The 56,008-nt window shown below is 62.0% G+C and carries 52 protein-coding genes and 4 tRNA genes (2 of these 56 cut by a window edge); 29 read left to right on the forward strand and 27 right to left on the reverse strand.

Translation table 11 applies throughout. The features are described from left to right. Both CSQ93_RS14720 and CSQ93_RS14725 read right to left on the reverse strand, forming a co-directional pair. On the reverse strand, positions 1-16 hold the 5' end (the start) of the coding sequence (locus CSQ93_RS14720) for a DUF6265 family protein (RefSeq protein ID WP_099378682.1). 500 nt of this gene lie to the left of the window's left edge; the window shows 16 of its 516 coding nt (coding positions 1-16); the start codon lies at positions 14-16; the stop codon falls past the left edge of the window. A 77-nt stretch (positions 17-93) separates the two neighbouring features. Beyond that, complete coding sequence (locus CSQ93_RS14725) at positions 94-807, reverse strand: sensor histidine kinase (protein WP_099378683.1); 714 nt, start codon at positions 805-807, stop codon at positions 94-96. Between the two features lie 282 nt (positions 808-1,089). Between CSQ93_RS14725 and CSQ93_RS14730 the strand changes: the two genes are divergently transcribed. Next, positions 1,090-1,485, forward strand: coding sequence for a hypothetical protein (locus CSQ93_RS14730; protein ID WP_099378684.1), 396 nt, complete (start codon positions 1,090-1,092; stop codon positions 1,483-1,485). A 72-nt stretch (positions 1,486-1,557) separates the two neighbouring features. Here CSQ93_RS14730 and CSQ93_RS14735 read toward each other — a convergent pair whose 3' ends face one another. Next, complete coding sequence (locus tag CSQ93_RS14735; protein WP_099378685.1) at positions 1,558-2,541, reverse strand: GGDEF domain-containing response regulator; 984 nt, start codon at positions 2,539-2,541, stop codon at positions 1,558-1,560. Between the two features lie 316 nt (positions 2,542-2,857). Next, complete coding sequence (locus CSQ93_RS14740; protein ID WP_099378686.1) at positions 2,858-5,341, reverse strand: hybrid sensor histidine kinase/response regulator; 2,484 nt, start codon at positions 5,339-5,341, stop codon at positions 2,858-2,860. Between the two features lie 428 nt (positions 5,342-5,769). On the opposite strand from CSQ93_RS14740, the gene CSQ93_RS14745 reads away from it, so the two are divergent. The 4 genes from CSQ93_RS14745 (at position 5,770) to CSQ93_RS14760 (ending at position 6,397) form a co-directional block, all read left to right on the forward strand. Further along, positions 5,770-5,846, forward strand: a tRNA-Arg gene (locus CSQ93_RS14745). 82 nt (positions 5,847-5,928) lie between these two features. Beyond that, a tRNA-Arg gene (locus tag CSQ93_RS14750) sits at positions 5,929-6,005 on the forward strand. Positions 6,006-6,083: 78 nt separating this feature from the next. Further along, positions 6,084-6,160, forward strand: a tRNA-Arg gene (locus CSQ93_RS14755). 160 nt (positions 6,161-6,320) lie between these two features. After that, positions 6,321-6,397, forward strand: a tRNA-Arg gene (locus CSQ93_RS14760). A gap of 55 nt (positions 6,398-6,452) precedes the next feature. On the opposite strand, the gene CSQ93_RS14765 is transcribed toward CSQ93_RS14760, so the two are convergent. Beyond that, positions 6,453-7,328: a helix-turn-helix domain-containing protein gene (locus CSQ93_RS14765; protein WP_099378687.1), complete on the reverse strand. Its 876-nt coding sequence runs from the start codon at positions 7,326-7,328 to the stop codon at positions 6,453-6,455. 115 nt (positions 7,329-7,443) lie between these two features. On the opposite strand from CSQ93_RS14765, the gene CSQ93_RS14770 reads away from it, so the two are divergent. Beyond that, positions 7,444-8,403, forward strand: a complete 960-nt coding sequence (locus CSQ93_RS14770; protein ID WP_099378688.1) for a phytanoyl-CoA dioxygenase family protein — start codon at positions 7,444-7,446, stop codon at positions 8,401-8,403. 82 nt (positions 8,404-8,485) lie between these two features. Continuing rightward, positions 8,486-9,631: an alpha-hydroxy acid oxidase gene (locus tag CSQ93_RS14775; RefSeq protein ID WP_099378689.1), complete on the forward strand. Its 1,146-nt coding sequence runs from the start codon at positions 8,486-8,488 to the stop codon at positions 9,629-9,631. On the opposite strand, the gene CSQ93_RS14780 is transcribed toward CSQ93_RS14775, so the two are convergent. The 3 genes from CSQ93_RS14780 to CSQ93_RS14790 are packed head-to-tail and all read right to left on the reverse strand — an operon-like array spanning position 9,628 to position 12,650. Further along, the gene (locus CSQ93_RS14780; RefSeq protein WP_099378690.1) at positions 9,628-10,290 is read right to left on the reverse strand and encodes a hypothetical protein; all 663 of its coding nucleotides are present in this window, start codon (positions 10,288-10,290) and stop codon (positions 9,628-9,630) included. The genes CSQ93_RS14775 and CSQ93_RS14780 overlap by 4 nt on opposite strands. 9 nt (positions 10,291-10,299) lie before the next feature. Further along, the gene (locus CSQ93_RS14785) at positions 10,300-11,061 is read right to left on the reverse strand and encodes a CPBP family intramembrane glutamic endopeptidase (protein WP_158301233.1); all 762 of its coding nucleotides are present in this window, start codon (positions 11,059-11,061) and stop codon (positions 10,300-10,302) included. 8 nt (positions 11,062-11,069) lie between these two features. Continuing rightward, complete coding sequence (locus tag CSQ93_RS14790) at positions 11,070-12,650, reverse strand: GGDEF domain-containing protein (RefSeq protein ID WP_158301234.1); 1,581 nt, start codon at positions 12,648-12,650, stop codon at positions 11,070-11,072. Between the two features lie 138 nt (positions 12,651-12,788). Between CSQ93_RS14790 and CSQ93_RS14795 the strand changes: the two genes are divergently transcribed. From CSQ93_RS14795 to CSQ93_RS14830, 8 genes are all read left to right on the forward strand, one after another. Further along, complete coding sequence (locus CSQ93_RS14795) at positions 12,789-13,352, forward strand: GNAT family N-acetyltransferase (protein WP_099378693.1); 564 nt, start codon at positions 12,789-12,791, stop codon at positions 13,350-13,352. Further along, positions 13,349-13,696 (forward strand): SMI1/KNR4 family protein, encoded by a 348-nt coding sequence (locus CSQ93_RS14800; RefSeq protein ID WP_158301235.1) that lies wholly within the window; start codon positions 13,349-13,351, stop codon positions 13,694-13,696. The genes CSQ93_RS14795 and CSQ93_RS14800 overlap by 4 nt, the downstream gene beginning before the upstream one ends. Positions 13,697-13,711: 15 nt before the next feature. Then, entirely contained in the window at positions 13,712-14,251 is a 540-nt protein-coding gene (locus tag CSQ93_RS14805) for a GNAT family N-acetyltransferase (protein ID WP_099378695.1), read from the forward strand. Beyond that, positions 14,248-14,961: a response regulator transcription factor gene (locus CSQ93_RS14810; protein WP_099378696.1), complete on the forward strand. Its 714-nt coding sequence runs from the start codon at positions 14,248-14,250 to the stop codon at positions 14,959-14,961. Before CSQ93_RS14805 ends, CSQ93_RS14810 begins: the two co-directional genes overlap by 4 nt. Next, the gene (locus tag CSQ93_RS14815) at positions 14,954-16,177 is read left to right on the forward strand and encodes a sensor histidine kinase (protein ID WP_099378697.1); all 1,224 of its coding nucleotides are present in this window, start codon (positions 14,954-14,956) and stop codon (positions 16,175-16,177) included. Before CSQ93_RS14810 ends, CSQ93_RS14815 begins: the two co-directional genes overlap by 8 nt. Positions 16,178-16,249: 72 nt before the next feature. Beyond that, positions 16,250-17,131 carry an alpha/beta hydrolase family esterase gene (locus CSQ93_RS14820; RefSeq protein ID WP_099378698.1) on the forward strand — a complete coding sequence of 294 codons (882 nt, stop codon included), beginning with the start codon at positions 16,250-16,252 and terminating at the stop codon, positions 17,129-17,131. An 89-nt stretch (positions 17,132-17,220) separates the two neighbouring features. Next, entirely contained in the window at positions 17,221-17,685 is a 465-nt protein-coding gene (locus CSQ93_RS14825) for a hypothetical protein (protein WP_099378699.1), read from the forward strand. Next, complete coding sequence (locus CSQ93_RS14830) at positions 17,682-18,194, forward strand: DUF1993 family protein (protein WP_233516191.1); 513 nt, start codon at positions 17,682-17,684, stop codon at positions 18,192-18,194. The genes CSQ93_RS14825 and CSQ93_RS14830 overlap by 4 nt, the downstream gene beginning before the upstream one ends. 3 nt (positions 18,195-18,197) lie before the next feature. On the opposite strand, the gene CSQ93_RS14835 is transcribed toward CSQ93_RS14830, so the two are convergent. The 3 genes from CSQ93_RS14835 to CSQ93_RS14845 are packed head-to-tail and all read right to left on the reverse strand — an operon-like array spanning position 18,198 to position 20,586. Next, on the reverse strand, positions 18,198-18,653 hold the full coding sequence (locus tag CSQ93_RS14835; protein ID WP_099378700.1) for a hypothetical protein: 456 nt from the start codon (positions 18,651-18,653) through the stop codon (positions 18,198-18,200). Then, complete coding sequence (locus CSQ93_RS14840) at positions 18,650-19,627, reverse strand: D-2-hydroxyacid dehydrogenase (RefSeq protein ID WP_099378701.1); 978 nt, start codon at positions 19,625-19,627, stop codon at positions 18,650-18,652. Before CSQ93_RS14840 ends, CSQ93_RS14835 begins: the two co-directional genes overlap by 4 nt. Then, positions 19,624-20,586 carry a LysR family transcriptional regulator gene (locus CSQ93_RS14845; RefSeq protein ID WP_099378702.1) on the reverse strand — a complete coding sequence of 321 codons (963 nt, stop codon included), beginning with the start codon at positions 20,584-20,586 and terminating at the stop codon, positions 19,624-19,626. Before CSQ93_RS14845 ends, CSQ93_RS14840 begins: the two co-directional genes overlap by 4 nt. A gap of 146 nt (positions 20,587-20,732) precedes the next feature. Between CSQ93_RS14845 and CSQ93_RS28860 the strand changes: the two genes are divergently transcribed. From CSQ93_RS28860 to CSQ93_RS14870, 6 genes are all read left to right on the forward strand, one after another. Next, a complete protein-coding gene (locus CSQ93_RS28860; protein WP_158301236.1) occupies positions 20,733-20,945 on the forward strand; it encodes a hypothetical protein in 213 nt (70 codons plus the stop codon). After that, positions 20,942-21,802 (forward strand): alpha/beta hydrolase, encoded by an 861-nt coding sequence (locus CSQ93_RS14850; protein WP_099378703.1) that lies wholly within the window; start codon positions 20,942-20,944, stop codon positions 21,800-21,802. Before CSQ93_RS28860 ends, CSQ93_RS14850 begins: the two co-directional genes overlap by 4 nt. Positions 21,803-22,072: 270 nt before the next feature. After that, positions 22,073-23,317 (forward strand): efflux RND transporter periplasmic adaptor subunit, encoded by a 1,245-nt coding sequence (locus tag CSQ93_RS14855; protein WP_099378704.1) that lies wholly within the window; start codon positions 22,073-22,075, stop codon positions 23,315-23,317. Between the two features lie 2 nt (positions 23,318-23,319). Next, positions 23,320-26,520, forward strand: coding sequence for an efflux RND transporter permease subunit (locus tag CSQ93_RS14860; RefSeq protein ID WP_099378705.1), 3,201 nt, complete (start codon positions 23,320-23,322; stop codon positions 26,518-26,520). Between the two features lie 44 nt (positions 26,521-26,564). Then, positions 26,565-28,010, forward strand: coding sequence for an efflux transporter outer membrane subunit (locus tag CSQ93_RS14865; protein ID WP_099378827.1), 1,446 nt, complete (start codon positions 26,565-26,567; stop codon positions 28,008-28,010). 174 nt (positions 28,011-28,184) lie between these two features. Next, the gene (locus tag CSQ93_RS14870; RefSeq protein WP_099378706.1) at positions 28,185-28,742 is read left to right on the forward strand and encodes a fasciclin domain-containing protein; all 558 of its coding nucleotides are present in this window, start codon (positions 28,185-28,187) and stop codon (positions 28,740-28,742) included. 65 nt (positions 28,743-28,807) lie between these two features. Here the strand turns inward: CSQ93_RS14870 and CSQ93_RS14875 are convergent, their stop codons facing one another. From CSQ93_RS14875 to CSQ93_RS14900, 6 genes are all read right to left on the reverse strand, one after another. Then, entirely contained in the window at positions 28,808-29,071 is a 264-nt protein-coding gene (locus CSQ93_RS14875; RefSeq protein ID WP_099378707.1) for a hypothetical protein, read from the reverse strand. A 43-nt stretch (positions 29,072-29,114) separates the two neighbouring features. Continuing rightward, the gene (locus CSQ93_RS14880; RefSeq protein WP_099378708.1) at positions 29,115-29,459 is read right to left on the reverse strand and encodes a hypothetical protein; all 345 of its coding nucleotides are present in this window, start codon (positions 29,457-29,459) and stop codon (positions 29,115-29,117) included. Positions 29,460-29,574: 115 nt separating this feature from the next. Then, positions 29,575-30,594 (reverse strand): serine hydrolase domain-containing protein, encoded by a 1,020-nt coding sequence (locus CSQ93_RS14885; protein WP_158301237.1) that lies wholly within the window; start codon positions 30,592-30,594, stop codon positions 29,575-29,577. A gap of 207 nt (positions 30,595-30,801) precedes the next feature. Then, positions 30,802-31,128 (reverse strand): hypothetical protein, encoded by a 327-nt coding sequence (locus CSQ93_RS14890; protein WP_099378710.1) that lies wholly within the window; start codon positions 31,126-31,128, stop codon positions 30,802-30,804. Between the two features lie 41 nt (positions 31,129-31,169). After that, positions 31,170-31,535: a hypothetical protein gene (locus CSQ93_RS14895; RefSeq protein ID WP_099378711.1), complete on the reverse strand. Its 366-nt coding sequence runs from the start codon at positions 31,533-31,535 to the stop codon at positions 31,170-31,172. 222 nt (positions 31,536-31,757) lie between these two features. Further along, positions 31,758-32,069 carry a hypothetical protein gene (locus tag CSQ93_RS14900; RefSeq protein ID WP_099378712.1) on the reverse strand — a complete coding sequence of 104 codons (312 nt, stop codon included), beginning with the start codon at positions 32,067-32,069 and terminating at the stop codon, positions 31,758-31,760. Between the two features lie 213 nt (positions 32,070-32,282). On the opposite strand from CSQ93_RS14900, the gene ligD reads away from it, so the two are divergent. Then, positions 32,283-34,781, forward strand: a complete 2,499-nt coding sequence (ligD, locus tag CSQ93_RS14905) for a DNA ligase D (protein ID WP_099378713.1) — start codon at positions 32,283-32,285, stop codon at positions 34,779-34,781. On the opposite strand, the gene CSQ93_RS14910 is transcribed toward ligD, so the two are convergent. The 3 genes from CSQ93_RS14910 to CSQ93_RS14920 all read right to left on the reverse strand — a co-directional run bounded on the left by CSQ93_RS14910 (position 34,765) and on the right by CSQ93_RS14920 (position 39,051). Then, positions 34,765-37,089, reverse strand: coding sequence for a PAS domain S-box protein (locus CSQ93_RS14910; protein ID WP_099378714.1), 2,325 nt, complete (start codon positions 37,087-37,089; stop codon positions 34,765-34,767). The two genes, ligD and CSQ93_RS14910, sit on opposite strands and share 17 nt — an antisense overlap. A 105-nt stretch (positions 37,090-37,194) precedes the next feature. Then, the gene (ku, locus tag CSQ93_RS14915) at positions 37,195-38,070 is read right to left on the reverse strand and encodes a non-homologous end joining protein Ku (RefSeq protein ID WP_099378715.1); all 876 of its coding nucleotides are present in this window, start codon (positions 38,068-38,070) and stop codon (positions 37,195-37,197) included. A gap of 3 nt (positions 38,071-38,073) precedes the next feature. Then, positions 38,074-39,051 (reverse strand): SDR family oxidoreductase, encoded by a 978-nt coding sequence (locus CSQ93_RS14920; RefSeq protein WP_099378716.1) that lies wholly within the window; start codon positions 39,049-39,051, stop codon positions 38,074-38,076. Positions 39,052-39,177: 126 nt separating this feature from the next. Here CSQ93_RS14920 and CSQ93_RS14925 point away from each other — a divergent pair, with 126 nt between their 5' ends. The 5 genes from CSQ93_RS14925 (at position 39,178) to CSQ93_RS28865 (ending at position 42,470) form a co-directional block, all read left to right on the forward strand. Continuing rightward, complete coding sequence (locus CSQ93_RS14925) at positions 39,178-39,747, forward strand: TetR/AcrR family transcriptional regulator (RefSeq protein WP_099378717.1); 570 nt, start codon at positions 39,178-39,180, stop codon at positions 39,745-39,747. A 67-nt stretch (positions 39,748-39,814) separates the two neighbouring features. Further along, positions 39,815-41,455 carry a SulP family inorganic anion transporter gene (locus tag CSQ93_RS14930; RefSeq protein WP_099378718.1) on the forward strand — a complete coding sequence of 547 codons (1,641 nt, stop codon included), beginning with the start codon at positions 39,815-39,817 and terminating at the stop codon, positions 41,453-41,455. Between the two features lie 2 nt (positions 41,456-41,457). Further along, positions 41,458-41,841, forward strand: a complete 384-nt coding sequence (locus CSQ93_RS14935; protein ID WP_099378719.1) for an Imm1 family immunity protein — start codon at positions 41,458-41,460, stop codon at positions 41,839-41,841. Positions 41,842-41,926: 85 nt separating this feature from the next. Next, on the forward strand, positions 41,927-42,304 hold the full coding sequence (locus CSQ93_RS14940) for a DUF2750 domain-containing protein (RefSeq protein WP_099378720.1): 378 nt from the start codon (positions 41,927-41,929) through the stop codon (positions 42,302-42,304). Further along, positions 42,282-42,470 carry a hypothetical protein gene (locus CSQ93_RS28865; RefSeq protein WP_158301239.1) on the forward strand — a complete coding sequence of 63 codons (189 nt, stop codon included), beginning with the start codon at positions 42,282-42,284 and terminating at the stop codon, positions 42,468-42,470. Before CSQ93_RS14940 ends, CSQ93_RS28865 begins: the two co-directional genes overlap by 23 nt. Before the next feature lie 4 nt (positions 42,471-42,474). Here the strand turns inward: CSQ93_RS28865 and CSQ93_RS14945 are convergent, their stop codons facing one another. The 7 genes from CSQ93_RS14945 to tssF form a co-directional block, all read right to left on the reverse strand. Continuing rightward, positions 42,475-42,954 carry a GNAT family N-acetyltransferase gene (locus CSQ93_RS14945; RefSeq protein ID WP_099378721.1) on the reverse strand — a complete coding sequence of 160 codons (480 nt, stop codon included), beginning with the start codon at positions 42,952-42,954 and terminating at the stop codon, positions 42,475-42,477. Between the two features lie 71 nt (positions 42,955-43,025). Then, on the reverse strand, positions 43,026-44,153 hold the full coding sequence (locus CSQ93_RS28870; protein WP_233516192.1) for a T6SS immunity protein Tli4 family protein: 1,128 nt from the start codon (positions 44,151-44,153) through the stop codon (positions 43,026-43,028). A gap of 3 nt (positions 44,154-44,156) precedes the next feature. Further along, complete coding sequence (locus CSQ93_RS14955) at positions 44,157-46,010, reverse strand: esterase/lipase family protein (protein WP_099378722.1); 1,854 nt, start codon at positions 46,008-46,010, stop codon at positions 44,157-44,159. Then, complete coding sequence (locus CSQ93_RS14960; RefSeq protein WP_099378723.1) at positions 46,007-48,601, reverse strand: type VI secretion system Vgr family protein; 2,595 nt, start codon at positions 48,599-48,601, stop codon at positions 46,007-46,009. Before CSQ93_RS14960 ends, CSQ93_RS14955 begins: the two co-directional genes overlap by 4 nt. A gap of 12 nt (positions 48,602-48,613) precedes the next feature. Continuing rightward, positions 48,614-48,901 (reverse strand): PAAR domain-containing protein, encoded by a 288-nt coding sequence (locus CSQ93_RS14965; protein WP_416208751.1) that lies wholly within the window; start codon positions 48,899-48,901, stop codon positions 48,614-48,616. Continuing rightward, positions 48,898-49,878: a type VI secretion system baseplate subunit TssG gene (tssG, locus tag CSQ93_RS14970; RefSeq protein ID WP_233516193.1), complete on the reverse strand. Its 981-nt coding sequence runs from the start codon at positions 49,876-49,878 to the stop codon at positions 48,898-48,900. The genes CSQ93_RS14965 and tssG overlap by 4 nt, the downstream gene beginning before the upstream one ends. An 8-nt stretch (positions 49,879-49,886) precedes the next feature. After that, on the reverse strand, positions 49,887-51,692 hold the full coding sequence (gene tssF, locus CSQ93_RS14975) for a type VI secretion system baseplate subunit TssF (RefSeq protein ID WP_099378726.1): 1,806 nt from the start codon (positions 51,690-51,692) through the stop codon (positions 49,887-49,889). A 173-nt stretch (positions 51,693-51,865) separates the two neighbouring features. Here tssF and tssK point away from each other — a divergent pair, with 173 nt between their 5' ends. Next, complete coding sequence (tssK, locus tag CSQ93_RS14980; protein ID WP_099378829.1) at positions 51,866-53,212, forward strand: type VI secretion system baseplate subunit TssK; 1,347 nt, start codon at positions 51,866-51,868, stop codon at positions 53,210-53,212. Positions 53,213-53,374: 162 nt separating this feature from the next. Further along, positions 53,375-56,008: the 5' portion of a sensor histidine kinase gene (locus CSQ93_RS14985; RefSeq protein WP_099378727.1), read on the forward strand. The gene runs 465 nt beyond the window's last position; the window shows 2,634 of its 3,099 coding nt (coding positions 1-2,634); its start codon is at positions 53,375-53,377; its stop codon lies off the right edge, out of view.

The raw sequence follows: 56,008 nt of genomic DNA on the forward strand, positions 1-56,008 counted from the left end.
GGATCAGTCGTTGCATGCGGTCTCCTGTCGTCGAATCGTGCTGCGGTTCGGGGTGCCCCGGCAGTGTTCTGGCCCGATGCGGCCTGGCAAGGACTATTCTTTCGGGCTAATACGCGGCAAGACGACGGTCAGGGCCGTGCCGCCTTGCGGATTGGCCGTCAGGCTCAGGCTGCCGCCCAGGTAGTGCACGCGCTCGCGCACGGAGCGCAGGCCGTGCTTGCTCATCTCGACGGGCTCGTTGGCTGGCAAGCCGCTGCCGTTATCCTTGACCGTCATCATCAGCGCCTCTTCATTGTCGTCGATGATGATGTCCACCTCTGTGGCGTGGGCGTGCGCGGCGATGTTGCCGAGCGCTTCTTCCAGGGTGCGCAGCAGGGCCACGCCCACGTTGCGCGGGCAAATCAGTTCATCTTCGGGCAGGCTGCAGCGCACGGTGATCTTGTGCTGTTCGGCAAATTGCGCGGCCAACTCGCCCAGCGCCACATTCACGCCGAGAAACTCAAGCTTGTCGTTCCACAGCTTCATCTGCATCTGGCGGTTGGTTTCAATCACATTCAGCAGCAGTTGCTTCATGGTCGCCGCGCGGTCGAGCAGAGCCGCTTCCTGCGGCATCTTTTGCGTCAGCAGCGACAGGTGCATGGTCAGCGCCGTCAGCGAGGAGCCGAGGCTGTCGTGCAGCTGGCGCGACAGGGCGCGCCGTTCATTGTCCCAGCTGGTGTTGACATGGCCGAGCAACTCGCTGAGATCGGCGGCGCGTTCCGCATCGGCCTGGGCCGCTTCCTTGTTCGGATCTGTTTGTGCGGACATAGCGCCCCGTGAATGGTGAAAGGTGAGGACCAAATTCAAGTTGTGGATCATACATGAGGATTTCATCGCGGGGCGCATGGATGGAAAATTTCTGTCTTTTCGGCAATTTTAATCTCCTTCCATCATTTTTATATGATAGACAATATTATCGTTTGCGCCAGCAGGCATCGTTCCTGTCGTTACGTACGGCTGCGCACATACCGGGGCGCCCTACGCTGCCATAGTGGGGCTGTGCCTCCCCCATGCAGCACTGGCCCGCTTACCGAAACGAAAGGACATGCCATGAATATCGATACCATCGTCGACAAGGAATACCTCGACAAAAGCTTCCGCGACATCGTCAATGCGCCCATCAGCGCCCTGCGCGGCGTCAGCGCAAAAGACGCCAAGGCCTTGCAGCAAGCGTTTGGCGTGACTACCGTGCGCGAATTGTCCAACCTCAATTTCGTCAAATGGGCCAGCGCGCTGGCCATCCTGGCTGATGAAGAAGGCATGAGCGGCGAAGAGCGGGCCAAGGAAGAATTGCTCGACGACGCCGTGGAAATGACGTTCCCCGCCAGCGACCCGATCTCCGTCGATGCCGGCATCACGCGCATCGAAGTGCCGCCGGAAACCGTCAATGCGCAAACGGACCACCAGCATGCGGGCCAGCATGAAGTGACGGCTGGCAAGAAATAAAGTGTCTCTGCAATAAAAAAACCGGCTGGCCGCGAGGCTAGCCGGTTTTTTACGTGCCGCGCGACGTCAACGTCAGGCGATCGACGGAATGCTGCTTTTCTGCATGTTGACCTGCGACGCGATCACTTCATGCGGCGTGCAGCAAAAGCGGTTCTTGCCGGCACGCTTGGCTTCATACAGGGCCGTGTCGGCCGCGCCCAGCAGGGATTCGACGGTGCTGGCGTCGTCCGGGTAGATGGCGATGCCGATGCTGGTCGACAGGCGCAGAGTCAGGTCGTTGATAAAATACGGTTCGGAAATGACTTCAATCAGCTTGGCGGCCGGTTCGCGCGCGTCGCCCTTGCCGGCCAGGTTGCCCAGCACGATGACGAATTCATCGCCGCCGATGCGCGCCACCGTGTCTTCCTTGCGCGAGGCGCCCACCAGGCGGGCCGCCACCATTTTCAGGATCTCATCGCCATAGCCGTGGCCGTAACTGTCGTTGATGGCCTTGAAGCCATCCAGGTCGAGATACAGGATGGCCGACTTGCCGCGGCTGCGGGCCGATTGCTGCAGGGTATGCTCGATGCGGTCTTCCAGCAGGCGCCGGTTCGGCAAGCCCGTCAGCGGATCGTGCAGCGCCAGTTCCTGCTGCTGCTTGCTGTATTGCGCCAGTTCCTTGTACAGCAGGCGCACTTCCAGCATGTTGTGGATGCGCTTGTGCACTTCCATCAGGTCGAAGGGCTTGCTGATGAAGTCGCGCGCGCCCGCTTCCAGGGCGGCGATCTTGAAACTCGGTTGCGCCGTCAGGGCCAGCACGGGCAGGTAGCCGCCATGTTCGATTTCTTTCAAGCCTTTCATGACCTGGAAACCATTGAGTTCCGGCATTTGCAGATCCAGCAAGATCAAGTCGTAGCAATGCTCCTGATGCAAGGGGCAGACCTGTGCCGGACGCATGGTGGCCGTGACATTGGTGTAGCCGGCATCGCGCAGGATTTCCAGCATCAGGTCGACATTGTCGGGTGAATCGTCAACGACCAAAATTTTGGCTTTCAAAATCTCATCTTGGCTGGGCATGTAGGGTCTCGGTTATACGGTCTATGCAACACTGGCTTCTACCGCGGCCAAGGCTGGCAGTGCGGCTGACGGTGGTCGGAATGATAGTAGCGCCTTGCAACAAGATAGGGCGCACAACAGCGCATGAACTCGCTTCTGCCATTCTCTCCGGCCAGGGTCGCCATTTCCAGCCTGCCGTGCAGGTGTGCTTCTGCATTTCAGTGTAGCAAACTTCAGCTTAGTTGCTTGTAGGACAGTGCCGCGTCTGAAAGTAGGAAGGCCAACCCATGGAAATAGACATTTTGTACTGCACTATGTATTTCTTTGCATCATCTTTTTAGGGCGGTGGTTTGCGCTCCGGTCCAGGGCGCGCAGCGGCCAGTTGCGCCACGGCCGCCACCAGTTCGGCCGGGTCGAGCGGCTTCGAGACCCAGGCCTGAAAGCCGCTGTCCAGCGCCCGCTGGCGATCCTGCGGTTGCGCAAACGCCGTCAGCGCCAGCGCGGGCAGCCGGGCCACATCAGGGGCGGCGTGTGCGCGCACCTGCGCCAGCAAGTCGAAGCCGTCGGCATCGGGCATGCCGATGTCGCTGACCAGCACATCCGGCTGCACCTGATCCAGCAGTTGCAGCGCTTGCGCCACGCTGCCGGCGCCGTGCACTTCGGCGTTGTTGTCGCGCAGGATGCGTTCCGTCAGTTCGCGCGCATCGGCTTCGTCATCGACCAGCAGCACCGTGACGCCGCGCAAGTCATGGCTGGCGGACGGGGCGGTGCCTGCCTGGCGCGCGGCGGCCGGCGTCCCCAGGGGCAGGCGCACGGTAAAGCTGGCGCCCTGCATGTCGCCGGCGCTGCTGACCGTGACCGTGCCGCCATGCTGTTCCACCAGGTGTTTGACGATCGCCAGTCCCAGCCCCAGGCCGCCATGCCGGCGCGTGGTGGAGGCGTCGGCCTGGCGGAAGCGGTCGAACACGTGGGGCAGGAAATCCTTCCGGATGCCGACGCCGTTGTCGGCCACCGTGATGGCCAGGCGGGTCGCCTCGCGGCGCACGCCGATATCGACCCGTCCCCCTTGTGGCGTGAACTTCAGGGCATTCGACAGCAGGTTCCAGATCACTTGCTGGATACGGCTGGGGTCGCCCGTGATGCGGCCCGCATCGCTGGCGATGTTGCAGTGGATGGCGATGTGCTTGGCGTCGGCCGCCGGGCGCAGGGTTTCGATGGCCGAGGCGATGACGCTGGCGGGCGCGAGGGTTTGCAGGTCGAGCAGCACCTTGTCGGAGGTGATGCGGCTCATGTCGAGCAAGTCCTCGATCAGCTGCGCCTGCGCGCGCGCATTGCGTTCGATGCTTTGCAGGCCGCGGTGCAGGTCGGCCTGGTCGCGCGTGCCGCGCCGCAGCACCTGCGCCCAGCCGAGGATGGCCGACAGCGGCGTGCGCAGTTCATGCGACAGGGTGGCAAGAAAATCGTCTTTCAGCTGGTTCGTGCGCTCGGCTTCGGCGCGCGCCTCGCGTTCGCTGTCGAGCAGTACCTTGCGCTCTTCGGCGGCGCGCGTGGCGGCCGCGTACAGGCGCGTATTGTCGAGCGCGACGGCGGCCTGGGCCGCGATGGCCGAAACGATGCGCTCGCTGCGCGCGCTGAACATGCCTGCTTGCGGATGGCCGAGCAGCAAGCGCCCCAGCGGCAAGCCGGCGCGCGAATTGACGGGCAGACTCAGGCAGCTGCGCAGCTGCGGCCCGTCGGCACCTCCGTCTGGCGCCGCCAGCAGGTCATTCTGGCGCGTGGCCGGGCCGAGGCGCAGCTCGGCGGCGATGGCGTCGGCTTGTTGCAGGCTGATGCCGCTCACGGCGCGCGCCGCCGGCAGCGCGTCCGCATCGGGCACGGCCGCATCGTCATGGTAGAAGAAGGCGCCGAAACGCGCGCCGCTGATGCGCGTGGCCGCATCGACGGTTTCCTGCAGCAGCGCCGGCAAGTCCAGGGTGCCGGCCAGGGCCGCGCCCGTATTGTTGAGCAACTCGAGCACGCGCGTTTCATCACGCAAGGCTTCCTGCGCGCGCTTGACCTGGTCGACGTCGGTGCTCGTGCCAAACCAGCGCAGCAGCTGGCCGCCCCGGTCGCGCACGGGATTGGCGCGCGTCAGGAACCAGCGGTACTGGCCGTCGGCGCCGCGGATGGGGAACTCCATTTCAAAGGGCGTGCCGTCGCGCAAGGCGGCCTTCCACGCGTGCAGCATGGGTGGCAAATGCTGCGCGTCATAGGCGATGCTCCAGCCATCGCCCGCCATCTGCCCGGCGCTGGTGCCCGTGTAGTCGTGCCAGCGCTGGTTGTACCAGGCGATGGTGCCGTCGAAGCTGGCGATCCAGGCCAGTTGCGGGATGGAGTTGGCCAGCGCGCGCAAGTCTTCCTCGCTGTGGCGCAAGCTTTCCTCTGCCGCCTTGCGCTGGCTGATGTCCTGGATGTACGTGGTCAAGCCGTCGCTGGAAGGGAAAATGCGCACTTCCAGCCAGCGCCCCAGCGGCGGATACAGCAGTTCGAAACTGCAGCTGTGCTGCTGCGCCATGGCGCGCCGGTACTGCGTTTCCAGTTCCGTGCCCTGCAAATCGGGACAGGCTTGCCACAGATTGTTGCCTGCCAGGCTGGCGCCAGGCGGACGCTGCGGTACAAGCATGTCGGCGCCGCGCGTATTGATATAGCGGATGGTCCAGTCGCGGTCGAGCAGGCAGAAACCATCGGTGATGCTTTCCAGTAAGTTGGCCAGGCGCTCGTCGGAGAGGCTCAGCGGCGCTGATGGAGGCAGCAGATCTTGCGTGCGGTCAGGCTTGGCCATCGGAAATCCTGCAACAGTGAGTCTGCCGCACGGGCTCTTGCCCCACCGGGCCGCCGCCGCTCAGCTCAGTTAAATGGGTCATGTTGGTCAATGCCCGCCGTGATGAATGAGGGGAGGCACAAGCGCCCCTGTCTGGCTGGTATTGTAGCCCCAAGCGGCGCGGCGCCTCCGCACGCTTGCGCGCCACTTGCAGATAGCACTGGACAGGCTGGAAAGCAGTCCCTATAATCCCGCTTCTTTCGAGACAGCAACTTCTCGATTCGCTGGAGGCTCCTGTGAAAGCAGAAGTGTCCATCGATAAAAAGGCGTGAGCTTTTTAGCAGTGAAAAGGTAGTCGATCATGCGGGGCGGTATTCTGCAAAATCAGCTAAGCGATTGAAAAATCGAACTTTTCAAAGCGAAATGAATACGCTATAATGTTTGCCTGCGCGGCTGTAGCTCAGCTGGATAGAGTACTTGGCTACGAACCAAGGGGTCGTGGGTTCAATTCCTGCCAGCCGCACCAGAATACTGAAAATCAGACTTTGCCTGGTTTTGTCGTACCAAGTTTCACCTCCATGTTGTTGATGGAATGTTGTAGAAGTTTTGCGGCTGTAGCTCAGCTGGATAGAGTACTTGGCTACGAACCAAGGGGTCGTGGGTTCAATTCCTGCCAGCCGCACCAGTATTGCCAAGATGGAGTTCGCTTCGTTTTGATGAAAGTTTCAAGCTTCGCGCCGTCCGGCGAAGTGTGTCAGAGTTTGCGGCTGTAGCTCAGCTGGATAGAGTACTTGGCTACGAACCAAGGGGTCGTGGGTTCAATTCCTGCCAGCCGCACCAGTATCAGCAGTAGTGAAAAAACCCGGAAAGTTCGCTTTCCGGGTTTTTTTTCGTCATCACGGCGGGAAGGCAGGGCCCATGTTGGCAGCCTGGGCAATTGTGAAATATCCGCACGGCGCCCTTTGCCATTCTGCAAAGCCCTGCTATAATCTTGTCTTAGGCGGCTGTAGCTCAGCTGGATAGAGTACTTGGCTACGAACCAAGGGGTCGTGGGTTCAATTCCTGCCAGCCGCACCAGAATATTGGGGGTCAGATTGTAAAATCTGATCCCCTTTTTCGTTTCCGAATGGATTTACGCTGTGCCTGTGGCGCCGCGCCGGTATTGCAGGCGAAACGCGCGCGGCGTGACATGCCTGGCGGCGCGGAACTGGCGGTTGAAATGCGCGAGATTGCGGTAGCCCGCCTCTTGCGCGATGACGGCGATGGCCAGATTGCTCTCGATCAGCTGTTGGCAGGCGCGGCCGATGCGAAGCCGCGCCAGGTACTCGCCCGGCGTGCAATGCGCGTGGCGCTTGAAGCAGCGGTGAAACGCGCCCAGCGACAGCGCCGCCCGCTGCGCCAGGGTTTCCAGTGCGATCTCTTCCCGGAAATGCGCGTGCATGTAGTCAAACACGATAGCCATGCGCTTTTGCTGCCCATCGGCATGCATCGGCGCCAGCGCTTCCGACGCCAGCGGCTGCGCACTGCCATCGCCCGCCAGGTCCAGCAGCACGTCGAGCAGCAGCGGCAGGCGTTGCGGCACGGGCAGTTCATTGAGTTGCAGCAACCTGGCCGCGCTGCGCGCGCTCGTTGCCGGCGAAAAATGCAGGGCAGGGCCGGCGCGGCGCGCCAGTTGCCGCACGCTGTGCAATTCCGGAAAACACGCCGCCAGCTGCTCCACCCATTCCAGCGAAAACCACACGACGACGGCCAGCATGGGCTGCGTGCTGTCGATGCGCTCGCTGGCCGACCACGTGTGCGGCAAATTCGGTCCCAGCAGCACCAGGTCGCCCGGTTCGAAGTCGCCCAGATGGTCGCCGATATAGCGTTGCCCCCGCGCATTGACCGTCAGGGTCAGCTCGAATTGCGGGTGGTAGTGCCAGAGGAAGGGAATCGCATCGAGTTCGCGCCACAACAAGCCCCAGGAGTGGCCCGTCGGAATCGTGACTTGTTCGAATAAAGGCGTCATCGTGACGTTTTGAGGTGGTGGATGGTCAGGATAGTATCAGCTTTGGTTGCTGCGCACGCATTTTACGCGGCACTGCCGAAGCACAATCTGTCTCACACCAACACAGGAGACAGCGATGCAAGAAGACCGATATCAGTACGGCGAAGACCGTCCCGGCAACCCGTCCGTGGCCTACACGGAACAGACCCAGTTGCGCGACATCCAGAAACAGCTGCCCCTGCGCGTGCTGTCCGACAGCGACTTTTTGCACTGGCAAACCTACGGTTACGTCATCGTCAAGGATGCCGTGTCGCCGGAACAGGTGCGCCGCACAACCGATTTCTTGTGGGAATTCCAGGGACTCGACCAGAACGACCCCGCCACCTGGAACCAGGACCAGTTGCGCGACCATGCGATGAAAGAACTCAACGGTTCCGGCATGGTCGAGGCCTACCACAACCAGACCCTGTGGGATAACCGCCAGACTCAACGCGTGTACGATGCCTTTGTCGACATCTGGGACCGTCAGGATTTGTGGGTGACCATCGACCGCGCCAACCTGAACACGCCGAACAATGGCAAGCGCAAGTTTGGCGGCTTCATCCACTGGGATGCCGACACCACGCTCGACCCGCTGCCCGTCAACGTGCAGGGCGTGCTGGCCCTGTCCGACACCTCGACCGAGAGCGGCGGCTTTCAATGCTATCCGGAATTGTTCAACAACTTGCTGGCGTGGCGCAAGACCGTGCCGCTTGATCGCAACCCGTGGCAGCCGGACCTGGCGACGGTGCCGTACCCGATGGAATTCATCGCCATGAAGAAAGGGGAGTTATTGATCTTCAACAGCCTGCTGGCGCACGGCATCCGTCCGAACACGTCCACCGACCAGGTGCGTTTGGCGCAATACATTTCCTTTACGCCGGCGCAGGAAGACAATCAAACGCTGCGCGACTGGCGCGTGCAAAGCTGGCGCGAGCGCAGCGCACCGCAGGGCTATGCGTTTCCCGGCGACCCCGAGGAAAAGGAAAAGCTGCGCTATCCGCAGGCGCAGTTGAGTGAACTGGGCGAGAAGATCCTCGGCGCGCGCAGTTGGTAAGTGTGGCGGCATTGCCTGCCGGATAGACAATTTCCGGTAAATGCACGATCATGGTTCGACTTGCCATCGACCGAGGAAACGCATGAGTATCATCACCTGCATCGAAGACTTGCGCGTGCTGGCCCAGAAACGGGTGCCGCGCATGTTTTACGACTACGCCGATTCCGGCTCCTGGACGGAATCGACGTACCGCGCCAACAACAGCGATTTCGCCAGGATCAAATTCCGCCAGCGCGTGGCCGTCAATCTGGAAAACCGCAGCCTGGCGTCGACCATGGTGGGCCAGCACGTGTCGATGCCGGTGGCCCTGTCGCCCACGGGCTTGACGGGCATGCAGCATGCGGATGGCGAAATCCTCGCGGCCCAGGCGGCCGAGCGCTTCGGCGTGCCGTTCACCCTGTCGACCATGAGCATTTGCTCGATCGAGGACGTGGCGGCGAACACGACGAAACCGTTCTGGTTCCAGCTGTATGTGATGAAAGACCGTGAATTCATCAACCGCCTGATCGACCGCGCCAAGGCGGCCAAGTGCGGCGCGCTGGTATTGACGCTCGACTTGCAGGTGCTGGGCCAGCGCCACAAGGACTTGCGCAACGGCCTGTCGGCGCCGCCGAAACTGACGATTCCAAATATCCTCAACATGGCCACCAAGCCGCGCTGGGTGGCGGGCATGCTGGGCACGAAACGGCGCGGTTTCGGCAACATCGTCGGGCACGCCACGTCCGTGTCGGACATGTCGTCGCTGTCGGCCTGGACGCAGCAGCAGTTCGACCTGAGCCTGTCGTGGGCGGACGTGGAATGGATCAAGCAGCGCTGGGGCGGAAAACTCATCATCAAGGGCATCATGGACCCGGAAGACGCGCGCCTGGCCGTGGAAAGCGGCGCCGACGCACTGATCGTCTCGAACCACGGCGGGCGCCAGCTCGATGGCGCGCAATCGTCGATCGAAGCCTTGCCGGCCATCGTCGACGCCGTCGGCAGCCAGATCGAAGTGCACATGGATGGCGGCATCCGCTCGGGCCAGGACGTGATCAAGGCCGTGGCGCTGGGCGCGAAAGGCGTGTACATCGGCCGCCCGTTTTTATACGGCCTGGGCGCCATGGGCGGGCCGGGCGTGACCAAATGCCTGGACATCATCCGCAATGAACTCGACCTGACGATGGCCTTTTGCGGCTTGCGCGACTTGCAGCAGGTGGATAAAAAGATCCTGCTGCCGGGGACGTTTTAAGCGGAGGCTGGCGCCAGCCTTTCCCACGGCTCGCGGAACGTGGACGCATCGAGCGGCCGCGCATGCGGGTCGTCGGGCTGGAACAGGCCGCCGATCAGCATATCCTGGATGGCGCCCGTGAAGCCGCCATACGCGGCGCGGCCCCACTGACGTTGGGTGCGGGCGAAGACGACGGCGTCTTGTTGCACGGCCAGTTGCGCCAGGGATAGGCGCAAGGCGGCGGCCGCATCGGGCCCCATGTCCGTGGCGATCGCGCACACCAGGCGCTGGCTGAATTGCAAGGTTTTGCCCGCCCGTCCCAGCAGCGATTCATTGGCCAGGGCGAGGAACAGATCGGGCGCCTGGTCGTCTTTTTCGCAGGTCGTCCACGATGGCGCCCAGGCTTCCAGGCTCATGAAGCGCGCTTCCGTCGTGGCCGCCGTATGCGTCCACTTGGCGTGCGATTTGCCGTTCCAGCCCAGGCGGCCAAAGGGAACCGGCTTGCCCTTGGGATTGTATTGATGGCTGCGCACGCCGGCCTTGCCCCGCGCGCTGGCTTGCGCGATCAGGCCATCGAGGCTGGCGGCAAACGGCGTCCATTGCGCCGCCTCCCACAGTGGCGGCGCATCGGGCGCGGCCAGCAGCAGGAAGACCTCGTAATCACGTGAAAAAAACGCCATGCAGATTCCTTATGGTTGCAACAAGGCCGCCCGCTGGCTGGGGCGCAGCAGGTAGACGCCGTACAGGCACAAGGGCAGCACGGCCAGCAGGGCGATAGTCGGCAGGATCGATGCGCCGTCTTCGGCCGGGTTGGGCAAGGTGGCTGTCACCAGCGCGTAATCCCACAGTCCATGCACGAGCACCATAGGCCAGATGGAGCGGGTGCGCAGGCGGATGGCCGCGTAGCCGACGCCCTGCAGGGTGGCGGCCACGGCTTGCCACAAGGCGCCGCTGACGTCGCCCGTGGCCAGGCCGTTGGCGGTGTGAGCCAGGCCGAACAGCGCCGAGGACATCAGGACGGCTGGCCAGACGGCGTAGCGGTCCAGCATGCCCTGCAGCAAGATAGCGCGGAACATCAGCTCTTCCGAGATGGCCACCAGCGCCGCATTGCCAGCGACGATCAGCAGCACGCGCGGCTGCGGCCAGCCGCCGGCCCAGGCCAGCAACAGCATCAGCAGCGCATACAGCAGGGGCGGCGAGACGAGCCACACTGTTTTCCATGGCTGCGGCGCGCACAGGCCTGCTTCGCGGGGCCGGCTTGACGCCAGCAGCAGCGCCAGCGCGAACAGGGCGGCCAGCGCCCATGACAGGCCGATACGGCCGGTGACGGCTGTGCCTGGCAAGGCGTAGCCGGCGGATTCCAGCCAGCGGCCGCCCATGCTCAAGCCCAGCCAGACGGCCAGTGCACTGAGGGTGACCGGCAAGGTGAGGGCGATTCTTTTTCTGCACATGGTCGGCCTCATGCTGCTGGCACGCTGCTGCTGACGCGGTTGCGGCCCGTGTTTTTCGACTGGTACAGCAAGGTGTCGGCTTCGCGTATCAGCTCGCTGCTCTCCGTGCGTCGCTCCTGGCCCGGCTGCAGCGTGGCCGCGCCCAGGCTGACGGTCACGACGCCATTTGCGCTGGCCGCATGGGGAATCTGCAAGGCTTCCACCGCCGAGCGGATGGCTTCTGCGACTTCCAGCGCACCTGCGGCATTGGTGCCAGGCATGATCACGGCGAACTCTTCGCCGCCGTAGCGGGCCGCCAGGTCTTCGGCCCGGCCGACGCTGCGCGCCACGGCGCCAGCAACGGACTGCAGGCATGCGTCGCCCGCCACGTGGCCATACTGGTCGTTGAATTTCTTGAAGAAATCCACGTCGAGCATGATCAGCGATACCGCGTGCCCGCTGCGCTGGGCGCGCTTCAGTTCATGCGCCAGGGTCTCGTCGAAACAGCGGCGGTTGGCCAGTCCCGTCAAGCCGTCTTGCGACGCCCGCGCCGCCAGATCCGCGTTCGCGTGTCGTAGTTCCGTCGTGGCCTGGCGCAGGCTGGCTTCGATACGGTCGCGTACGGCAATCTGCCGCATCAGCCTGCGGAACAGGTAGAGCAGCGCCGCCCCCGCCGCCAGCGACGCCAGCACGATTTGCATGCTCAGCCGTTGCCACTCGGCAAAGATGTCTTCCTTCGACAAGCCTGCCGCCACGATGACGGGAAAGCGTTCCAGGTGGCGATAGCTGTACAGCCGCTCGATTTCGTCCACCTTGGCCGTCATCATGGCCGTGCCGACCGGCCCTTTTTCGCGGTAGGCGCGCAAGAGTGCGCCCGATGAAATATCCATGCCGATGACATCGGGCTGGAACGGCCGCCGGTAGATCAAGGTGCCGTCGTCGAGGGCAAAGAATGCCGTGCCCGTCTTGCCAAGGCTGAGGCTCTCGTAGATGCGTTCGAACGAGGCCAGCCCCAGGGTGACCAGCACCACGCCGGCAAAGGAACCGTCCGCCGATTCCACCCGGCGCGACACGGGCAAGACCCATTGCCCCGTCGATTTGCTGCGCACGGGCGCGCTGATGCGGCTGCCCAGCTGCGCATGCGTCTTGTGATAGATAAAGTAGTCGCGGTCCGCGTTGTTGCCGTCCTGCCTGGTGCCGGACGAGGTGGCGAGCCAATCGCCCTGGCTGTCAAAAATGAAGACGCCGGCAATTTCCACGATATTCCTGGACAGTTGCACCAGATGGGATTCCAGCCGCTCGCCGGTCGCGTCATTATTGCCTTCGTTGCGGACGTGTTCGGCAATATCTTCCAGCATCGCATCGGCGATTTCCAGTTCCATGTACGCTTGCGTCGCCAGGGCGCGCGCCATGTTTTCCGTCGCCGCGCTCGCTTCGCGCAGGCGGACCGCATGCGAAGACCAGACGATCCAGATGGTCATGCCAAGCAGCATGGCGCACATGCAGAAGAAGCCGATGCTGGCCCAGACGATCACTGGCCGCTTGTGCTTGCTCAAGACCTCGGGCTGCGCCGTGGCGTCGATAACTGGTGCGTCCTTTACTGCGTGCATAGGCGAATCATGAAGTTGCATCAATGATATGGTGAAAAATATTGCCATAGTACATTAAAAGCAGCGCCACAAAATTGCCACATCGTTATAGTTGCATGGAATAATAAGTATCGTTCTTGAACCATCGATTGGAGTTGCATGGCTTATACCAAAACCATCACCACTGAGCGGCTGATCCTGCGCAAGCCGCAAGCATCGGATGAGGCGGCGCAATTCGCCATGCATTCCGATCCCGAAGTGATGCGCTATTTCAGCGAACCGCCCTGGGAGGATGCCAGCCGCGCCGCGCGCCAGATTGCCGAGGATATCGCCGCTTTCGAGAAAGAGGAATTCTTCCGCTTCGCCGTCGAACTGAAGGCGACGGGCGAATACCTGGGCAGCTGCAGCCTGTTTTCCGAGCACCGCCAGAACCGCCGGGCCGAGATCGGCTACGCGCTGGGCCGTCCGTACTGGGGCAAGGGCTATATGCACGAAGCGCTGTCGGCACTGCTGGAATACGCGTTCATCGAGCGCGACCTGAACCGCCTGGAAGCTGATATCGACCCGCTCAACGCCGGTTCGGCCAGCGCGCTCGAACGCCAGGGTTTCAACAAGGAAGGTTTTCTGCCAGAGCGCTGGATCGTCGGCGGCCACGTCAGCGACTCGGCCCTGTACGGCTTGCTGCGCCGCGAGTGGGAAGCGCGGCGCAAGGGCGCTGTGTGAGTCAGCCGGAAGTCGAAGCGTTCGAGCGCTGGCTGGGCCACGCCTTGCCGGCGCACTACCTGCGCTTTCTCCAGGACGGGCAAGCAGGCATGCGCGGTGAGCAGGTAGTGCTGTATGGCGTGGAAAGCTTGCGGGAACGCAATGAAACGTATGAGACGCAGCAATTTTGCCCCGGCTACATGACCATCGGCGATGACAGCGGCGGCAGTGCCGTCATGCTGGCGCTCGATGGCGCTGAGCGCGCTGTCTACCTGGTGGGGCATGGCTCGATGCAGCGCGACGATTTCGAGCTGGCCGCCGATGATTTCGCCACCTGGCTGGCCGCCGATTGCCCGCTCGCCTGAGGAAGATGCAAAGCAATGAACGTTGTTGATTTACCCGCTTCTGACCATCCACTGGTGACCTTGCGCCACCTGGAGCGTAGCGACGCGCCCGCCTGGTATGCTTACCTGGCCGACCCTGCTGTCGTGGAACACACGAGCTGGAACTTGCGTTGCGTCGACGACCTGCAGGCCAATTTCGATGACTATGCGTCGTCTCATCCATCGTCGTCCATCCGCCTGGCCGTCGTGCTGCGCGAGGGCGGCCAACTGGTGGGCACGATCGGTTTCAATGCGATTTCCCCGCAGCATCGCACGGCGGAAATCGCCTATGACCTGGCGCCCGCCGTCTGGGGGCAGGGCGTGGCCACGTCCCTTGCCGCGTCGGTCGTGGACTGGGGCTTCCAGCACCTTGGCTTTCTGCGCATTCAGGCGACCGTGCTGGAAAGCAATAAACGTTCGATGCGCGTGCTGGAACGCTGCGCTTTCGAGCGGGAAGGTTATCTGCGCTGCTACCGGAAAATTCGCGGAAAATCCGGCAATTTCTGGCTATACGCACGCATCGACGGCGTGTCATGAGCAAGCTTGCCTTGAGCATTCTGCTGGTGGAAGACCACCTGGCCATCGCGCGCCAGGTGCTCGACTTCCTCGACGGCCTGGTCTGGCAGACGGACCATGCGGGCACGGGCGCGCTGGCAGTGCAGCTGGCCACGCGCAACAGCTATGACGTGGTGCTGCTGGACCTGAACCTGCCTGACATGGATGGCTTGCAAGTGTGCCGCGCCATCAAGGCGGCTGCGCCCAGCAATGTGCCGATTTTGATGCTGACGGCGCGCGATGCGTATGAAGACAAGGCACGCGGTTTTCGCGACGGCGCCGACGACTATTTGACCAAGCCGTTCGACCTGCGCGAAGTGGCCTTGCGCTGCGAAGCGCTGGCGCGCCGGCAGCAGTTGCACGTGCACCAGGAAATGCGCGTGGGTCCCTTTACCTTGCAGACGCGCGAAGGGCGCGCGCTGGTCGGCGACGTGCCGCTGCAACTGACGCAGACGGGTTTTAAAATCTTGCTGCTGCTGTGCCGCGAGCATCCGCACGCCGTCTCGCGCTCGGCCTTGCTGCAACAGTTATGGGGCAGCCAGCCGCCCGACAGCGACGCCCTGAAATCGCATATCTACACGCTGCGCAAGCAACTGGAGTTGGTTGGCGGGGCTGGCGCGGCGGGTGTGCTGGTGACCATACCGCAGCTGGGCTACCGTCTTGTCTTCGATGCGGCGGCCAGCGATGGTTAAGTCGATCCGGCAGCGTCTGTTCGCCGCCCTGGCCGGCTTCGCTGTATTGCTGTGCCTGTGCTACACGGGCCTGGCGCTGGTGATCGCCTACGTGACGGAAGACATGCTGGTGCAGCGCCTGCTCGAGCGCGAAGCGGCGGCCGTCGGCATGCGCTGGCAGCAGCACGGCAAGCTTACGCCGTCTGGCAGCGACCTCATCACGGTTTATGGCAGCTACCTTGACTTGCCTCAAACGGTGCGAGACCACGTGCCACCGTCGGCCCCGCGCGGCGAAGTGTTTACCACGACGGGCCAGCATTATCATGTGCTGGCGCTCGAAATGGTTGCCGGCGGCAAGCCCCAGCGCAGCTATCTGCTGGCCGACGTGGCGTCCGTGCTGGTCGTCTCGCGCCTGACGCGGGAAGTGGGCAGTGTCGTCGCTGGCGTTGCCTTGGCGCTGATCGCCCTGGCCTTGCTGCTCGCGTACTGGCTGGCACGGCGCCTCGTGCTGCCCTTGCAGCGCCTGGCGCAGGAAGCGCGCCAGCTGGCACCCGGCAGCGCCGTGCATTTCAGCGAGCGCGACCGCCCAGACGAAATCGGTTTCCTGGCGCGCCGCCTGGAGACCACCTTTGCCGAACTGCAGGCGGTGTTGCAGCGCGAACAGGCATTCACCCGCGACGTCAGCCATGAATTGCGCACGCCGCTGACCTTGATGCACAACACCCTGGCACTGGCCCATGCGCAGCCCCTGGGCGGGCGCGAACAGGCCCAGCTGCAGCAATCCACGGACGAAATGCGCGCCACCATCGACGTGCTGTTCGCGTTGGCACGGGCCGAGCAACTGCCCGGCGAAATGGTGGAATTGCGCGGCTGCATCGAGCAATGCCTGTTGCGCCTGCTCGACGACCATCCCTGGGATACCAGCCTGCTGAGCCTGGACTTGCCCGAGCGGCTGGAAGTGGTTGGTAACCCGCAACTGGTCATGTTGCTCATTAATAATTGCCTGGCGAATGCGCTGTTCCATGGCGGCCCCGATTGCCGCATCAGCATTGCGTTTGTGCAAGGTTGCCTGAGCATCGACAATACCGTGCAGCCGGGACAGCCTCGGCGCGTCCACGGCTTCGCGCATGGCCAGAACCTGCTGCTGCGCCTGGCACAAGCGATGCACTGGGACATCGTTTTCCAGTCCGGCGTGACGCGCTACCGTGTCGCCATCGTTCCTGCTCCGGCGCAATAAAGTCAGCGGATTTCACCGCGATTTCACCTGCCCCTGCTTATGCTGGCTGCTCTTTTACTTGAAGGGAAGCCCATGAAAATCGCCATCAGCCTGTTGCTCCTGTCCTGCCTGTCCGCGCCCGTGCTGGCCCAGGTGCAATCGTTGCAGCACAAGGAAGACAAGCGCCGCTACATCGTCTACACGCCGCCGTCTTACCAAAGCCAGCCGCAGCAAGCCTTTCCCGTCGTCTTCAATTTCCATGGCGGCGGCATGAGCATGGCGGAACAAATGCTGTACACGCAGATGAACAGGACGGCCGAGCGGCACCAGTTCATCGTTGTGTATCCGCAAGGCATCAAGCAGGACTGGAACGTGGGCTTCGGCATGGATTACCCGGCGGGCACGGACGACGTCGGTTTTACGCAAGCGATATTGAGTAAACTCAAGCAGGATTACCGCATCGATGACAAGCGCGTGTATGCGACGGGCTTGTCGCGCGGCGGTTTCTTTGCCCTGCGCCTGGCGGCCGAGCTGCCGCAGCAATTCGCCGCCGTCGCCTCGGTGGGCGCGCCCATGCCGGAACCCGTGGTGCAGCATCACCAGAAAACGGACAAGGTCGGCATGCTGTTAATACAGGGCACGGCCGACAAGGTCGTGCTGCATGAAGGCAAGGCCGCCAGCTACCTGTCGGCCCAAGGCACCTTCGATTACTGGCGCAAGCACAACGGCATCGAAGGCGCCACGCCGCAGCCGCGCCTGATGCCTGGTCCTGCTGGCGACACTACGCAAGTGAACTGGCTGGAGCAGGGGAGTGGTGCTGGCAGCGCCAGCGTGGCCTTGCTCAGTGTCAAGGACGGCGGCCACACGTGGCCGGGCGCCGATGCCTTCAATATCGGCCTGCCCATCGGCAAGACCACGCGCGCCATCGATGCGAATGAGGTGATGTGGGCGTTTTTCAGCCGCCATCGGCGTTGACGCCATGCTAGGATGGCGGCGCATGGCGTAACCATCAGGCAACAGGAAAGGCAGGCACAGTGGGATTATCAACAGCAGGTATCGCGGCCATGGCCGAGGCAATCTTCGCCAAGCCCGGCGCGGCCGTGGCAGAAGTGTATTCGGAGGCGGAACGGGAAACGCTGCATTTCCACTCGCCTGCCGAGCTGTGCGCGTATGCGGCCAGGCTGGAAGCGGAAGGGGCCAGCGACGTGCTCCTGGCCGTGCATTACCCGGACATGGCCGGGCACTTTGCCCCGCGCCGTATCGCCCTCGACCCGGCCCAGTGCGGTGGCCTCACGTATCGTTACGTCTGCGAAGGCTGGGGCGTCATCCGCGTGTACCTGCGTTTGTCCAGCGGCAAGGGGCTGGACTCGCATGTGAGCGTCAATTCGCAGAAGCGCGCGGAAAAATGGCAGCGCCATTACCCGGAATTCGGCCCGACCGACGCCTGGGATTGGGCCGCCGTGGGCCGCCATGAACGCCGGCTGATCCGTGTGCTGAAGAAGGTTGCCGCACAAGAGGGTTTGTCATGACGGACGCGATGCACATCAACCCCGCCGCCATCTTTTGCCGTTCCCTGGCGCAGCTTTCCGCCATGCTCGACAAGACGGGCACGGCGCCGCAACTGCTGGCGGCGCGTTTGCATCCGGACATGCTGCCATTCGCCCAGCAAGTGCGCGCGGCCGTGAGTTTTTCCCTGCGCGGCTGCTGCCCGCTGGCGGGGCTGGACGTGGCCGATTTCAGCGCTGCCGCCAGCTTGCAGGAGCAGATCGCACAGACCATGCGCTACCTCAAGGACATTTCCGTGGAGCGTTTTGACGGGGCGCCCGGGCGCATCTGCCGCGACCGGGCCGGTTTTGCCGACATTGCGCTGCCGGCCGATGAATACTTGAATTTGTATATTTTGCCGAATTTCTATTTTCACTTCAGCATGGCGTATGCGATTGCCCGCAGCCAAGGTGCCGCCATCGGCAAGGGCGATTTCGACGGCTATCACGCTTATGCGCCGGGATTTAGCTTTGAGCGGTCTGCCGCGCCGTAGTTCCTACAAGCCCGCTTCTTTCCATGAGGACAAACCGAGCCGCTTCAACAGCCGGCCCGACAGCCCGCAGCTCCAGCAGCTGATCTGGATTTGCTGCTGCCGCGCCTGGTCCGCATGCCAGGCTTGCCCGGCATAATCGAGCAGGGCGTCGCTGAGCGGGGAGGCGTCGGCTGTCGCAGGCAAGCGCGACATCAGTTCGAACACGCCGTAGTTGGCCTCCTTGATTTCCAGCAAACCGGCCAGCAGGGCGCGCAGCACGGCGCCGTCGATGGAACTGCACGCTTGTGTGTAGCGCTGCTGCCAGCTCAGGCCGCGCTGCTGCCACAGTTGCAGCAGCGCCGGCACGTCGGCTGTCCGTAGCTGCCCGATCAGCTCGTCCGCCTCGTGAAACAGGTCGAGGCGGTCGTATTCATCGTCGTCGCTGCACAGCAGTTCATCGAGTTCCTGCAATACGCTCATGCCACCACGTTCGTCGGCGCGCCCCGCTCGAATGCTTCCACGTTGCCGATCAGGATGTCCGCCAGTTTTTGCATGGCTTCGCCGCTGGCCCAGGCCGTGTGCGGCGTGAGGATGAAGTTGGGCAGGCGCAAATTCAACAGCGGGTTGTCGGGCAGCGGCGGCTCCTTCGATAGCACGTCGAAACCGGCGCCGGCGATCACGCCACGCGTCAATGCATCGGCCAGCGCCGCTTCATCGACGAGGCCGCCCCGCGCCGTGTTGATCAACAGCGATGTCGGCTGCATGCGCGCCAGTTCCTTTGCTCCGATGATGTTGCGCGTGGTGTCCGTCAAGGGCAGGTGCAGGCTGAGCACGTCGGAAGTGGCCAGCAAGTCCTCGAAGCTCACTTGCGTCACGCCGTCCTCATCGATAGGTGAACGGTTATGGACTTGCACCTGCATGCCGAAGGCGCGTCCCAGCTGTGCCACGGACTTGCCTAGCGCGCCGTAGCCGAGCAGGCCCAAACGGCTGCCGGCCAGGTCACGGATCGGGTGGCCGAACAGGCAGAAGCGTTCCGACGCCTGCCACAGGCCCGCTTCCACGTCTGCGCGGTAAGCCACCAGCTGGCGGCGCAGGGCCAGCATCAGGGCCAGCGTGTGTTCGGGCACGGTGGCGCGCGCATAGTCGCGGATATTCGCCACGACGATGCCCCGTTCGCGGCAGGCGGCCAGGTCGACAATATCCGTGCCGGTGGCGGCCACGGCGATCATTTTCAGGTCCGGCAATTGCGCCAGCTCGGCCGCGCGCAGCGGCACCTTGTTCGTGATGGCGATGCTGGCGCCTTGCAGGCGAGCCACTGTCTGTTCGCTGCCCCTGGTGTGCGCAAACTCTTCCCAGCTGTGCTCGAAGGCGGGCGGGCGCACGCTGGCGATCAGGCTGTCGCGGTCGAGAAAGACGATGCGGTGCGGGTGCGGCGATGTGCTTGCTGCTGTCATGGCTGGGCCTCGGTCAGTGTGGCGCGCGCGCTCGCGGGACTGCTCTTGCCCTTGAGCTGCGTGGCCGGGTGGTTGGTAAACATGTCGGCGACCCATTCCACAAACACGCGCACCTTGGCGGACAGATGGCGGTTGGGCGGATAGATCACGTGGATGGGCAGCGGGTCGGATTCCCATTCGCCAAGCAATTCCACCATTTTGCCCTGTTCTATCAGCGGCGCAAGCATGAAATGCGTCATTTGCACGATGCCCAGGCCCGCCAGGCCAGCGGCCGTGTAGGCATTCGAGTCGTTCAGGGCGATATGGCTGGGCATGGCAACCTGGATGCGTTCGCCGGCGCGCGTGAAATCCCAGTCAAACGTTTTGCCGGTCTTGGCGGAGAAAAAATTCACGCCGCGGTGGCGCGGCAGGTCGTCCGGGTGCAGCGGCGTGCCGTGGTGCGCCAGGTAGCCGGGCGACGCGCACGTCATGAAGTGCAGCACGCCGACCCGGCGCGCGATCAGGTTCAGGTCGCCCAATTCGCCGCCGCGCACGGCGCAGTCGACGCCTTCCTCGATCAGGTCGACGGGGCGGTCGCTGCAACCGAGTTCCAGCGAGATATCGGGGTAGCGGGCAAAGAAGTCGGGCAGGGCAGGGATGATCAGTTCGCTGGCCAGGGCCGTGGGCGCATCCACGCGCAGGCGTCCGCTGGGGCTCAGGCGCGTGCGCGACAGCGATTCCTCGGCCTCGCGCACGTCCGACAGGATGCGCACGCAGCGTTCGTAATAGGCGGCGCCATCGGACGTGATGCTGACATGGCGCGTGGTGCGGTTGAGTAATTTAACCGACAGGCTCGCTTCCAGCGACTGGATCAGGGTCGACACGGTGGCTTTCGGCAGCTGCATGTTTTCCGCCGCGCGCGTAAAGCCGCCCGCATCGACGACTTGGATGAAAACTTCCATGGCTTGCAGCTTGTTCACTTGAATTCCTATCACTTTATCCGTGATTATTCAGAATCCTGAACAATCAATTCGTCATTGCACTCTTTATCAGATTGTAGATCAAGTCTATAGTTGTTGTACTGCAGCATAAATGTGATGCCGCAGGCAGTACAACAGGAGAGATCATGGGTCATCGGAATGGAAACTTTGCAGTATTCGCCCTCGTGGCGAGTGTACTGGCTTTGGCCGCGATGGTATCGACGGATGCGTATTCACTGGCGGCGCAAAGCGAAGCCAGCGGGTATAGCGCCCTGACCCATGAAGTCGGCGGCGTCGCCTTGTTGTGCCTGAACGACACGGTGCTCGATGTTGCGGTGCAGCCGGTGGTGGCGCAATGAGCTTTGCCGACACCGCGGCCGAGCTGGCTCCTGGCCAGGCGCTGAAGATACGCGACATCGAGGTGCAGGGCGCGCAGGATGCGCTCGCCGCGCGCGTCTACACGGCCGGCGTGCCGGGCGCCAGGCAATCGAGCCTGATCGTCTTCTTCCATGGCGGCGGCTTTGTCGACGGCGACCTGGACGATGCGGACGACTTCCTGCGCTGTCTCGTGCTGAGCAACCCCGACCATGTGGTGCTGGCCGCGAACTACACCTTGGCGAAGGTGCGTCCATTCCCCGCCGCCGTGGAAGACGCGCATGCCGTGCTGTTGTGGGCGAAAAAGAACAAGTCCAAGCTGGGCTGGACGGGCAAGCAGATGGTGGTGTCGGGCATCGAAGCGGGCGCCAACCTGGCCGCCGTGTGCGCCATGATGTCGCGCGACCGGGGCGGACCGCCCCTCGCGGGCCAGGTGCTGATCATGCCCATGCTCGATCCCGGCCTGTCGACCTGCTCGATGCGCCACTTGCCGAGCTGTCCCGACCTGGCGGAAGTGGCGGACCAGTGCGCCGCCGCCTACCGTGGCTATCTGCCGAATGCCGCTGACCGTACCCATCCGTACGCGTCGCCATTGCAGTCGAGCCGCCTGAAGAACCTGCCGCCAGCCTTGATATTGTCCAGCGAAGACGACCCATTGCGCGACGAGGCTGAACAATACGGCAGCAAACTGATCGCCTGCGGCATCAAGACCACTGTGCGGCGCATGGCCGCCGCGCCGCTGCAAGACGCGACCGCCCGTAATGAGTGCGCCTGCAAGGTGCAGGTATTGAGCGAAATCGCCAGCTTTGTCGCTGGACTGGGGCAGGAGCCCGAGTCATAAAGCCGCCGTGCGCGGCGCAGCAAATAAATTACACTAATCAGTTTACTTTTTGAGTTTCGGTTGCTACACTATGCAGTGTAGTTCCCATCTTGCCTGAGTTGTGCGTTCGCACAGCCAGCTTTGTCGTCCCCGTCCGCTTTTAAGCAGCTGGCGGCCTGTTTACCTTTGATCGAGCGCCGTCGGGCGCCATGGCACCACCATTCACTTTTTCAGTTGGGTTGCTTCCTGCCGCCCATACCATTAGAAATTTTCATAAAACAGGGAAATAAAATGAAAAACGTTCAACAATTTTCCACTCTGCTGAAGCCCCTGGCTGCCTCGCTCGCGCTGGCAGGACTGGTGGCCGTGAGCCTGGCCGGCTGCGATTCGGCCAACAGCAAGGTGCCCGACGCGCCAGCAGCCGGCGGCCCGCCCATCTCGGCCGCCGCCGTCATTGAAAAACAGATCACGGAAACGCAGGAATTTTCGGGCCGCCTGGAAGCGATCGAGCGCGTGGAAATCCGCTCGCGTGTGGGTGGCTTCATCACCGCCGTCAACTTCAAGCCGGGCAGCGAAGTGAAGAAGGGCGATGTGCTGTTCGTCATCGATCCGCGCCCATTCCAGGCTGAAGTGTCGCGCGCCGAAGGCACGGCTGCCTCGGCCCGCGCCAAGGCGGAACTGGCCAAGCTGGAACTGTCGCGCGCTGAAAAGCTGCTGGCCGAAAAAGCCATCGCCCAGCGCGAATTCGACGAAAAAGCGTCGGGCTTGAAAGAGCTGGACGCGAATGCACGCTCGGCGCAAGCCGCGTATGAAGCGGCCAAACTGAACCTGTCGTACACGCAGGTGCAGGCGCCGATCAGCGGCCGCGTCAGCAAGGCGGAAATCACCGTCGGCAACCTGATCGATGCTTCCGCCATTTTGACGTCGGTGGTGTCGACGGACCGCATCTACGCCAGCTTCGACGGCGATGAAGATACCTATCTGCGCGTGGCCGGCACGGCGCAAAAAGGTACGCCCGTCACCGTCAGGGTCGGTCTGGCCAACGAAACGGGCTTCCCGCACGAAGGCAAGCTGGAATTCGTCGACAATCAGCTCGATCCGGCCACGGGCAGCGTGCGCATGCGCGCCACCTTCGCCAACGCCGAGCGCCAGCTGGTGCCGGGCCTGTTCGCGCGCATCCAGCTCGACGGCGGCAATGGCCCGCAGGCGCAAAGCACGGCGCTGTTGATCAGCGACCGCGCCGTCGGCACGGATCAGAGCCGCAAATACGTCTACGTGGTGGGCGCTGACAACAAGGCCGAATACCGCGCCGTCAAGCTGGGCCCGACCTCGGACGGCTTGCGCGTGGTGCGCGAAGGCTTGAAGGCGGGCGAGAAGATCGTCGTCAACGGCTTGCAGCGCGTGCGCCCCGGCGCGCCCGTGACGCCGCAGATGGTGGCCATGGATTTCGATCCGACCGCGCCTGTCGCCCCCGCGAAACCTGAAGTAAAAGACGCCAAGATCGCCGCGAAAGCAGCATCGACTTCCAAGGAATAAACATGAACTTTTCCCGCTTTTTCATCGACAAGCCGATTTTCGCGGCGGTGCTGTCGATCGTCATATTCGTGGCCGGGCTGCTGTCGATTTTCGGCCTGCCCATCTCCGAATATCCCGACGTCGTGCCGCCATCCGTGGTGGTGCGCGCGCAGTACCCGGGCGCCAACCCGAAAGTGATCGCCGAAACCGTGGCCGCGCCGCTCGAAGAGCAGATCAACGGCGTCGAGAACATGCTCTACATGTCCTCGCAAAACACGTCCGATGGCGCGATGATGCTGACCGTGACCTTCAAGATCGGCACCAACGTCGAGCAGGCTGAAACGCAGGTGCAGAACCGCGTGCAGCGCGCCTTGCCGCGCCTGCCCGAGGAAGTGCGCCAGATCGGCGTGACGACCGTCAAGTCCTCGCCCAACCTGACCATGGTGGTGCACCTGGTTTCGCCAAACAAGCGCTATGACGATATGTACCTGCGTAACTACGCGGTGCTGAACGTCAAGGATCAACTGGCCCGCTTGCCTGGCATGGGCGACATCCAGATATTCGGCGCCGGCGACTACGCCATGCGCATCTGGCTCGATCCGCAAAAGGTAGCGGCGCGCGGCATGACGGCCAATGACGTCGTCGACGCGATCCGCGAGCAGAACGTGCAGGTGGCCGCCGGCGTGATCGGCGCCTCGCCAGCGAAGAACTCGGACTTCCAGCTGACCGTCAACACCCAGGGCCGTCTGCAGACCCCCGAGGAATTTGGCGCCATCATCGTGCGCACCAATGCCGACGGCGCCGTGACGCACCTGAAGGACGTGGCGCGCGTGGAAATGGGCGCCAACAGCTACTCGCTGCGTTCGCTGCTGAACAATAATCCGGCCGTCGGCATGGGTATTTTCGAAGCGCCGAATGCCAACGCGCTGCAGCTGTCTTCCGACGTGCGTGCCAAGATGGACGAACTGAAAAAAGACTTCCCGCAAGGCGTGGAATACCGCATCGAGTACGACCCCACGCAGTTCGTGCGCTCGTCCATCGAAGCCGTGATCCATACCCTGCTTGAAGCGATCGCCCTGGTGGTGCTGGTGGTGATCATCTTCCTGCAAACCTGGCGCGCCTCGATCATTCCGCTGCTGGCCGTTCCCGTCTCCATCGTCGGCACCTTTGCAGTGATGCTGGGCTTTGGCTTTTCGATCAACACCTTGTCGCTGTTCGGCCTCGTGCTGGCCATCGGTATCGTCGTCGATGACGCCATCGTGGTGGTGGAAAACGTCGAGCGCAATATCGAGGAAGGCTTGTCGCCGCGCGACGCTACCATCCAGGCCATGAAAGAGGTCAGCGGTCCTATCGTCGCCATCGCCCTGGTGCTGTGCGCCGTGTTCGTGCCGATCGCCTTCGTGCCCGGCCTGTCGGGCGAGTTCTATCGCCAGTTCGCGCTGACCATCGCCATTTCGACCGTGATCTCCGCTTTCAGCTCGCTGACCCTGGCGCCAGCCCTGTCTGCCGCGCTGTTGAAACCGCACGATGCGCCGAAAGACGCGCTGACGCGCGGCATGGACATGGTCTTCGGCCGCTTCTTTGCCTGGTTCAACCGCTTCTTCGGCCGCGCTTCGCACCGCTATGAAGCGGGTGTAAAAGGCGTGCTGGGCCGCAAGAGCGCCTCGCTGGGCGTGTATGCGCTGCTGGTCGTTGCCGCCATCTTCACCTTCAAGTCCGTGCCGGCCGGTTTCGTGCCAGCGCAAGACAAGCAATACCTGGTGGGCTTTGCGCAATTGCCTGACGCCGCTTCGCTGGACCGCACGGAAGATGTCGTGCGCCGCATGTCCGACGTCATCAAGTCGGTGCCCGGCGTCGAATCGACCATCGCCTTCCCCGGCCTGTCGATCAACGATTTCACCAATGCGCCGAATGCCGGTATCGTCTTCGCCACGCTAAAGCCGTTCGACGAGCGCACCACCAAGGAATTGTCGGGCGGCGCCATCGCGGCCGAGATCAACAAGCGCCTGGGCGGTATCCAGGACGCCTTCATCATGGTCTTCCCGCCACCGCCGGTCAACGGCCTCGGTACCATCGGCGGCTTCAAGATGATGATCGAAGACCGTGGCAACCTCGGTTACGACGCGCTGTACAACGCCACCCAGGCACTGGCCGCGAAAGCGTACCAGACGCCGGAACTGGCAGGCGTGTTCTCGGGCTACCAGATCAACGTGCCGCAGCTGTTCGCCGACGTCGACCGCGTGAAAGCCAAGCAGATGGGCGTGCAGCTGCAAACGATTTACCAGACCTTGCAGATCAACCTCGGTTCGCTGTACGTGAATGACTTCAATCAGTTTGGCCGCACCTACCAGGTGCGCGTGCAAGCCGATGCGGCTTTCCGTTCACATGCCCAGGATATCGCGCAGCTGAAGGTACGCAATGACAAGGGCGAGATGATTCCTTTGTCGTCCCTGATGCGCGTCAAGGACAGCTATGGTCCGGACCGCGTACAGCGCTACAACGCGTATGCCGCAGCCGACTTCAATGGCGGCGCAGCCCCTGGCGTATCGAGCGGCCAGGCGCAAGCCGCGCTGGAACGCATCGCCAAGGAAGTACTGCCGCAGGGGATTTCGTATGAGTGGACGGAACTGACCTACCAGGACATCTTGTCCGGCAATACGATGATCTATGTCTTCCCGCTGTGCGTGCTGCTGGTGTTCCTGGTGCTCGCCGCCCAGTACGAAAGCTGGACATTGCCGCTGGCCGTGATCCTGATCGTGCCGATGTCGATCCTCTGTGCGCTGCTTGGCGTGAAGCTGACGGGCGGCGACAACAACGTGTTCACCCAGATCGCGCTGTTCGTGCTGGTGGGGCTGGCGTCGAAGAATGCGATCCTGATCGTGGAATTTGCCCGCGAACTGGAAGAGCATGGCCGCACCGTTGTGCAAGCGGCGCTGGAAGCGTGCCGTCTGCGTCTGCGTCCGATTTTGATGACGTCGATCGCCTTCATCATGGGCGTGGTGCCCCTGGTGTTCTCGAACGGCGCCGGTTCGGAAATGCGCCATGCGATGGGCGTGGCGGTATTCGCCGGCATGCTGGGCGTGACCTTCTTCGGCCTGTTCCTGACGCCCGTGTTCTACGTACTGCTGCGCACCCTGGCGCAGCGTTTTGAGAAAAAACCAGCCACCGCTGCCGCCAAGCCTGTTGCCGCGCCAGCGCTGGACCTGGAAGGAGATATATATTGAAAACCAAGGAAATCATCTGGCGCGTCAAGCCCGTGCTAACCGCCATGGCAGCTGCCGTGCTGCTGGCGGCCTGCGCGGCGCCGGAGTTCAAGCAGCCGCAGATCGAGACGCCGGCCGCGTTCAAGGAGGCGCAAAGCTTGCCCGTCGTGCAGACGGCAGCCGATGGCACGCGCTGGAAACAGGGCGTGCCAGCCGAGCGCCAGGCGCGCGGAGAATGGTGGCTGGCCTTCAATGATCCGGCCCTCACGAGCCTGATCAACGAAGCCACGCAAGCCAACGCCAACCTGGCCATCGCTGCCGCCCGCGTCAAGCAGGCGAGGGCGATTGCCGGCATCGCCGAAGCGGACCGCATTCCGCAAGTGGGCGTGAACGTGGGCGGCCAGCGCAACCGCGCTTCTGCCGTGTCGCTCGGCTTGCCGAATGGCGCGCCGGTGGCGGCCACCAACGTCTACCAGGCCAACCTGACGGCCAGCTATGAAGTCGATCTGTTCGGCAGAGTGGCAGCTAACGTCAGCGCCTCGCGCAGCGATGCGCTGGCCGTGGAAGCGACTTACCGCTCGGTGCTGCTGTCCTTGCAGGCGGACGTCGCGCAGACCTACTTCCAGCTGCGCGCCACGGATGCCGAATTGGCGACCCTGGAACAGACGGTGCGCCTGCGCGAGGAAAGCGTGCATGTGAACCAGCGCCGCTATGACCTGGGCGACATCGGCGAATTCGATCTGTCGCGTGCCCGCACGGAGCTGTCGACCACGCGCGCCGAAGCCATCGGCCTGCAGCGCCAGCGCGCCACCAGCGAGCATGCGCTGGCTGTCTTGCTGGGCAAGCCGGCCGCCAGCTTCACGGCGACCGTCAACCCGCTGCAGGATAGCGGTTTCCTGCCCGTGATCCCGGCAGGCATGCCGTCGTCCCTGCTGGAACGCCGTCCCGACATCGCGTCGGCGCAGCGCACCATGGAAGCGTCGAATGCGCGCATCGGCGTGGCGAAGTCGGCCATGTTCCCGGCCTTGAGCCTGAACGCTTCCGGTGGCGGCGCGTCCGATACCTTCTCGGATATTTTCAAGTGGAGCAGCCGCTCCTGGCTGCTGGGCGCCCTGATGTCGATGCCGATCATCGACGGTGGCCGCAACAAGGCAGCCGTGAGCCGCAGCGAAGCGCAGCTGGAAGAGTCGGTGGCGACGTATCGCCAGAGCGTGCTGGTGGCCTTCGCCGAGGTGGAAGACAACCTGGCCGGCCTGCGCATCCTGTCGGGCCAGACGCAGCAGATCGACGAAGCCGTCGTCTCGGCGCGCCGCTCGGCCGACCTGGCGCAAAAGCTGTACGACGCGGGCCGTTCCAGCTATCTCGATCTGCTGGACGCCCAGCGCAACCTGGCGGCCATCGAGCGCAACGCTGTGCAATTGCGCGGCAACCGCGCCGTCACCACGGTGGCGCTGATCCGCGCCCTGGGCGGCGGCTGGGGCGAGACGGAGCCGCAGGTCGCGGCCAACTAGTTTCCGGCACCGCGGGCTGGCATTCCCGGCCCGCGGCGAGGAAAACATCGCGAAACGGCGTCGTGCGCTTGCACGGCGCCGTTTTTTTGTTTTCAGCCAGTTGAATCCGTTTGCGACCAGGCCGCGTAAGTACTCCTGCAATCATGCAAACGCAGTCATCCAGGAGATATCATCATGCGCACCTTCGTTCCCGCAACACTGTTCATTACGTCCATGCTGGCCGCCAGCGCCCCGTTTGCCGCCGACATGACGACCATGGTGGGTGGCCAGAGCATGTATCCGTCCAAGGATATCGTCGACAACGCCGTCAATTCGGCCGACCACACGACCCTGGTCGCTGCCGTCAAGGCGGCCGGCCTGGTCGATACGCTGAAAGGCAAAGGCCCGTTTACCGTGTTCGCGCCGACGAATGCGGCGTTTGGCAAGCTGCCGGCCGGCACCGTCGAGACCCTGGTGAAGCCGGAAAACAAGGCGACCCTGACGAAAATCCTCACCTACCACGTGCTGCCCGGCAAATACGACTTCAAGGCACTGGCCAAGGAAATCAAGATGCATGACGGTAAAGCCACCCTGCCCACGGCCAGCGGAGGCAAGCTGATGTTCGCCATGAACGGCATGCACAACATCGTGGTGATGGACGAGGGCGGCAATAGCGCCAACATCAGCACCTATGATGTGTATCAATCGAATGGCGTGATCAATGTCATCGACACGGTGCTGATGCCGAAATAAATACACGAAAAAGCGGACGAAAAAAAGACAGGGAAACCCTGTCTTTTTGTTTGGCGTCGCCTCGATTACTTGGCTGGCGCTGCTGCCGGTGCGGAAGCTGCTGGTGCGGCCGGAGTTGCTGGCGTTGCCGGTGCGGCTTTCTTTGCCTTGTGATGCTTGGCTTTCTTGTGCGTCGCTGGCTTGACGGCTGCTGCCGGCGCTTCGGCCTTGGCGACAGGGGCGACGACAGGAACCGGTGCCACTGGAGCGACTGGCGCGACGGCTGGCGTCTGGGCGAAAGCGGCGGTGGCGAACAGGCTGGCGATCAGGGTGGCGATAACTTTTTTCATTTTAGTATCCTTGGTATGGTGTGGTCAGTCAGGTGTGTCTGAATTACTTGGCAGGAGCTGGTGCTGGTGCAGCGGCGGTGGCCGATGCCAGCTTTTCGTCAGCCTTGGCCTTGGTTTTCTTGGCCTTGTGGTGTGCCTTGGCTTTCGTGGTGGCCGCTTCCGCCTTGGCGCTGGCGACGTCCGTTTTGGCGGCGACGACTGCTTTCGCTTCTTTGGCATCCGCTTTGACGACGGCTTGCGCTTCCTTGGCGTCCGCTTTCACGACGGCCTTGGTGTGGGCCGCTTCCACTTTGGCGGGTACCGAAGCTGCCGCAGGTGCTGCCGGGGTTTGGGCGAAGGCTGCAGTTGCGAACAGGCCGGCGATCAGGGTAGCAATTACTTTTTTCATGGTGCAGTCCTCAGTGGTGGTTTGTCTGGTATGTCTGTTGGTGCCGGGATGATTCCCGTGTCACTGAGCATAAAACGCGCCCCCGGACGCATGCGTTGACGGTCATTACAAACGCTTACATCTGCGTTGCATCCGCCTTCAGGATGGCCTTCAGGATGTCTTCCGAACGGCGCTGTCCATAAGCCTTGCCGTACGCGCCAGATGCGATGCTGACCACCATGCGGCGCGCGGGTATCACATAGATCTTGTTGCCGCCATTGCCCGAAGCGAAATGCACGGTGATCTTTTGTCCTGCGATGTCCTGCGTCTTCGCATACCAGAAATAGCCGTAGCTGTCGGCATAGCGGTCCACGGCGCCGATGGCCACGCGCGGCGCCAGCGCGGCCTTGATCCAGGCGGCGTCGATCACCGTCTTGCCGTCAACTGCGCCGTCGTCGAGCACCAGCTGGCCAATTTTTGCCGTGTCGCGCGCGCGCAGCGACAGATTGCCCTGGCCTTTCGGGTGGTGTGCCACGTCGCGGCCCCAGCTCCAGCGCGTGATGCCCAGTGGCGCAAACAGCGCCTTGGCTGCGACATCTTCCAGGTCGGCGCCGCTGGCGTTTTCCACCACGCGCCCCGCGATGTACGAACCCAGCGAGTTGTAGCGGTAGATGCTGCCCGGCGCCGCAGCGGCAGGCACGCCGCGCACGAAGGCGGCGGGGTCGGACGCTGCATCGAGCTTGTCTTCATTGCCTGGCGACTGTTCGTCTTCATCGAAGGCGGCCAGGCCCGAACGCATGGTCAGCAAGTCGTCGAGGACGACCTTGCCCGCCGGGCTGCCAGCGACTTCGGGCCAGTAGTCGCCCACTGTTTTTGTTGTCGCCAGCTGGCCGCGCGCCACGGCTGCGCCCACCAGCAGCGCGGTGATGCTCTTGCCGGCCGAGCGGATGTCGTGCAGGGTGTCGGCCGTCTCGCCGTTGTAATAGCGCTCGGCCACGACGGCCCCATCGCGCAGCACGACGACGGCGCGCAAGTCGCCATGGCTGTCGCCGTCCTGGGCTTGCAGGACTTGCGCGATGGTGGCGGGGGTGTCTTGGGCGCTGGCGGCGCAAGGCAGGCACAGGGCGGTAATCAGGAACAAGGGCAGGTGGCGCATGGGATAGGCTTCGCGGCGATGGTCGGAGTGCCAGTGTCCCTCATGTGCGTCGTTTTGTCGCGTGCAAGCTGGCCTGTTCGATGAAGTTTGCATGAAGGCGCGGTGGAAGAGCACCATGCAAAAAGGACAGCCGAAGCTGTCCCTGGTACTCGACGTGGCCACGCAAGCGCAGACCCGGCGGATGCGCTCCCGTGGCTACATTGACGCTTACTTTGCCGGTGTGGCAGCAACTGCCGCGTCTGCTTTGACTGCATCCGCTTTTACCTTGGCTTTGCTGGCCTTGTGATGGGCCTTGGCCTTGGTGGCTTTTGCGTCGGCCTTGGCGCTGGCGACATCGGCTTTTGCATCGGCGGCGACAACCGCTTCTTTCGCGTCGGCTTTCACGACGGCCTTGGTTTCCTTGGCTTCAGCCTTGGCCACGGCTTTCGTGTGGGCCGCTTCCGCCTTGGCGGGCGCTGCCGGGGCGGCAGGGGTTTGGGCGAAGGCTGCTGTAGCGAACAGGCTGGCGACGAGGGTGGCGATAACTTTTTTCATTGTAGTTTCCTGGCGAGTGGTAAGGGATGGTGTGTCGATGATTACTTGGCTGCTGCTGGTGCTGGAGCAGGTGTAGGTGCTGCAGCGGTGGCCGAAGCCAGTTTTGCATCGGCCTTGGCCTTGGTATGCTTGGTTTTGTGATGGGCCTTGGCCTTGGTGGTCGTTGCTTCCGTTTTGGCGCTGGCCACTTCCGTTTTCGCGGCGACGACAGCTTTCGCTTCTTTGGCATCCGCTTTGACGACGGCTTGCGCTTCCTTGGCATCGGCTTTCACGACAGCCTTGGTGTGGGCCGCTTCCACTTTGGCGGGAACCGAGGCTGCCGGGGTGGCTGCTGGCGCTGCAGGCGTTTGGGCAAAGGCAGCGGTAGCGAACAGGCCGGCGATCAGGGTAACAATTGCTTTTTTCATGGTGCAGTCCTCGGTGGTGGTTTGTCTGGTATGTCTGTTGGTGCAGGGATGATTCCCGTGTCACTGAGCATAAAACGCGCCCCGCAAGGTTACCGTTGACCTTGTTTACACTTTCTTACAATCGGGTGTTTTAAAGGACGTTGCTGCATGATGTGGTGGTGAAAATGAAAAAAGACAGCCGAAGCTGTCTTTTTGTCTGGCGCGGAAAACGCGCGGAACTGATTATTTGGCTGCTGCTGCGGTCGCTTCAGTTTTGGCTTCGTCAGCCTTGGCCTTGGCTTTGCTGGCTTTGTGATGGGCTTTGGCCTTGGTTGCTTTGGCGTCGGCCTTGGCGCTGGCGACATCGGCTTTGGCATCGGCGGCGACGGCGGCTTCTTTCGCATCGGCTTTCACGACGGCCTTGGTTTCCTTGGCTTCTGCTTTTGCCACTTCCTTGGTGTGCTTGGCTTCGGCCTTGGCAGGCACGGCTGGCGTTTGAGCAAAGGCTGCGGTAGCGAACAAGCCGGCGATCAGAGTAGCGATTACTTTTTTCATGGTGCAGTTCCTCGAGAAGTGGGGTTGTAGTTCAGGAGATGCATTTCCCCTGTCACTGAGCCAAAAACGCGCCGTACGGCAATAGCGTTGACAGCGATTCGATCTAATTACAAACACTTACATTTGCCGGGGCAGGCACTCTGTTAGCTGGCGTACCGCGCCAGGGACCGCAGCGGCCTAGACTCAAGGCCATCGTTACTGCATGGGTCCGCCATGAAAGCCGCCTTGAAAACCTATCAAGCCAAGCGCAATTTCGCCGTCACGCCCGAGCCTGCGGGGGGCGACGAGGAAGCGGGCGAGGCGCTCACCTTCGTCATCCAGAAGCACTGGGCCAGCCGCTTGCACTATGATTTTCGCCTGGAGCTGGACGGCACGATGAAAAGCTGGGCCGTGCCGAAAGGGCCCAGCTATGATCCGCGCGACAAGCGCATGGCGGTGCAGGTGGAAGACCATCCTGTCTCGTATGCCAGTTTTGAAGGCACGATTCCCGAAAAACAGTATGGCGCGGGCAAGGTCATCATCTGGGATAAAGGAATGTGGCAGCCCCAGCCGGCCACGCCCGATGCGCGCAAGGCGCTGGCGGCCGGCGAACTGAAATTTACCCTGTACGGCCACAAGATGCAGGGCAACTGGGTGCTGGTGCGCATGAAAGGCAAGGGAGACAAACGCAGCGAAAAGCAGCCCGCCTGGCTGCTGATCAAGGAAAAAGACGCCTATGCCCGGCCGGCACTGGAATTTTCTGTCGTGGACGAATTGCCCGACAGCGTCAAGCACAAGGCCATGCCCAAGCGCAAGAAGCGTGCGGCCCAGGCCGCTGCGCCAGCCGCCAGGCTGCCCGCCACCCTGTCGCCCCAGCTGGCCACCCTGGCCGATGCGCCGCCGCCAGATGCGCAAGACTGGCTGTTCGAAGTGAAATTTGACGGTTACCGCCTGCTTGCCCGTTGCGATGGCAAACAGGTCAGCTTGATGACGCGCAATGGCAATGACTGGACGGCGAAACTGCCGAAGTTGCGGCAGGCACTGGAGCAGCAGGGCTTGCCGCCAGGCTGGTATGACGGTGAAATCGTCGTCAACGACGCCAGCGGCCACCCGGATTTCGGCGCCTTGCAGCGCGCGTTTGATGCGGAAACGACCAGCGCCATCGTGTATTACCTGTTCGATGTGCCGTATTTCGATGGCCACGATCTGCGGGGCCAGCCCGTGGAAGCGCGCAGGGCGTTGCTGGAACAGCTGCTGCAGCGCTTGCCCGCGTCGCCCCTGGTGCGTTTCAGCGCCACGCTCGATGCTGCGCCGCAGCAGATCCTGGATCACGCCTGTCGCCTGGGGCTGGAAGGGGTGATCGGCAAGCGGCGCGGTTCGTCCTACGTCATGCGCCGCTCCGGCGACTGGATCAAGCTCAAATGCGGGCTGCGCCAGGAATTCGTCATCGGCGGCTATACGGCGCCGCAGGGCGCGCGCGAAGGGCTCGGGTCGCTGTTGCTGGGCGTGCACGATGCGCAGGGCAAGCTGCGCTATGCGGGCAATGTGGGCAGCGGCTTTGACGATACGGCCTTGCGCGACTTGCGGCGGCGGCTCGATGCGCTGGCCATCGAAACGAGTCCGTTCGTCGGCAAGGCGGGCGGCGTGCGCCAGCCCATCTGGGTCAAGCCGCAACTGGTGGCCGAAGTCAGTTTTGCGCAATGGACCAGTGGCGGCGCCGTGCGCCATGCCGTGTTCCACGGCTTGCGCGAGGACAAACAACCGGCCGCCATCGTGCGCGAGCGGGCGCAGCACATCGACAGGGAGAAGACCATGCACAGCAAATCCATGCCGGACGGCGTCTTGCCGGCCAGTTTCAAGGTCAGCCATGCGGACAGGGTGATCGACAGGGACAGTGGCGCCAGGAAGATCGACCTGGTGCGCTATTACGCGCTGGTGGGCAAGCTGATGCTGGTGCATTTGAAGGGGCGGCCCGTCTCGCTGGTGCGCGCGCCGGCGGGCGTGGGCGGCGAGCTGTTCTTCCAGAAGCATGCGGAGACGTCGGCCATGCACGGCGTCAAGCAGCTCGATGCGCGGCTCGATCCCGAGCATGCGCCCATGCTGGAAGTGGCCAGCCTGCAAGGTTTGTTATCGGCGGCGCAGTGGAATGTGGTGGAGTTTCACACGCAAAACGCGCTGGCCAGCGCCTACGACACGCCGAACCGGCTGGTGTTCGACCTGGACCCGGGCAAGGGCGTGGCCTGGCCCGCCATCTGCGAAGCGGCCGTGCTGCTGCGCGCTTTCCTGACGGAGCTGGGTTTGCCCGCCTGGCTGAAAACCAGCGGCGGCAAGGGCTTGCACGTGGTCGTGCCGATCCGCCCGAAACACGACTGGGATACGGTCAAGGCGTTTTCGCAAGCGATCGTGGCGCACATGGCGCAGCTTATTCCGCAGCGCTTTGTCTTGAAAAGCGGACCGGCTAACCGCGTCGGCAAGATATTCATCGATTATTTGCGCAATGGCAAGGGCGCCACCACCGTGTGTGCGTGGTCGGCCCGCACGCGGTCGGGGTTGGGCATTTCCGTGCCGCTGGCCTGGGAAGAGCTCGACAAGCTGAAGGCGGGCGATCAATGGAGCGTAGGCAATGTCCACAGCCGCCTCGACGTGGGCAACGCGCCGTGGGATGGCTATGCGCGCAGCGCGAAAGGACTCGATGCGGCGATGAAAAAGCTGGCCTTTAGTCCTCCGGCTTGAACGGCAGGACGGCGCGCACCAGCTGCAGCGCTTCCTCGATGGCAGTGTTGAGCTGGGGAATCTCGACGGGTTTGGTCAGGTAGCGGAAAAAGCCCGCAGCCAGGCCGTGCCGGATGTCGCCCTTCATGGCATTGGCCGTCAGGGCGATGACGGGGATGTGCGCCGTGCGCGTATCGTTGCGCAGGATGCGCTGCGCCTGGTTGCCATTCATGCCGGGCAGGTTGATATCCATCAGGATGACATCGGGGCGGCGTTCCAGCGCCAGCGCGATACCCTGGCGGGCGTCGGTGGCCGAGATCATGCGCAGGTGGGGCAGGAAACTGACGATGTCTTCCACCAGGCGCAGGCTGGCCGGATTGTCTTCCACGTACAGCAGCAGCGCCTGGCCACCTGCATCGTCCCCGGCGTCGCCGGCGGGCTCGGGCAGGTATTCCGTTTCCGCCTGCGCGGCGGGTGGCGCAGCCATCGTATCGAGTTCGATCCAGAACACGCTGCCCACGCCGATGCAGCTGTGTACACCCATGCTGCCGCCCATCAACTCGACCAGGCGCTTGGTGACGACCAGGCCGATGCCCGTGCCTTCCTCGCTGCCCGCCTCCTGCCCCAGGCGGTTAAACGGCTGGAACAGTTCCGCCAGCTGCGCCTCATCCAGGCCCTTGCCCGTGTCGCGGATGGCGATGCGCACGCGCTGCGCCCCGGGCTGCGAGATTTCCAGTTCCACCTTGCCGGCCGGGCGGTTGTACTTGATGGCGTTTGACAGCAGGTTCAGCAGCACTTGCTTGAGGCGCGTATGGTCGGCCCTCAGCGTCAGTGCCTCGCAGGCCGGGAAGACCAGGTGGATCTGGCGCTGCTGCGCCTGTTCTTCCACCATCACGCGCACTTCCTCGATCAGCGCGGGCAGCGTCACCGCTTCCATCGATAGGCTCAGGCTGCCTGATTCGATCTTCGCCAGGTCGAGGATTTCATTGATCAGGGTGAGCAGGTGGCGGCCCGAAGTGACGATGTTGTGCACGAAGGTGCGCTTTTGCAGCGCGGTCGCGGGCAGGGCTTCGTTGGCCAGCAGCTGGGCAAAGCCGAGGATGGCGTTCAGTGGCGTGCGCAATTCATGCGACATGCTGGTAAGAAAGCGGTCTTTCGCCTGGCTGGCCCGTTCGAGTTCGATTTTCTGTTCGTTGAGCGTGCGCTCGATGCGCTTGCGCTCCGTGATGTCGCGGATGGCCGACGAGACCAGCACGCCTTCATCCGTTTCCAGCGGCGACAGGCTGATTTCGACGGGAAACTCGGTGCCATCGCGGCGCAAGCCGTACAGTTCCAGGCCCGCGCCCATGGAGCGGGCGCGCGGCGCCGTGGAAAAGGACTGGCGGTGGTGCGGATGGTCAATCGCATAGCGGGCCGGGATCAGCACTTCCACATTGCGCCCAAGCAACTCCGCGCGCGAGTAGCCGAACAGGCGTTCCGCCTGCGAGTTGACGAGCACGATCTCGCCATCGCCGTTGACGATGACGATGGCGTCCGGCGCCGATTCGAGCAGGCCGCGGAACTTCTGCTCGGCCCGCCGGCGGTCGCTGACGTCGCGGATGGCGCTGATGACGAAGGTGCCGATCTCCGTCTGGATCGGCGACAGGCTGATTTCGACGGGGAATTCGACGTTGTCCTTGCGCAAGCCCAGCAATTCCAGGTCGGCGCCCATGGTGCGCGTGCGAGGCTGGTCGAAATAGCGCGCGCGGTGCCCCACATGCGCATGGCGCAGGCGTTGCGGCAGCAGGCTATCGATTTGCCTGCCGCTCAATTCGCCTTCCGCATAGCCGAACAGGCGCTGCGCCTGCTGGTTGGCCAGCACGATGGCGCCCGTGGCATTGACCATGATGACGCTGTCCGGCGTCGATTCGAACAGCACGCGGTAGCGCACGTTGACGAACTGGGCGTCGCGCGCCGCCTTCAGCAAGGTCGTGTCCTTCATGGTGGAAATCAGGTAGCGGGGGCCGTCTGCCCCCGCCTGCGCGGCCTGGCATGCCACGTCGACGTAGATGAGTTCACCATCCTTGCGCCGCCGCAGCGATTCGCGGTCGTAGCTGCCGTGCAGGATCAGATGCTCGTTGATCAGCGGATCCGCCTCGGCCTGTCCGGGCAGCGAGATCAGTTCCCACAGCGTGTGGCCCAGCGCTTCGTCGCTGGCATAGCCGAAAATGCGCTGCGCCCCGGCCGTCCAGCGCACGACGGCATGCTCTTCGTTCGTGATGACAACGCCGCCTGGGGCGCCACTGAGGATAAGCTGATCTAACTCGGCATCCATTTTTTCCGCACGCATGACAGGGCTTGCCGGGTGGCAGGCTGTGTGCATAACGTAGCGAGAAGCCTGGTCAAAGTCAATGCATTTATCTGATGACGGAGGCTGCCGGAGCGGGTGGGTGGTTCAGGCCGCCTTACGCCTGGAAGGCGCCGGTTTGCCGGCTGTGGAAGAGGCCGCGCGCTTGCGGGCCGGCGTGGTGGGCGCTTTCTTGCCCAGGCTTTGCTGCAGCAGGGCGACCAGGTCGATGACGTTGCTGCCGTGCTCTTCTGCTGTATCGGGCGCGGGCGGCGTGATGGTCTTGGTCTGTTTCGCCTTGATTTTTTTCTTGACCAGCGCCAGCACGTCTTCGCGGTAGCTGTCGTGGTATTGCCCGGGTTCCCATGCTTCGCTCATGCCTTCCACCAGCGACAGGGCCATCTTGAGTTCCTTGTCGGAAATGCCCGCCGCCTTCAGGCCGCTGCCGGGCAAATCGAGGTCGTCCGTGGGACGGAGCTCGTCGGCGTAGCGCAGGGTGTTGAGCACGATGGCTTCGCCCACGCACACAAGCGCGCACAAATGCTGCTTGGTGCGCATGACCACGCTGGCGATGCCCACTTTATTGGCCTTGCGCAAGGTCTCGCGCAGCAGCGCATAGACTTTCTCGCCACCCTTGGCGGGCAGCAAGTAATATGGGTGCTCGTAAAAGGTCAGCGGCACCTCGACCGCATCGACAAAGGTCAAGATGTCGATGGTTTGCGTAGCCTTCACATTGGCTTGCCTCAAATCTTCCTCGGACAGCACCACGTACTCGTCCGTCTTGTATTCATAGCCCTTGATGATGTCGTCCCACTCGACTTCCTTGCCCGTCTTCTTGTTGTAGCGCTTGTAGCCGATGGGCGCAAAGTCGCGCCGGTCCAGCATGGACAAATCCAGTTCATGGTCGAGACTGGCAGAAATCAGTTCGACAGGGATATGCACGAGGCCGAAGCTGATGGCGCCTTTCCACAGTGCGCGCGCCATCGCCTAGCCCCCCACCGTGCCGGTGACGGGCAGGACGATGCCGCTGATATAGCTGGAACAGACGGGCGAGGCCAGGAAGACGTAGGCGGGCGATAGTTCTTCCGGCTGGGCCGGGCGGCGCATGTCCGTGTCCGCGCCGAATGTCTGGATATCCTCGGGCGACTTGTCAGCCGGGTTGAGCGGTGTCCACACGGGGCCGGGCGCGATGGCGTTGACGCGGATACCCTTGTCCAGCAGGTTGCCGGCCAGCGCCATGGTAAACGCATGGATGGCGCCCTTGGTGGTGGAATAGTCGAGCAAGTGCTTCGAACCTTGCAAACCCGTCACGGAGCCCGTGTTGATGATGGACGCACCGCGCTGCAAGTGGGGCAGTACGGCCTTGGCCATATGAAAGTAGCCGTAGACATTGGTTTTCATGGTGAGGTCAAAGCGTTCCTCGCTCAGGTCGAGCAGCGATTCCGCGTGTTCCTGGAAGGCGGCGTTGTTGACTAGCACGTCGATGTGCGTGAACTTGTCCAGCACCTGGCTGACGGCTTGCTGGCAAAAGCCCTGGTCGCGGACGTCGCCTGCAATCAACAGGCAGCTCTGGCCTTCCGCTTCCACGTAGCGCCTGGTTTCGTGGGCGTCCGCGTGTTCATTCAGGTAAATGATGGCGATATCGGCCCCTTCGCGCGCGTACAGCACGGCCACGGCGCGGCCGATGCCCGAATCGCCGCCCGTGATGATGGCCACCATGCCGGCCAGCTTGCCGCTGCCGCAATAGTCGGGCGCCAGGAAGCGGGGTTGCAATTCCATTTGCGCTTCGATGCCGGGCTTGGCCAGGTGCTGGGCGGGCAGGGGAGGAGCTGGCTGGCTGCGGCTGCCCGTCTGCACGGGGGGCTTGCTGGCCCGTTTGTCTGGCTTGGCGGCATCACGGCCATCTTGCTCCTGCTGGATGGCGCGTTGCAAGTTGCCTGCGGACTGATCCTTGTTTTCGTTCATGCTGGCCTCCCTGAAAACGAAGATCCAGTATCGGCGCGGCGCCGGCATCAAACGGTGCGCTTGCTAACAGAGTGGCGCAAACAGGCGTAAAGTTATATGATGGTTGACATAAATGTGGGAGGCAGCATGAAAGTGAGCAGGGAGCAGGCGGCGCTGAACCGCGAGCGCATCGTGGAGGTGGCGGCAAAATTGTTCCGTGAAAAGGGCTACGACGGCATCGGCGTGGCCGACCTGATGAAGAACGCGGGCCTTACGCATGGCGGCTTCTATGGGCATTTCGCGTCCAAGGAAGACTTGATGATCGAGGCATGCCAGCATGCCCTGGAGAAATCGCTGGAAGGCTGGCGGGCGAAGGTCGCCAGCGATCCGCAGCGGGCGCTGCCGGCGATCATCGACAACTATCTGACGACCCGGCACCGCGATCAGCCCGGCGGCGGCTGCCCGGCGGCGGCCATGGGCGTCGATGCGGCGCGCATGTCGCCCGGTGCGCGTCCCGCGTTTACGAAAGCGACGCAGCAGCAGTTCTCGCTGCTGGAAGGCTTGCTGCCCGACGGTGCGCCGGAAGAACGGCGCCAGCAGGCCATTTCGACGTTTGCCGCCATGGTGGGCGCCATGGTGCTGGCCCGTTCCGTCGATGACGAAGCCTTGTCCGAGGAAATCCTCGATGCCGTGAAGGCGCAATTGTTGCAAGAGTGAGCATATCCCCCCTGTCAGCCGGTCGCGTCGCATGATAGGCTTCGGTTTTCAGATTTCGGGATCATCCATGCTGCTCTGGCTCAGGCAATACCGGCGTCCCCTGTTGGCCGGAGACATTACTGCCGGTATCGTTGTCGCCATGATGATGGTGCCGCAAGGCATGGCTTACGCGCTGGTGGCCGGCTTGCCGCCCGTGGTGGGCATCTACGCCAGCATCTTGCCGCCCGTGCTGTACGCCTTGTTCGGCAGCAGCATGACGCAATCGGTGGGCCCCATGGCCATCGTTTCCCTGATGACGGCGGCCGCCCTGGCGCCGCTGGCCGACCCCGGTTCCTCCCTGTATATCGTCCTGGCCGCCCAGCTGGCCTTCATCAGCGGCCTCGTCCTGCTGCTGTGCGGCGTGCTGCGCCTGGGTTTCATGGCCAGTTTCCTGTCGCGCCCCGTGATCAGCGGTTTCAGCAATGGCGCCGCGATCCTGATCATCTGGGGCCAGATCACGCCCTTGCTGGGCGCGACGCTTCCCCACTGGCACACGCCCAGCCTCGTACTCGGATTGTCCGGCCTGCTGTTTCTGTGGCTTGCCAAGCGCTATCTGTCGCGCCTGCTGCAGCGCTGTGGCTTGAACAAGGTGGCGGCCGACGTGGGCGCGCGCCTGGCGCCGATGGCGCTGGTGCTGGCCGGCATCGCGCTCGTCGCGTATGGCGGCCTGGACGCGATGGGCGTGCAGACGACGGGCCACGTGCCCAGCGGCTTGCCGGGCCTGAACCTGGCCACGTCCGGCGCCCATTGGCGCACTTTGTTGTCGCCGGCGCTGCTGATCGCCTTCATCATCTTCCTGATGAGCATGTCCGCCGCCCAGACCCTGGCGCAAAAACGCGGCGAAAAGCTGCATACCAACCGTGAACTGTTGGGCCTGGGCGCGGCCAACGTGGCCAGCGCGCTGTCGGGCGGCTTCCCCGTCACGGGCTCGATTTCGCGTTCGGCCGTCAATTTCCAGGCGGGCGCGAATACGCCGCTGGCCAGCATCATCACGGCGGGCCTGCTGGCGCTGGCGCTGGTGGCGCCCACGGGCTGGCTGGCCCTGCTCCCGCTGCCGGTCCTGGCGGCCACCATCATCTTTGCCGTCAGCAGCCTGCTGGACTGGGATACTTTGAAACTGTCGTGGCGCTACGACCGCAGCGATGCGCTGGCCCTGCTGGCGACCACGGCCGGCGTGCTGGTGCTGGGCGTGGAAGCGGGCGTGGTGATCGGCGTGCTGCTGTCGATGGGCACCCTGATCTGGCGCGCCAGCCGCCCGCACATCGCCGTGCTGGGGCGTATCCCGAATAGCGAGCACTTCCGTAACGTGGAGCGCTACGAGGCGCAAACGTTACCGGACGTCTTGCTGCTGCGCATCGATGCGGGCCTGTTCTTCGGCAACGTCGAAGCCGTCACGGAGAGGGTGGAAGACGAGTTGCGCGGCCACCCGACGGCGCGCCACCTGGTGCTGGTGTTGTCGGCCGTCAACCAGATCGACAGCACGGCCCTGCTGGGCTTGATCGAACTCAACAGCGCGCTGAGCAAGCGCGGTATCAGCCTGAACCTGGCCGAAGTGAAAGGGCCCGTAATGGACCGTTTGCGCCAGAGCAGCCTGCTGCAGGACCTGAGCGGCAAGCTGTACCTGAGCACGGCGCTGGCGACGGCCGATTTAAGTGGAGAAAACGCGTGAACATGGAACTGAATCTGCACGGCGAGCCGCGCGTGATTGATAGCATCAGCGTGCTGGAACAGGCGCTGCTCGAAGCGCGCGCCCTGGCGCAGTGCGAGCTGTGGCTGACCCAGGCAACCGAGGCGGAGCAGGGCCCGGCCCTGTGCATGCTGCGCAATGGCGGCAACGCCTGGCTGATGTATTTGTCGGGGCAGGACGACCTGAGTTTTCACTCGCTGGGCGACGAGGAAGCGGACGGCGTCTGCAGCTATTTGCTGTCGAATGGCCAGGTGGACGAGTATCCGGAAGCATGGTGCGTGGACGTGGAACAATGTCAGCGCGCCTTCGTCGCGTTCTTCAAGACAGGCGGCGCGCGGCCGGCCGCCATCGCGTGGGAAGCGGATTGAGATGCTGCAAACCACGCAAACCATCACATGGCGACGGGCTGGTGCGGGCCGGAGTTACGGGTCTGGGACGGAGTAGGGGGAAACCGTGCATCCTGAAAAAATCAAACAGGTCATCCAGTTGCCGGCGCAGCAGCGCTACGACTATTGCGTGCGCAAGGTAGCCGATACGCAAGAAGTGTGGGGCTTGTACCATGATGGCTGGGCCACGGCGCAAGTCGGTGGCAAGGTCGCCATCCCGTTCTGGCCGGAAGCGGCATTCGCGCAGGCGTGCGCCAGCGGTGACTGGGCGGACTTCCAGCCACGCGCGATCACGCTCGACGATTTTCTGAGCCAATGGCTGCCTGGCATGGCAAGCAATGGCCAGTTGGCATCCGTGTTTCCCGTGCCGCAAGGCAGCGCCAGCATCGCGGCGCCAGATGATTTACTGAGGGATTTGCAACATGAGTCAGAGCAATATGAATGAGGGCAAGGAACGCCTGGACGCCTGGTACGACGGCTCGGCCATCTGCCTGATCGCCGTCGGCGCGCAGGGCGCCCCGCTGGACCTGGGCGACGATGAAGTGCGCGCTCTGATCGCGAAATTGCAGCAATGCCTGGCCGAGTCCGAAGCGGCTGCGATGGACGACTGAAGGCTCAGGCGGCCGCCAGCGCCTTTTCCATGGCCACGCTGGCCAGGCTGATGCCGCTGGGGTGCGCATACGCTTCCTCGCGCAAGGCCGTAAAACCTGCGGCCCGGTAAAACGGCACGGCATTGAGCGACGCAGACAGGTGCAGCCGCGCAATGCTGTGCTCGCGCGCCAATTGCTCCAGCGCCGCCAGCAGGCGCTTGCCGATGCCGAGACCCGCGTGTGCTGGGTCGACAAACACGGCATCGACTTCGTGTTTAATGACGTCCAGCATGGCGTAGCCGGCAATGGCCTCGTCCTGCATCGCCACGATGCCGCCACCCGCAGCCAGCATGGCGGCATACGCGGGCGGCACAGGCGAAGCCGTCCAGACAGTAATTTGCTCCGGCGCATAATGCGTGGCGCAACTGACGCGCACGGCCACCGTGCGCAGGGCCCACAGGGCGTCGATATCAAGGGGCAGGGCGGGGCGCAGGATGATGGCCATGGAAGCTTTCCGGGTAAAACGCCATGCTAGCGCAATGGCTGGCATGGCGCCAGCATGAGCTTATTCAGCTGTCACTGCGCTGGCTTGTCCGGATCGATGTAGTACGAACCCGGCGGCGCGCCCGGCACTTTCACCCGGAACTTCAGACCGGACAGGAGCTTGTCCCACAATGCGATCGCCTCCTCGTCGGTCAGAGACGATGCTTCGGCGGCGCCGACCATGTTGTGGGCGACTTTGGTGTACATGGATGCTTCCAGCACCGATGGATAGGCGATATCGCGCGGCGTACCCACCAGTGTCCATTCAAAATCATGCACGCCATCGGTACGCCTTATCAACGACTCCTCGCCATGCCAGTGCTGCACGTCACGCTTGCCTTCGCGTAGCAGAGTACGAGGAGGGTAGTTCTTGCCTTGCTGGTCTTTTGCTTCCTGGATACGAGCAAGTAATGATAATTTCCCACGTACTTTTGCATCATATTCAGCAGGAGGAAAGTCGCCGTAAGCGTCCTTATTTGAAGTAATGGAAAACGTCACATCCGGGAAACTAGGAAAATATAAGCCGGCATCTGCCATCTCTTGATCATTATAATTGCTACCGCTCATGAAGCTGCCTCCTAAGCAATGGCCGGGTTCTGCAGGGATTTCATTTTTTTCGCGCAGACGTAAACTATTTGCCCGTGTTAACTGTGTGGCAGCCGCACTTGCAATCGTTCCACCTTTTGGAATCGATCCGCTAAGAATAAATGTAATATCTCCTTTGTTGACGTATGTGCTGAAAAAAACATCGCCGTCTTCTTTGGAGAATTTATTTTCAAAGTAGTGAAATTGCCAGCTGTTTTCTATAGGTCCTTTTCCGTTATATATAATTTCAGAAGATGAATTATTGGTCTTTATTTTTCTTATGTCCTCAGCTATTTTTTCATCTTTTGCAATGATTCCTCCTTTTATGATATCAATTCTTGAAGGGGCTGAGATGTTGCCATATATTAATTCTGCCTCTTGTGGAACTTTAATAGCATAACGTCCGAAACATACAATTTTTGTTTTTAGAAAGAGCACGCCAAGACGTTTGCTAATTTTTAAGTTGTCAGGCATATTAGCTTCCTTAGTTATATTTTTTTGTGAGCATGCGGAAATAAATATTATTGCTGTAAGTGCAATTATTGAAATTTTTCCACTTTCTGTTTTATTATTCATGATTTAATCCCATTTGCCTTTTTTTGCAATTTGCACGATGGAATACAGCATGGACGCCAGTACATTCTGATCGGCGTAACTATTTTGGTGTTCATAGCCGGTCGCTTCCGTCGTGCCGTGTACGAATAATGTACCCGTGATGTGTTGGGCAGAACGATCTGATGGAACGGTTCCATCTCCGCGTGCATTAGCTGGCTGTAGCTTTAACTTCAAGAATTTTCCACCAGCTTGGACAAGGAGTTGCCCCTTGCTATCATCTTCAAGTAATTTCCATTTTTCAGGTAGCGGCTCGAATTTATTCCATGGATCATTAGAACCACTGTGAAGACCTTCAATTAATTTGAATACGACATCACCATAACTTAAAAAATTTCTTGAGGCACAATAGCTTGCATAAGTGTTTGGATGAAACGTTTTTTCTATGGATGATAGAAATTCTGTAGCTAATTTTAATCGACGCATTACCATTTCAAGGCCGCCACCTTTATCGGGCGGGATGCGTGCGGGATTTACCCAATTTGGATTGATTAGTCGCCACCATGCATTGGGTGGCTGAAGGTAAATGCTTTCCAGTGCAGTGGCCTTGTCGCGAGGCCAGCTCCATAAAATTTTATCCTGTGCATCTACAATTTTTAGCCAATCCTGGCCATATGCCGCACCTGGCATCATTTCCAGTGGCGCCGGTGCGTTTGCCAGAATGGCGGTGGCATGCATACCGTCGATGCCTAAAATTCTGGCCTCTATTTCGGCTATGGAACCTTCCCTTTCCTGAAAGCCAAAACGCATGCGTTTATACGCCCCTGCTGCTCCAATGGTTGGCATTACGTTATGATAAATTCCGAGGATTTTTACATCCTTATCGTCAAGCATATTTCCATAACAGGGGTGTATCAACGCCCTGGCCAGCAAACCACCCATGCTGTGCGTGACGAGAATGACTTCACTACATTTGAATCCGCGTTTTTTATAGCCTTTGACAAGGCCTCGTAGTCTCTCTGCAATGATGATGGCTGATACGCCATTGCTATTTATAAAGTTGTAACCCATCGCGTGCACTGGATACCAACAAGTCGAAATTTTCTTTAAGTCGTTGACATTAATGGCTTTGCCAGATGACGCACCAAAAGTTGTAGGGTCTCGCATTAGCATGGCACCAAGGCCACTTGTGCTGCGCCAGAACGGATGTGCTTCTCCGTTGGAAATCATATTGTTTAGATGCTGTTCTGTGGTGCGCAACATGGTTCCGTATGCACCGTCGAAAAGCACCTCACTCCACCCGCGCCAGCGTGCTATTTGCGCGGGACTTTGGCGAGCGCGCGCTTGGGCTTGCAAAGGTCCCGTTACTGGAGATATTCCGTAGGATCCAATCAAGGGTGGGATGGGGGAAAGGCTGTCGGGCACATTTTGATGCCGTGCGTCTGCAGCTTTGGTTTCCGAACCATCCGGATCGAAGCGGTTGTTGCTTTCGGTGTAATGGCAGTACTCCACTTCGGTTTCAGTGGGGTCAAACACCAATTGACGCTGCCGTGGCGATGCACTTTTGAACCAGCCACCCAAGCCATTGCCTGTGAGGACAGCCGTCTTGCCTCCCGCACCCATCATATCGTCTGGCCGCCAGGCCCGATTGTCTGGACGGCGCAATTCTTCTTGGCGAACCTTGCTCATCCTTAAATTGCTGCCCATCACGCCCGGCAGGAAAATGACAGGAATTACCTTGCCTGGTGGTAGGGTGACGTCATGTCGCGCGGTATCTTTTGTTTCCGTCATCGCGACGGTGAGTTCCGCCCACCCTCCCACGCCTTGACCAAATTTTGCAGGATGATTGCCGCGGTTATTCAAGTCATCACATTTGCTCATGGCAGTTCTCCCTTATAGCGAATGATGTAACTATCCATGCCGGTGGATTTTTGTAGTTGCGTGGAACCGTCTTCCGCGCTTTTGCCAGCCATGTTGCCGTCATCGCGCAGGATTTCAAAAGCAATGCCAACAGCCGGCGTATCGTCGGCATTCACTAGCAAGACCTCCTGATCAAAACTGCTGTGTGGCCTCTCATTGAATTCCTGCGATACGCTCTTCGGCGCCAAGGTTTCCAGGTTGCCGTTGAAGAGCACGGGGGAAGAGGTGAAGAACTGCACCTTGTCGCTGATTTCCAGCATGTGGTTGGCGCCGTGCAGGCGTACGCCTTTTTTGCCCTTGATGTTGACCCAGTCCGCTTCGCTGATCAGCGACAAGACTTTCTGGGCGAGGATTTCCACCTCGTCGCTGTGGGCCTGGATGGCCACCTTGCCGCTGGCGGCGATCAGTTTCATGCCGGCCTTGTGCACGAACAAGCTGAAGGTCTTGGCGATACTGGCAAACATGCTGTCGCCGCTGGCGAGTGAAATATGCTTGCTGCTGGTGAGCGCCACATGCTCGCCGGCGGCCAGGTGGATGGACTGGGCCGTGCTCAGCTCGATGCCGGCCGGACTGGCCAGCAGCAAATGCGCTTCGGACAGCTCCGGGAAATCGCCGCCGGCGCCCTTGATGGCGGCGTTTTGCCGCTGGATGGAGTCGGCGACGGCGCCCTGTTGTGTTGCACTGTCTTGCGCACCGGCATTAACGGCCATCCCGGCCAGGCCTTGCTGCAACTGGCGTGCTTGCGCCAGGCGGGCCTGTGTTTCGTCGAGTTGCTTGACGGAGCCGCCGCCTGGCGGCGTTTCCGTGGTGATCAGCATGCCTTTGGCTGCGCGCAAGGCGCCCCAGGCGTTGCTGGCCAATTCAAAACCGACGCCGCGCGCTTCCTTGCGACCGGCGTTGTCGTCGATGCGGGTGATGTTGCCCAATGACAGCCGGCTATCCTGGTGCTCGCTGCGCAGCTGTGCCTGGATCGCGCCCTTGGTATCGTCGAGCACGAGATGGTTGGCGCTGCGGGCGCCCAGTTCGCGGCTGCGCAAACCCGACAGGGCGCGCTGCTGTGGCAGCTGCCACGGCGGCGGATTGGCGCTGTTGTAGACCACGCCGATGACGATGGGATGATCGATATTGCCGTCCTGGAATTGCACGACGACTTCCTGACCCACGCGCGGCAGGGCGATCTGTCCCATTTGCGGACCCGCCATCGGCATCATGACTCTTATCCATGGCGAGCTGCGCTCATCGAATTCACCCAGGCGGTCCCAGTGAAATTGCAGGCGGATGCGTCCCAGGGCATCGGTATGGATTTCCTCTCCGGCCGGTCCGACGACGAGTGCCGTCTGTACGCCGGCAACGATGCATGGCGTGCTGTTGTAGCCACGGCCCGGCCGCCAGCGGATGTCCCGGCGCAGGCACACCAGTTTATTCGCATAATGCGAGGGTGCGCTGGGGCCAGCCTGATAGTTATTGCTGGCACTATGCTCGACTGACAGGATCAGGTATTCGCGTTCGGCGATGCTGTCAGGGCGCTCCTGGCCAGGCTGGTAACGTTTTTCCTCGGCGCTGAAATGTCCATCAAGCCGGAAGCAATGGCCGGGCTGAGCACTGCGGTGATTGCCTGCCGCCTCGAAGTACTGGCGCAAATGGTCGCTTTCCTCCATGCGGCGCTGTGCCAGAGACTCCCCATCATCGACATTTTTATAACCGTAGGCGCCCGTGTTTTCATACAGTTCGTGGGCAAATACATCACCCTGGCGATTCAGGGAGTAGCCGCTGGCAAGGCGTGGCTGTGGATTCTTATAGTCGAAACTGGCCAGTGTCAGCTGCCCGGAGCCGATCCGGCGCACGGCTTGCCACTGTTGCAGGCCATCGTCTTCCATGGAGCCCGATTCGGAGTGAAAACGCATGGCGCCGTCACCCGACACCGTGGCGATCATGTCAGCCAGGGTGCTGTTGTCTGCGAGCCACAAGGTATGGCCATCGGCGCGGTGTTCGTACCAGTAATGCCAGCCCAGCGCCTCCCAGCGCCGGTGCAGGTGGTTGTAGTCGGTTTCATTGTGCTGGTTGGCGCAGGTGATCTGTGGGTCGTCGCCATGGATGCTGGTTTTCCAGTCGCGCTGTTCGTAGTGGGCAAAGGTTGCCTCGGTCAACTGCATCACGCTTTGACCATGGAATGAAACACTGTCCTGGCGCAGCCGGGCGAAGGCCAGCCATGGTTGCAGCACCATGCGGTACCACGCAAAGCCGCCATCGGCGCGCAGCAGGCAAAACTCGCCCACATAGCCATTGAAGTGGCGCAGCGTGCCATCGTCGCGCACCATGGAAATGGTCACCATGCGGCCCATCATGGCCTTGAGCGCAATATGCGCGTCATCGGACAGCAGTTCGACCTCGAAACGGAAGTCGCGCGACACCTCTTCCGTGCCGCTCAGCGAATTGACCAGCAGGATGGCGCCACCTGGTCCATCTGCATGTGGGAAATCGATTTTCAGCAGGCGCCGTTCTTGCGCGGCGAGGTCGAAGGCCGAAAGTTCCGCCTGGATGCTTGCATGCATGACCTGCCTCCGTTAAAGCGATGTGATCAGGTGGGCGCCACAGGCGGTGGCATCGCCGTCATAGGCGTACGGCTTGCCCATGTGTTTTGCGCCAGCGCCGTCCGGCGTGATGGCAAAGCTGCCCTTGCACTTGGGGCAGAAAGTGGTGTCATCGGCCAGCGCCGCCGTCTTCCCCATCACGGTGCTGCCGGATGATGCGCTGGTGACCTTGCCACCGTGATCGGTTGCGTCTCCAAGCCGGATGACGCCGCGTCCTGCATGTTTCATGCTTGCCTCGCTTTCCAGGGATGAACTGCTCAAGCCAGCTGCAGCAGATAACGCACTTCGGTACCGCGCACCTTGCCTTGTGCTGTCTGCAAGAACGTCGTCCAGCCCAGGCGCCGTCTTTCTGACGGGTTGGCGCTCAGGAGCAGGGGGGTAATGCATGGCGGACTTAATATCAGCCGTACTTCATATTGCAAGTCCGGTACGCCAAACAGCGCCAGCATCTTTGCCAGTACCGCCGCGCCTGTGCTGCGCGGCAGGAAACGTTGCAGGCCAGCGGGATCGAGCGGACCGATATGCAGGCAGACGCGCATGTCCTGGCGCCACAGCCGCAGGCCAAGCGTTGCGCCGCGCGCCAGGCTAAAGTTGACACTGCCGAGCAGGCTGCGGCGGTTTCTTTCCAGATAGTCCCAGCCACCGACAAATTGCTGCACGGTGACGGGGACGCCGCAGTACTCGGCCAGCACGTGGCCAATCGCTTGCGCGGAGACGGGGCGGCAGCGCAGCAGACCAGCGTACCAGGCTGCGACGTCCTGCGTCACGGCATCAGGTTCGCCGTTCGACGGCAGCGCCGCGCGCCGCACGCCAGCCAGTGCCATCAGCAAAGGCAGTTGCACATCCGTGGCCTGGGTCTGCAGCGTGGATTCCAGTCGATACTTTTCCCACGCCTGGTAATACAGCGCGACCATGCGGTGCGAAAAGATATCGAGGAAGGCCGAGACGCCAGCGTCTTTGCTCGACAAGCGGTAGGCGGCGATGCGGTCCGAGTGGTGCAAGGGCAAGGTGCCGCCGACGCCCAGAAAACGCATGAACGTCGGTATCAAGGTCAGCTGTTCATTCTCGTCGAGCGAGAGCTGTTCGATTTCACTGGCGGGAAAACTCAAGGACACGCTGTTCTTGAAGCGCAACACCTGGCCGAAGGCTTGCGCATGGGATACGTTCTGCCGATGTAGCCAGCACAGCAGAATACGCACCGCCTGCACGAACTGGTAGCGGTAGGGCTCGGTCAGCAAGTGGTGTATTACACCAGATTCTGCAGGCCGCTTCTTGGTTTGCATCGGATCAGCTCCTCTCCGCTTTGCCCTGACAGCACCACCAGTTCGATGAAACTGTTGATTTGCACATACAGCCCAAGGAAGTGATCGATCACCTGCACAAACAGGTGCATGCTGGTGCCGACGAACGCTTCCTCGTCAAGCGTGATGCGCACCTCCACGCCATGCGCCAGCGAGGTGCCGCGCTTGTGCCGCAGCCATGTCGTGGTCGGCGAATGCGTCAGCGCGACGATGCCGCCGATCTGGCGTTGCGAGCTTGCCGATTGGGGCAGGTCATACAGCGTCAGCATTTCGCGCAGCGCCGGCAGACCTTCCTGGACCAGCGCGTGATGATTCAGCGCCAGGTGCGAAATCAGGCGCCAGTGCAGGCCCGCGCCCGGTGAAAAGCGCCGCGGCTGGCTGGGGCGCCGCAGCATGTGCAGTGCAGGTCCGCCGCCGTACGGTTGCAAGTCTCCTTGCGGCTGGCCGTACTTGAGCGACAGCGGAAGATCGCGGTTGCTGCATGTCAGCGACAGCGACAGGCTGGCCTTTTCATGGATTAAGGGATTGAAGTCGCTGTCGACCAGCGTGATTTTCTTTTCATGGCCAGGACTGTTGATGGCCAAAGCCATGTCGTGGCGTATGACCCAGTAGTGTCCTTGTTGCGCCGCACCCTCGCCATGGCGCCCGCTGTACAGCGGGCGAAATTCGGTCAGCGTGCTTTCGCCTCCGCGTTGGCGCAGCAAACGCACCGCATCGACAGTGACGACTTCGTAGCCATGGGCATGGGTCGCATGGGCCAGCACGGAGTAGTCCGTTTTCTGCCGGGTGACGGCAATCGGCACGCCTTCCTGGCGGAAGAGATTGACCGCAGGACTGCAGCCTAGCCTCAAGTTGTCGCTGGAAATGCTGGACAGCATGCGCGCCGCAGAGGAATCGGGCCGCAAACCGGCCATGCACAGATGCAGGGTAAAGCACTGGCATCCAGGCGGCAGAGCAGAACTCAGCGCCGCGATATCGATGTCGAAGAAATTGAATTTTTCAGGATATGCAAAATACTCGCTCAGGATGCGGTAGGCCGGCTGCGAACGGGCACCGAAAGGTATCACGCCCTCCGTGTCGCCGAAGCCGACGGGCGTCAATGGCAATGCGGGCAAGGTCATCCATTGCACCGCATCGATGGACACAAAAGCGCAGACTGTCTGCAGGAACAAGGCATTGCGCAATGCGGCGGAAAAAGAAGCTTCGCCATCGATGAACACGCGCAGTGATGCGGGTGCCGCGTCGAGATGCCGGATGCGGATGTTCAATGAGGAACTGGCTGATGCGGGCAGGCGCACGCCTGGCGGCGGCTTGATCATCGCATCGAAAACCGCGCTTTCCAGTACCGATGTACCTGTCGTCATGTCGTAGACCGTCTTGAAGCGGCAGCGCACGCCGCACACAGGCGTTGCGTCCATTTCACTGCCGGCCGGCAGGTGCACTACGCCCGCTCCAGCCGCTGGGGCGGACTGGTGAACGATGGTGCACGATGGAAAGGGACGCAGATAATGTGGGAACAGGGCTTCGAACAGGGCTTCGGTAAATTGCGGATAGTCGTCATCGAGCCGTTTCGAGATGCGCGCCGCCAGCATGGCCACCGATTCGATCAAGTGTTCGACGTGCGGATCTTCGCAAGACTCGCCGGACATGTGCAATTTGCCGGCGATTCTCGGATAGCGTTCGGAGAATTCACGGCAATGTCTCCGTAGCAGCACCAGCTCGCGTTCGAAATACGGCAGCAAGTCCTCCATCTCTCTTTTCCTGTGTTTGCGACGGAATGGCCAGTATCCGAGCGTTTGCTCCAAGGTAAATTGCGTTTGCGCAAATAATTGAACAGGGTTGCTGCGCAACATCAAGGACTACCAGGCTGGCGACATCAGACTGGCAAGGCAGCATGATTCCAACGGTCAACATGGAGAACGCCATGACATTGCCATCCAAATTACTGTGGTCCGAGGGCCTGGCCATCGGTCCCCAGCAATTCCAGCAGCTGGACCGCTACCATGAAGCGCGCCTGCAACGTCTGGCCTCATTAATCAATCCACATTTATGGGGCGTGCATGGCGTCAGCTGGAATGCGGATGCTCTGGCCAACAATAGCCTGCGGGCGGACGCCATGTCGCTCGTCTTCCAGGATGGGGAACTTTTTGAGGCGCCGCTTGGCGATGTATTACCCGGCGCCGTTGATCTGTCCAAGCTGCCTTCCAGCGAATATAGTTTTACTTTTTATGCCGCGTTGCCCGCGTTGCAGGCACACGGCGGCAATGTGAGTTCCGCAGGCGCGCGCTATGTCCAGGCGGATATCGAAACTCCGGATCTGTACAGCGAGGCAGTCAGCATAGACGTGGCTTACCTGAAGAAACGCGTGTACCTGCTGTCGCAACTGGATCCCCTGCATGATTATCTTGCCATCCCGGTGATCCGCTTATACCGCGCCGGCAACGGCGGCTTTGAAGTCGATACTTCCTTCATCCCGCCTGGCCTGACCGTCAGCGCCGAGCCTTCGCTGCAGAAAATGCTCGAGTCGCTGATTGACCGCATGGGGGCGAAAATTGAGGCACTGTACAGCCGCCACCGTCAGCCCGGTAAAAATACCGTTGAATTTCATGGCGGGGATGTTTCCTCGTTCTGGATGCTCAATACCTTGAGCACGGCCAGCGCCACGCTCAGTCATTGCGCCAGTTACCGGCGCCACCATCCCGTGTACTTATTTGAAAAAATGATGGCATTGGCCGGTGGCTTGATGACGTTTTCGAAAAAATACACATTAAGCGACTTGCCGGCGTATTGTCACGATGACGCGGCACCCGGTTTCGGCAAGCTCGACGGCATCATTCGCGACCTGATCGATACGGTGCTGCTGTCGCGTTACTTCCCGATTGCATTGTCCAACGACACGCAACAGAATACCCACTATCACGGTTTGCTCGATGCCAAGCGGATTGACCGTCAGACCGAACTCTGTCTTGCGGTAAACGCCGATATGCCGGCGCTGGAACTGGTTGCCACGGTGCCGTTGCAGTTCAAAATATCCTCTCCGGACAATATCGAACTATTACTGGGCCGGGCACTTCCAGGTGCCGAGTTGCGCCATATGGCCCAGGTTCCTGCAGAGGTGCCGGTGCGGCCCAATACGTATTACTTTTCGATCGACAACAAAGGCAGTATTTATGACAGCATGATCAAGGCCCAGGCGATTGCGATTTATGTGCCGTCCGGGATAAAAGGGTTGAAGCTGGAATTGTTCGGTATCAGCGGCACCGCCGCGTAACGATGGCGGGCGTTGCGAGCGGGTTTCTTGTCAAAAGATTGCCCTAAGGAATAGACTTGCCCCTGCAGTTGACGTTATCATGTTTTTGTAAGTGTCGGTGGCTGAGCAGTCGGCGCATAGTTGAAACATGGTGACAGGCGGGAGCGAGCATGGGCATGGCGAATGATGCGTGAGGTGCCGGGCGGCTTGCGGCCTGGCGGCGGGATGGGCAGGGCAGCGGTGCGCCGCTGTGGCCGCGCATTGCTGCTGGCGTTCTGTGTTGCCGCAGCCCCTGCCGCCATGCCGGCTGCGACGTCGGCCACGGCCACGACCACGGTCACTGCGGCGCCGCATCAGGGGCAGCGCGTGCTGTTCCTCAACGCTTACGATTACGGCCGCGCCGGCGTGGAATCGTATACGCGCACCTATGTGGCCGCCATGGCCGCCGCGGGCCTGGCCAGCGAAGACATCATGGTCGAGCACCTGAACCTGAATACCCAGGGCGACCCGGCGCTGCGCAACGAGATGCGTGATTTGTTGCTTTTAAGATACACACAGATGATGGGGCGCAAGGCCGACCTGATCATCGCCATGCAGCAGCCGGCGCTCGATTTTCTGCTGTCCGACCTGGCGCCGCTGGCGCGCGGCGTGCCCGTGCTGGCGATTAATACCTCGGGCAAGGCCTTGCCGGCCGGCAGCCCGCTGGCCATCTGGCAGCAAAAGGCGAATGTCGATTTTCCCGGCACCCTGACGCAAGCCATGGCGCTGTTTCCGGAAACGAAAACCATCGTCATGGCCGTCGGCGCCAGCGAGGCCGACCAGGCCTTGAAGCGCAGCATGCAGCAGGCGGCGCAGGCGTGGCAGGGCAAGGTGGCCATGCGCTATCTCGATGACCTGACCCTGGAACAGATGCGCGTGGCCGTGGCGCACCTGCCCGCCGCTACGCTGCTGGTGGCGGGCAATGTCAACCGCGACGTGGACGGCGCCATCGCCACGCCGGTGCAGTTTGCCGGGGAACTGGCGCGGCTGGCAAATGTGCCCGCTTTCGGCATGTACAACACGAGCGTGGGCAAGGGTATTCTGGGCGGCTCCATCCTGCACATCGAAGGGGCCGCGCAGCAGGTGGCGCAGATGTCGCTGGCCGTGTTGGCCGGCAAGGCGCCTGCCGCGCCGGGCGCCTTGCTGCCGCCGGTCCGCCCGGTGCCCATGTATGACTGGGAACAGCTGCAGCGCTGGGATGCGGACTTCAGCCGGCTGCCGCCGCACACCTTGTTCTTCAACCGCCCGCCGCAACTGTGGCACGAACACCGCGTCGCCGTGCTGTCGACTGGCGCCGTGTTTCTCGCCATGGCGTGCATGCTGAGTGCCCTGCTGCTGCAGCGCCGCCGCCTGCGCCGCGCCGAGAGCGATGCGCGCGAAAGCGAGCAGCGCTTCCGCATCCTCGTCGAGCATGCGCCCGAAGCCATCGTCGTGTATGACCTGGACCTGGACCGTTTCATCGACGCCAACAGCAGCGCGCAGCGCATGCTGGGGATGTCGCGCGAGGCGCTGCTGGCGCGTGGGCCGTTCGACCTGTACACCGGCGAGCAACCCGATGGCCTGCCGCTGGGACTGATGATGGAAGAGCATCTGCGCCGCGCCATGCTGGGTGAGCCCATCCTGGTTGAACGCAATGTGCGGCGCGCCGACGGCAGCATCTTTCCCTGTGAAGTGCGGCTGGTGCGCTTGCCGATGGAAGGGCGGCGCCTGGTGCGCAGCGGCATCGTCGACATTTCCGAGCGCAAGCACAGCGAGCAGGAGCTGCTCGGTTACCGCGACCACCTGGAAGAACTGGTGCAGCAGCGCACGGCGGCCCTGTCGGTGGCCGTCACCGAGGCCGAATCGGCGAACCGCGCGAAAAGCGTCTTCCTGGCCAACATGAGCCACGAATTGCGCACGCCCTTGAATTCCGTGATCGGCTTTTCGCAGATGATGGCCGATTCGAGCAGCATGTTCGAGGAAGAAAAGCATAACCTGGCCATCATCAACCGCGCCGGCCATCATTTGCTGACCTTGATCAACGATATCCTTGAATTGTCGAAAATCGAGGCGGGCCGCATGCAGCTGCAAGCGGGTCCCGTGGACTTGAACGGCTTGCTCGACGAGGTGCTCGAAATGGTGCGCATGCGCTCCGGCGACCAGGGCATCGCGCTGCGGCTCGAGCGCTCCGGCGTGCCGCCGCTGGTGCGTCTCGATGGCGCCAAGCTGCGCCAGGTGCTGCTCAATTTGCTGTCAAACGCGCTCAAGTTCATCGAGCAGGGCAGCGTGACCCTGTCGCTGGCCTGCCAGGCGGGCGGCGATGGGCAAGTGGCGCTGGCGTTTGCCGTGCGCGATACGGGCAGCGGTATCGCGCAAGAAGACCTGGAACGCATCTTTGAGCCGTTCGTGCAGGCCGACAGCGCCGTGGCGCAGGCCGGCACGGGACTGGGGCTGACCATTTCGCGCGAATTCGTGCGCCTGATGGGCGGCGAGCTGCGCGTCGAATCGACTCTGGGCGCCGGCTCCGTGTTCCACTTCGACTTGCGCGCGCCGGTGCTGCAGCAACCGGCCATCGCGTCGCTGGCGCCGGGCCGCGTGGCGCGCCTGCCGGCGGGCCAGCGCGGGCGCACGGTGCTGCTGGTCGACGATGATGACAACTGCCGCAAGCTGCTGGCCGGCTTGCTGGCGCCGCTGGGCTTCCAGCTGCAGGAGGCGGCGGGCGGCGTGCAGGCGCAAGCCATGCTGGCGGCGCAGCGCTACGACATGGTGCTCAGCGACTGGCGCATGCCGGACATGGAC

The sequence above is a fragment of the Janthinobacterium sp. BJB426 genome, assembly GCF_002735705.1.
In the GTDB taxonomy this organism is placed as follows: domain Bacteria; phylum Pseudomonadota; class Gammaproteobacteria; order Burkholderiales; family Burkholderiaceae_D; genus Janthinobacterium.

Excerpts from the sequence above, each read along its gene's own strand:
- CSQ93_RS14725 (WP_099378683.1), bottom strand. The coding sequence starts at position 807 with ATGTCCGCACAAACAGATCCGAACAAGGAAGCGGCCCAGGCCGATGCG.
- CSQ93_RS14730 (WP_099378684.1), top strand. The coding sequence starts at position 1,090 with ATGAATATCGATACCATCGTCGACAAGGAATACCTCGACAAAAGCTTC.
- CSQ93_RS14735 (WP_099378685.1), bottom strand. The coding sequence starts at position 2,541 with ATGCCCAGCCAAGATGAGATTTTGAAAGCCAAAATTTTGGTCGTTGAC.
- CSQ93_RS14740 (WP_099378686.1), bottom strand. The coding sequence starts at position 5,341 with ATGGCCAAGCCTGACCGCACGCAAGATCTGCTGCCTCCATCAGCGCCG.
- CSQ93_RS14765 (WP_099378687.1), bottom strand. The coding sequence starts at position 7,328 with ATGACGCCTTTATTCGAACAAGTCACGATTCCGACGGGCCACTCCTGG.
- CSQ93_RS14770 (WP_099378688.1), top strand. The coding sequence starts at position 7,444 with ATGCAAGAAGACCGATATCAGTACGGCGAAGACCGTCCCGGCAACCCG.
- CSQ93_RS14775 (WP_099378689.1), top strand. The coding sequence starts at position 8,486 with ATGAGTATCATCACCTGCATCGAAGACTTGCGCGTGCTGGCCCAGAAA.
- CSQ93_RS14780 (WP_099378690.1), bottom strand. The coding sequence starts at position 10,290 with ATGGCGTTTTTTTCACGTGATTACGAGGTCTTCCTGCTGCTGGCCGCG.
- CSQ93_RS14785 (WP_158301233.1), bottom strand. The coding sequence starts at position 11,061 with ATGTGCAGAAAAAGAATCGCCCTCACCTTGCCGGTCACCCTCAGTGCA.
- CSQ93_RS14790 (WP_158301234.1), bottom strand. The coding sequence starts at position 12,650 with ATGCACGCAGTAAAGGACGCACCAGTTATCGACGCCACGGCGCAGCCC.
- CSQ93_RS14795 (WP_099378693.1), top strand. The coding sequence starts at position 12,789 with ATGGCTTATACCAAAACCATCACCACTGAGCGGCTGATCCTGCGCAAG.
- CSQ93_RS14805 (WP_099378695.1), top strand. The coding sequence starts at position 13,712 with ATGAACGTTGTTGATTTACCCGCTTCTGACCATCCACTGGTGACCTTG.
- CSQ93_RS14810 (WP_099378696.1), top strand. The coding sequence starts at position 14,248 with ATGAGCAAGCTTGCCTTGAGCATTCTGCTGGTGGAAGACCACCTGGCC.
- CSQ93_RS14815 (WP_099378697.1), top strand. The coding sequence starts at position 14,954 with ATGGTTAAGTCGATCCGGCAGCGTCTGTTCGCCGCCCTGGCCGGCTTC.
- CSQ93_RS14820 (WP_099378698.1), top strand. The coding sequence starts at position 16,250 with ATGAAAATCGCCATCAGCCTGTTGCTCCTGTCCTGCCTGTCCGCGCCC.
- CSQ93_RS14825 (WP_099378699.1), top strand. The coding sequence starts at position 17,221 with ATGGCCGAGGCAATCTTCGCCAAGCCCGGCGCGGCCGTGGCAGAAGTG.
- CSQ93_RS14830 (WP_233516191.1), top strand. The coding sequence starts at position 17,682 with ATGACGGACGCGATGCACATCAACCCCGCCGCCATCTTTTGCCGTTCC.
- CSQ93_RS14835 (WP_099378700.1), bottom strand. The coding sequence starts at position 18,653 with ATGAGCGTATTGCAGGAACTCGATGAACTGCTGTGCAGCGACGACGAT.
- CSQ93_RS14840 (WP_099378701.1), bottom strand. The coding sequence starts at position 19,627 with ATGACAGCAGCAAGCACATCGCCGCACCCGCACCGCATCGTCTTTCTC.
- CSQ93_RS28860 (WP_158301236.1), top strand. The coding sequence starts at position 20,733 with ATGGGTCATCGGAATGGAAACTTTGCAGTATTCGCCCTCGTGGCGAGT.
- CSQ93_RS14850 (WP_099378703.1), top strand. The coding sequence starts at position 20,942 with ATGAGCTTTGCCGACACCGCGGCCGAGCTGGCTCCTGGCCAGGCGCTG.
- CSQ93_RS14855 (WP_099378704.1), top strand. The coding sequence starts at position 22,073 with ATGAAAAACGTTCAACAATTTTCCACTCTGCTGAAGCCCCTGGCTGCC.
- CSQ93_RS14860 (WP_099378705.1), top strand. The coding sequence starts at position 23,320 with ATGAACTTTTCCCGCTTTTTCATCGACAAGCCGATTTTCGCGGCGGTG.
- CSQ93_RS14865 (WP_099378827.1), top strand. The coding sequence starts at position 26,565 with ATGGCAGCTGCCGTGCTGCTGGCGGCCTGCGCGGCGCCGGAGTTCAAG.
- CSQ93_RS14870 (WP_099378706.1), top strand. The coding sequence starts at position 28,185 with ATGCGCACCTTCGTTCCCGCAACACTGTTCATTACGTCCATGCTGGCC.
- CSQ93_RS14875 (WP_099378707.1), bottom strand. The coding sequence starts at position 29,071 with ATGAAAAAAGTTATCGCCACCCTGATCGCCAGCCTGTTCGCCACCGCC.
- CSQ93_RS14880 (WP_099378708.1), bottom strand. The coding sequence starts at position 29,459 with ATGAAAAAAGTAATTGCTACCCTGATCGCCGGCCTGTTCGCAACTGCA.
- CSQ93_RS14885 (WP_158301237.1), bottom strand. The coding sequence starts at position 30,594 with ATGCGCCACCTGCCCTTGTTCCTGATTACCGCCCTGTGCCTGCCTTGC.
- CSQ93_RS14890 (WP_099378710.1), bottom strand. The coding sequence starts at position 31,128 with ATGAAAAAAGTTATCGCCACCCTCGTCGCCAGCCTGTTCGCTACAGCA.
- CSQ93_RS14895 (WP_099378711.1), bottom strand. The coding sequence starts at position 31,535 with ATGAAAAAAGCAATTGTTACCCTGATCGCCGGCCTGTTCGCTACCGCT.
- CSQ93_RS14900 (WP_099378712.1), bottom strand. The coding sequence starts at position 32,069 with ATGAAAAAAGTAATCGCTACTCTGATCGCCGGCTTGTTCGCTACCGCA.
- ligD (WP_099378713.1), top strand. The coding sequence starts at position 32,283 with ATGAAAGCCGCCTTGAAAACCTATCAAGCCAAGCGCAATTTCGCCGTC.
- CSQ93_RS14910 (WP_099378714.1), bottom strand. The coding sequence starts at position 37,089 with ATGCGTGCGGAAAAAATGGATGCCGAGTTAGATCAGCTTATCCTCAGT.
- ku (WP_099378715.1), bottom strand. The coding sequence starts at position 38,070 with ATGGCGCGCGCACTGTGGAAAGGCGCCATCAGCTTCGGCCTCGTGCAT.
- CSQ93_RS14920 (WP_099378716.1), bottom strand. The coding sequence starts at position 39,051 with ATGAACGAAAACAAGGATCAGTCCGCAGGCAACTTGCAACGCGCCATC.
- CSQ93_RS14925 (WP_099378717.1), top strand. The coding sequence starts at position 39,178 with ATGAAAGTGAGCAGGGAGCAGGCGGCGCTGAACCGCGAGCGCATCGTG.
- CSQ93_RS14930 (WP_099378718.1), top strand. The coding sequence starts at position 39,815 with ATGCTGCTCTGGCTCAGGCAATACCGGCGTCCCCTGTTGGCCGGAGAC.
- CSQ93_RS14935 (WP_099378719.1), top strand. The coding sequence starts at position 41,458 with ATGGAACTGAATCTGCACGGCGAGCCGCGCGTGATTGATAGCATCAGC.
- CSQ93_RS28865 (WP_158301239.1), top strand. The coding sequence starts at position 42,282 with ATGAGTCAGAGCAATATGAATGAGGGCAAGGAACGCCTGGACGCCTGG.
- CSQ93_RS14945 (WP_099378721.1), bottom strand. The coding sequence starts at position 42,954 with ATGGCCATCATCCTGCGCCCCGCCCTGCCCCTTGATATCGACGCCCTG.
- CSQ93_RS28870 (WP_233516192.1), bottom strand. The coding sequence starts at position 44,153 with ATGAATAATAAAACAGAAAGTGGAAAAATTTCAATAATTGCACTTACA.
- CSQ93_RS14955 (WP_099378722.1), bottom strand. The coding sequence starts at position 46,010 with ATGAGCAAATGTGATGACTTGAATAACCGCGGCAATCATCCTGCAAAA.
- CSQ93_RS14960 (WP_099378723.1), bottom strand. The coding sequence starts at position 48,601 with ATGCATGCAAGCATCCAGGCGGAACTTTCGGCCTTCGACCTCGCCGCG.
- tssF (WP_099378726.1), bottom strand. The coding sequence starts at position 51,692 with ATGGAGGACTTGCTGCCGTATTTCGAACGCGAGCTGGTGCTGCTACGG.
- tssK (WP_099378829.1), top strand. The coding sequence starts at position 51,866 with ATGACATTGCCATCCAAATTACTGTGGTCCGAGGGCCTGGCCATCGGT.